General features: G+C 63.1%; 41 protein-coding genes. 9 read left to right on the forward strand and 32 right to left on the reverse strand.

Features of this window, described 5'->3' with window-relative positions; translation table 11 throughout:
• Positions 1 to 182 (forward strand): hypothetical protein (locus tag JAB8_RS29755; RefSeq protein ID WP_217494250.1); only part of this gene is annotated, 182 nt, incomplete at its 5' end.
• Here JAB8_RS29755 and JAB8_RS25940 read toward each other — a convergent pair.
• Positions 179 to 1,393 carry an amino acid aminotransferase gene (locus tag JAB8_RS25940; protein ID WP_175445259.1) on the reverse strand — a complete coding sequence of 405 codons (1,215 nt, stop codon included), beginning with the start codon at positions 1,391 to 1,393 and terminating at the stop codon, positions 179 to 181. The two genes, JAB8_RS29755 and JAB8_RS25940, sit on opposite strands and share 4 nt — an antisense overlap.
• A 112-nt stretch (positions 1,394 to 1,505) precedes the next feature.
• Here JAB8_RS25940 and uvrB point away from each other — a divergent pair, with 112 nt between their 5' ends.
• Positions 1,506 to 3,593: an excinuclease ABC subunit UvrB gene (gene uvrB, locus JAB8_RS25945; RefSeq protein WP_070221947.1), complete on the forward strand. Its 2,088-nt coding sequence runs from the start codon at positions 1,506 to 1,508 to the stop codon at positions 3,591 to 3,593.
• A 135-nt stretch (positions 3,594 to 3,728) separates the two neighbouring features.
• Here uvrB and denD read toward each other — a convergent pair whose 3' ends face one another.
• From denD to JAB8_RS25975, 6 genes are read right to left on the reverse strand one after another with little or no spacing between them, the layout of a single operon-like run.
• Entirely contained in the window at positions 3,729 to 4,700 is a 972-nt protein-coding gene (gene denD, locus JAB8_RS25950) for a D-erythronate dehydrogenase (protein ID WP_070292208.1), read from the reverse strand.
• Entirely contained in the window at positions 4,697 to 5,494 is a 798-nt protein-coding gene (gene otnI, locus JAB8_RS25955) for a 2-oxo-tetronate isomerase (protein WP_070292210.1), read from the reverse strand. Before otnI ends, denD begins: the two co-directional genes overlap by 4 nt.
• Positions 5,495 to 5,511: 17 nt before the next feature.
• Positions 5,512 to 6,156: a 3-oxo-tetronate 4-phosphate decarboxylase gene (gene otnC, locus JAB8_RS25960; RefSeq protein ID WP_070221939.1), complete on the reverse strand. Its 645-nt coding sequence runs from the start codon at positions 6,154 to 6,156 to the stop codon at positions 5,512 to 5,514.
• Positions 6,153 to 7,454: a 3-oxo-tetronate kinase gene (gene otnK, locus JAB8_RS25965; RefSeq protein WP_083287937.1), complete on the reverse strand. Its 1,302-nt coding sequence runs from the start codon at positions 7,452 to 7,454 to the stop codon at positions 6,153 to 6,155. The genes otnC and otnK overlap by 4 nt, the downstream gene beginning before the upstream one ends.
• A 21-nt stretch (positions 7,455 to 7,475) precedes the next feature.
• Positions 7,476 to 8,375, reverse strand: a complete 900-nt coding sequence (gene ltnD / locus JAB8_RS25970) for an L-threonate dehydrogenase (RefSeq protein ID WP_083287938.1) — start codon at positions 8,373 to 8,375, stop codon at positions 7,476 to 7,478.
• Between the two features lie 14 nt (positions 8,376 to 8,389).
• Positions 8,390 to 9,718 carry an MFS transporter gene (locus JAB8_RS25975; protein WP_070292220.1) on the reverse strand — a complete coding sequence of 443 codons (1,329 nt, stop codon included), beginning with the start codon at positions 9,716 to 9,718 and terminating at the stop codon, positions 8,390 to 8,392.
• Between the two features lie 189 nt (positions 9,719 to 9,907).
• Here JAB8_RS25975 and JAB8_RS25980 point away from each other — a divergent pair, with 189 nt between their 5' ends.
• Positions 9,908 to 10,720: a FadR/GntR family transcriptional regulator gene (locus JAB8_RS25980; RefSeq protein ID WP_070292238.1), complete on the forward strand. Its 813-nt coding sequence runs from the start codon at positions 9,908 to 9,910 to the stop codon at positions 10,718 to 10,720.
• A 39-nt stretch (positions 10,721 to 10,759) separates the two neighbouring features.
• Here the strand turns inward: JAB8_RS25980 and JAB8_RS25985 are convergent, their stop codons facing one another.
• Complete coding sequence (locus JAB8_RS25985) at positions 10,760 to 11,674, reverse strand: LysR family transcriptional regulator (RefSeq protein WP_070221933.1); 915 nt, start codon at positions 11,672 to 11,674, stop codon at positions 10,760 to 10,762.
• 105 nt (positions 11,675 to 11,779) lie between these two features.
• Between JAB8_RS25985 and JAB8_RS30215 the strand changes: the two genes are divergently transcribed.
• Genes JAB8_RS30215 through JAB8_RS25995 form a run of 3 tightly spaced genes read left to right on the forward strand, consistent with a single transcriptional unit; the run spans position 11,780 to position 14,095 of the window.
• The gene (locus tag JAB8_RS30215; RefSeq protein ID WP_268994084.1) at positions 11,780 to 11,908 is read left to right on the forward strand and encodes a hypothetical protein; all 129 of its coding nucleotides are present in this window, start codon (positions 11,780 to 11,782) and stop codon (positions 11,906 to 11,908) included.
• 16 nt (positions 11,909 to 11,924) lie between these two features.
• Positions 11,925 to 12,728, forward strand: coding sequence for a substrate-binding domain-containing protein (locus JAB8_RS25990; protein WP_070292222.1), 804 nt, complete (start codon positions 11,925 to 11,927; stop codon positions 12,726 to 12,728).
• A 32-nt stretch (positions 12,729 to 12,760) separates the two neighbouring features.
• Positions 12,761 to 14,095, forward strand: coding sequence for an MFS transporter (locus JAB8_RS25995; protein ID WP_070292224.1), 1,335 nt, complete (start codon positions 12,761 to 12,763; stop codon positions 14,093 to 14,095).
• A 27-nt stretch (positions 14,096 to 14,122) separates the two neighbouring features.
• Here the strand turns inward: JAB8_RS25995 and JAB8_RS26000 are convergent, their stop codons facing one another.
• A complete protein-coding gene (locus JAB8_RS26000; protein WP_070292226.1) occupies positions 14,123 to 14,749 on the reverse strand; it encodes a flavin reductase family protein in 627 nt (208 codons plus the stop codon).
• A 203-nt stretch (positions 14,750 to 14,952) separates the two neighbouring features.
• Here JAB8_RS26000 and JAB8_RS26005 point away from each other — a divergent pair, with 203 nt between their 5' ends.
• On the forward strand, positions 14,953 to 16,014 hold the full coding sequence (locus tag JAB8_RS26005) for an AI-2E family transporter (RefSeq protein WP_070292228.1): 1,062 nt from the start codon (positions 14,953 to 14,955) through the stop codon (positions 16,012 to 16,014).
• Between the two features lie 130 nt (positions 16,015 to 16,144).
• The gene (locus JAB8_RS26010; RefSeq protein WP_070292229.1) at positions 16,145 to 16,804 is read left to right on the forward strand and encodes a glutathione S-transferase family protein; all 660 of its coding nucleotides are present in this window, start codon (positions 16,145 to 16,147) and stop codon (positions 16,802 to 16,804) included.
• A 19-nt stretch (positions 16,805 to 16,823) separates the two neighbouring features.
• On the opposite strand, the gene JAB8_RS26015 is transcribed toward JAB8_RS26010, so the two are convergent.
• The 19 genes from JAB8_RS26015 to ndk form a co-directional block, all read right to left on the reverse strand.
• Entirely contained in the window at positions 16,824 to 17,129 is a 306-nt protein-coding gene (locus JAB8_RS26015; protein WP_034752016.1) for an NIPSNAP family protein, read from the reverse strand.
• Positions 17,126 to 18,052: a WD40 repeat domain-containing protein gene (locus JAB8_RS26020; protein WP_070292230.1), complete on the reverse strand. Its 927-nt coding sequence runs from the start codon at positions 18,050 to 18,052 to the stop codon at positions 17,126 to 17,128. The genes JAB8_RS26015 and JAB8_RS26020 overlap by 4 nt, the downstream gene beginning before the upstream one ends.
• A complete protein-coding gene (locus JAB8_RS26025) occupies positions 18,049 to 18,558 on the reverse strand; it encodes a GNAT family N-acetyltransferase (protein WP_070221921.1) in 510 nt (169 codons plus the stop codon). The genes JAB8_RS26020 and JAB8_RS26025 overlap by 4 nt, the downstream gene beginning before the upstream one ends.
• A 65-nt stretch (positions 18,559 to 18,623) precedes the next feature.
• A complete protein-coding gene (locus JAB8_RS26030) occupies positions 18,624 to 19,169 on the reverse strand; it encodes a phosphoribosyltransferase family protein (RefSeq protein ID WP_034752020.1) in 546 nt (181 codons plus the stop codon).
• A 66-nt stretch (positions 19,170 to 19,235) separates the two neighbouring features.
• A complete protein-coding gene (locus JAB8_RS26035) occupies positions 19,236 to 20,549 on the reverse strand; it encodes an adenylosuccinate synthase (protein ID WP_034752021.1) in 1,314 nt (437 codons plus the stop codon).
• A gap of 3 nt (positions 20,550 to 20,552) precedes the next feature.
• Positions 20,553 to 21,725 carry an ATP phosphoribosyltransferase regulatory subunit gene (locus tag JAB8_RS26040; RefSeq protein WP_070292231.1) on the reverse strand — a complete coding sequence of 391 codons (1,173 nt, stop codon included), beginning with the start codon at positions 21,723 to 21,725 and terminating at the stop codon, positions 20,553 to 20,555.
• 268 nt (positions 21,726 to 21,993) lie between these two features.
• Positions 21,994 to 22,881 carry a protease modulator HflC gene (hflC, locus tag JAB8_RS26045; protein ID WP_070221917.1) on the reverse strand — a complete coding sequence of 296 codons (888 nt, stop codon included), beginning with the start codon at positions 22,879 to 22,881 and terminating at the stop codon, positions 21,994 to 21,996.
• The gene (hflK, locus tag JAB8_RS26050) at positions 22,881 to 24,173 is read right to left on the reverse strand and encodes an FtsH protease activity modulator HflK (protein WP_070292232.1); all 1,293 of its coding nucleotides are present in this window, start codon (positions 24,171 to 24,173) and stop codon (positions 22,881 to 22,883) included. Before hflK ends, hflC begins: the two co-directional genes overlap by 1 nt.
• Positions 24,174 to 24,175: 2 nt before the next feature.
• Positions 24,176 to 25,399 (reverse strand): GTPase HflX, encoded by a 1,224-nt coding sequence (gene hflX, locus JAB8_RS26055; RefSeq protein ID WP_046685708.1) that lies wholly within the window; start codon positions 25,397 to 25,399, stop codon positions 24,176 to 24,178.
• A gap of 114 nt (positions 25,400 to 25,513) precedes the next feature.
• Positions 25,514 to 25,750: an RNA chaperone Hfq gene (gene hfq / locus JAB8_RS26060; RefSeq protein ID WP_008450615.1), complete on the reverse strand. Its 237-nt coding sequence runs from the start codon at positions 25,748 to 25,750 to the stop codon at positions 25,514 to 25,516.
• 242 nt (positions 25,751 to 25,992) lie between these two features.
• Complete coding sequence (gene der, locus JAB8_RS26065; RefSeq protein ID WP_070221915.1) at positions 25,993 to 27,339, reverse strand: ribosome biogenesis GTPase Der; 1,347 nt, start codon at positions 27,337 to 27,339, stop codon at positions 25,993 to 25,995.
• Positions 27,340 to 27,343: 4 nt separating this feature from the next.
• On the reverse strand, positions 27,344 to 28,489 hold the full coding sequence (gene bamB, locus JAB8_RS26070; RefSeq protein WP_070221914.1) for an outer membrane protein assembly factor BamB: 1,146 nt from the start codon (positions 28,487 to 28,489) through the stop codon (positions 27,344 to 27,346).
• 88 nt (positions 28,490 to 28,577) lie between these two features.
• Positions 28,578 to 29,246 carry a tetratricopeptide repeat protein gene (locus JAB8_RS26075; protein WP_070221913.1) on the reverse strand — a complete coding sequence of 223 codons (669 nt, stop codon included), beginning with the start codon at positions 29,244 to 29,246 and terminating at the stop codon, positions 28,578 to 28,580.
• Between the two features lie 54 nt (positions 29,247 to 29,300).
• Entirely contained in the window at positions 29,301 to 30,662 is a 1,362-nt protein-coding gene (hisS, locus tag JAB8_RS26080; protein ID WP_070221912.1) for a histidine--tRNA ligase, read from the reverse strand.
• Between the two features lie 57 nt (positions 30,663 to 30,719).
• Entirely contained in the window at positions 30,720 to 31,982 is a 1,263-nt protein-coding gene (gene ispG, locus JAB8_RS26085; RefSeq protein WP_070221911.1) for a flavodoxin-dependent (E)-4-hydroxy-3-methylbut-2-enyl-diphosphate synthase, read from the reverse strand.
• Positions 31,983 to 32,020: 38 nt separating this feature from the next.
• Positions 32,021 to 32,947: a helix-turn-helix domain-containing protein gene (locus JAB8_RS26090; RefSeq protein WP_343216120.1), complete on the reverse strand. Its 927-nt coding sequence runs from the start codon at positions 32,945 to 32,947 to the stop codon at positions 32,021 to 32,023.
• 67 nt (positions 32,948 to 33,014) lie between these two features.
• Entirely contained in the window at positions 33,015 to 33,791 is a 777-nt protein-coding gene (pilW, locus tag JAB8_RS26095; RefSeq protein ID WP_070292239.1) for a type IV pilus biogenesis/stability protein PilW, read from the reverse strand.
• Between the two features lie 11 nt (positions 33,792 to 33,802).
• On the reverse strand, positions 33,803 to 34,978 hold the full coding sequence (gene rlmN / locus JAB8_RS26100; RefSeq protein ID WP_034752035.1) for a 23S rRNA (adenine(2503)-C(2))-methyltransferase RlmN: 1,176 nt from the start codon (positions 34,976 to 34,978) through the stop codon (positions 33,803 to 33,805).
• 124 nt (positions 34,979 to 35,102) lie between these two features.
• Positions 35,103 to 35,519, reverse strand: coding sequence for a nucleoside-diphosphate kinase (ndk, locus tag JAB8_RS26105; protein ID WP_070223377.1), 417 nt, complete (start codon positions 35,517 to 35,519; stop codon positions 35,103 to 35,105).
• A 219-nt stretch (positions 35,520 to 35,738) separates the two neighbouring features.
• Between ndk and JAB8_RS26110 the strand changes: the two genes are divergently transcribed.
• On the forward strand, positions 35,739 to 36,425 hold the full coding sequence (locus JAB8_RS26110) for a Bax inhibitor-1/YccA family protein (RefSeq protein WP_034752039.1): 687 nt from the start codon (positions 35,739 to 35,741) through the stop codon (positions 36,423 to 36,425).
• A 129-nt stretch (positions 36,426 to 36,554) separates the two neighbouring features.
• Here JAB8_RS26110 and JAB8_RS26115 read toward each other — a convergent pair whose 3' ends face one another.
• From JAB8_RS26115 to JAB8_RS26130, 4 genes are all read right to left on the reverse strand, one after another.
• Positions 36,555 to 37,400 (reverse strand): LysR family transcriptional regulator, encoded by an 846-nt coding sequence (locus tag JAB8_RS26115; protein WP_070292234.1) that lies wholly within the window; start codon positions 37,398 to 37,400, stop codon positions 36,555 to 36,557.
• A 12-nt stretch (positions 37,401 to 37,412) separates the two neighbouring features.
• The gene (gene cfa / locus JAB8_RS26120) at positions 37,413 to 38,588 is read right to left on the reverse strand and encodes a cyclopropane fatty acyl phospholipid synthase (protein WP_254679598.1); all 1,176 of its coding nucleotides are present in this window, start codon (positions 38,586 to 38,588) and stop codon (positions 37,413 to 37,415) included.
• A gap of 269 nt (positions 38,589 to 38,857) precedes the next feature.
• The gene (locus JAB8_RS26125) at positions 38,858 to 39,898 is read right to left on the reverse strand and encodes a cupin-like domain-containing protein (protein WP_070292235.1); all 1,041 of its coding nucleotides are present in this window, start codon (positions 39,896 to 39,898) and stop codon (positions 38,858 to 38,860) included.
• An 80-nt stretch (positions 39,899 to 39,978) separates the two neighbouring features.
• The coding region (locus JAB8_RS26130) for a glycosyl hydrolase family 18 protein (RefSeq protein ID WP_083287940.1) at positions 39,979 to 41,606 on the reverse strand (1,628 nt) is incomplete at its 5' end.

Genomic DNA, 41,606 nt, shown 5'->3' on the forward strand with positions numbered 1-41,606 from the left:
ACCTGCGGATTAACAGTCCGTCGCTCTACCAACTGAGCTATCAGGGAAAAGAGGCAATATTATATGTCGCTTGTTCCATATTTGCAAGATGGATATTGCATCTTCACAAACACGGCCAGCGCCGACTTTCTATTGCCATCAGCGCCACACTTGCATGCAGCGCCGAAGAAGCAAGATCTTAAAGCACTTTGGCGATCGCGTCAATAACGATGTCGATGTTGCGCGAATTCAATGCTGCCACACAGATGCGGCCCGTGTCGACGGCGTAGATCGATTGCTCGCGCAGGGAAGCCACTTGTTCCTTGCTCAGGCCCGAGTACGAGAACATGCCGATTTGCTGGCGCACGAATTCGAAGTCGTGGCCTGGCGCCTTGGCTTTCAGCTTTTCCACGAAGGCATTGCGCATTTCGCGGATGCGCACGCGCATGCCGGCCAGTTCCTCTTCCCACAGCTGGCGCAGTTCCGGCGTGGCCAGGACGGTGGCGACGACTTTGCCGCCATGGACTGGCGGGTTCGAGTAGTTGGTGCGCACGACGCGCTTCAGTTGCGACAGCAGACGGGCCGCCTCATCGGCGCTGGCGGCGACGACGCTCAGGGCGCCCACGCGCTCGCCGTACAGCGAGAACGATTTCGAGAACGAGTTCGACACCAGCAGCGGGCCGCCCGCGTCGGCAAAGCGGCGCACCACGGCGCCGTCTTCGGCGATGCCGTTGGCGAAGCCCTGATAAGCCATGTCCAGGAACGGCACCAGGCCGCGCGACGTGACGACGGCGATGATCTGGTCCCACTGGGCCACGCTCAGGTCGGCGCCGGTCGGGTTGTGGCAGCAGGCGTGCAGCACGACGATGGAACCGGTCGGCATGGCGTTCAGGCTGGCCAGCATGCCGTCGAAGTTCACGCCATGGGTGACGGCATCGTAGTAGGTGTAGTTATTCACAACGAAACCGGCGTTCTCGAACAGCGCGCGGTGGTTTTCCCAGCTCGGGTCGCTGATGTAGACCTGGGCACCCGGCGCGAAGCGCTGCAGGAAGTCGGCACCGATCTTCAGTGCGCCCGTGCCGCCGATCGCTTGCACGGTGATGGCGCGGCGCTCTTGAATTACGGCGCTATCGGCGCCAAATACGAGTTCTTGCACCGCCTTGTCGTAGGCAGCGAGGCCTTCGATCGGCAGATAGGTGCGTGGGGCGGCCTGTTCGATCAGGATGGCTTCCGCCTTGCGTACGCAAGCTAACAGAGGCACTTTACCGTTGTCGTCATAATAGACGCCAACGCCCAGATTGATTTTGGCGGGATTCTGGTCCGCGTTAAATGCTTCGGTGATGCCCAGGATCGGGTCGCGTGGGGCCATCTCGATGGCGCTAAACAGACTGGCAGAAACAGTTGGGTTCGTCATGATAAGATTGGATTCGATTGGAAGCAGGTTCACAGCGGAGTTGTAGACAGCGCCCCGAAATACAACGCCAGGGCCGCCAGCAGAGCACTATTCTAACAAAGGTCTGATTCACATGCCCGAATTATCTACCGCCAGCGAGGCGGAAAGCGCAATTATCTCTTTCCCGGACTCCCCCTTCAAGCTGCACCAGCCCTTCCCTCCGGCCGGCGATCAGCCCACGGCAATCGACCAGCTGTCAGAGGGGATTGCCGACGGACTGGCCTTCCAGACCCTGCTGGGCGTGACCGGTTCGGGCAAGACCTACACCATGGCCAACGTCATCGCGCGCATGGGCCGGCCCGCCATCGTCTTCGCGCCGAACAAGACCTTGGCGGCGCAGCTGTACAGCGAGTTCCGCGACTTTTTCCCGCAGAACGCCGTCGAATACTTCGTCAGCTACTACGATTACTACCAGCCCGAAGCCTACGTGCCGCAGCGCGACCTGTTCATCGAAAAGGACTCGTCGATCAACGAGCATATCGAGCAGATGCGTTTGTCGTGCACCAAATCGCTGATGGAGCGGCGCGACGTCATCATCGTCGCCACCGTCTCGGCCATCTACGGTATCGGCAATCCGAACGAATACCACCAGATGATATTGACCCTGCGCGTCAAGGACAGGGTCGCCCAGCGCGACGTCATCGCGCGCCTGATCCAGATGCAGTACACGCGCAACGAGGTCGATTTCGGCCGCGGCACCTTCCGCGTGCGCGGCGACACGATCGACATCTTCCCCGCCGAGCATGCGGAGCTGGCCGTGCGCCTGGAAATGTTCGACGACGAGATCGAATCGATCCAGCTGTTCGACCCGCTGACGGGCCGCGTACGGCAAAAGATCCCCCGCTTCACCGTGTACCCGGGTTCGCACTACGTCACGCCCCGCTCCACCGTGCTGCGCGCCGTCGAGACCATCAAGGACGAGCTGCGCGAGCGCCTCGAGTTCTTCCGCAAGGAAAATAAACTGATCGAGGAGCAGCGGCTGGAACAGCGCACGCGCTTCGACCTGGAAATGATGGCGGAGATCGGTTTCACCAAGGGCATCGAGAACTACTCGCGCCATCTGAGCGGCGCGCTGCCCGGCGAACCGCCGCCGACCCTGGTCGATTATTTACCGCCCGACGCATTGATGTTCCTCGACGAGTCGCACGTGCTGACGGGCCAGCTGAGCGCCATGTACAACGGCGACCGCTCGCGCAAGACGAACCTGGTCGACTACGGTTTCCGCCTGCCGTCGGCGCTCGACAACCGGCCCTTGAAATTCGAGGAATTCGAACAGAAGATGCGCCAGACCGTGTTCGTCTCGGCCACGCCGGCCGAATACGAAAAGACCCATTCTGACCAGGTGGTCGAACAGGTCGTGCGCCCGACCGGCCTGGTCGACCCGCAGATCATCGTGCGTCCGGCCAGCAGCCAGGTGGACGACCTGATGTCGGAAATCGTCGAGCGCATCAAGAAGGACGAGCGCGTGCTGGTGACCACCCTCACCAAGCGCATGTCCGAGCAATTGACGGAATACCTGGGCGACCATGGCATCAAGGTGCGCTACCTGCACAGCGATATCGAAACGGTGGAGCGCGTGGAAATCCTGCGCGACCTGCGTCTGGGCACCTTCGACGTGCTGGTGGGGATCAACCTGCTGCGCGAGGGCCTGGACTTGCCGGAAGTATCGCTGGTCGCCATCCTCGACGCGGACAAGGAAGGCTTTTTGCGCTCCGAACGCAGCCTGATCCAGACCATCGGCCGCGCCGCGCGTAACCTGAACGGCACGGCGATTTTGTACGGCGACCGCATCACGGACTCCATGCGCCGCGCCATCGACGAGACGGAACGCCGCCGCGCCAAGCAGATCGCCTTCAATACGGCCAACAACATCATCCCGATCGGTGTGAAGAAATCGATCCGCGAAATGATCGACGGCGTCTACAGCCCGCAGGAAGCGCGCGAGACCCTGCAGGTGGCGCAGGAAGCGGCGAAATTCGAAGCGATGAGCGAGAAACAGGTCAGCAAGGAAATCAAGCGCCTGGAAAAACTGATGGTCGACCACGCCAAGAACCTGGAGTTCGAAAAGGCGGCGCAAGTGCGCGACCAGCTGCACATCCTCAAGCAGCAGCTGTTCGGCGCGCCCGGCACCGACAATGTGGCGTCGATACTGGGCAAATAAGCCCCACGCGCTGGCATGGCGCAGGTCGGATTAGCTGGCTGACAGGCCAGCGCAATCCGACATCAGCACTTAAACCAACGCCAGCAATATTGTCGGATTACGCGGCGTGCCGCCGCTAATCCGACCTACGCGGCTTCATGCTTTCACATCCTCGATATACGCACGGATGATGCTGGCGAAATCCGCATCGGCCGTCAAGCCCAGCGACTCGGCCCGTGCCGTGTCCCAGGCGCCGGGCCAGCTCTTGACGATGCGCTCGACGGCCGGATCAGGGGCATAGCTGATGCGGGCAACGACGTCCGTGCCGGCGACTTGTTCCAGCGCGGCGATCATCTCGCCCACGCTCACGCTCAAGCCCGGCAAGTTCACCGTGCGGCTGGCGCCAAACATCTCGCCCGCCAGTTCGTGGCCGGCGATCAGCGAGGCGATGGCGCCGCGCGGCGACAGCAGCCACAATCGCAAATCGGTGGCCACGGGGCAGACGGCCGCCTCGCCATTCAACGGTTCGCGGATGATGCCGCTGGCGAAAGACGACGCCGCCTTGTTCGGCTTACCGGGACGCACGCTGATGGTGGGCAGACGCAGCACGCGGCCATCGACAAAGCCGCGGCGGCTGTAATCGTTGAGCAGCAATTCGCCGATGGCCTTTTGCGCGCCGTACGACGATTGCGGGTTCAGCGCGGTGGTGTCCTGCACCACGTCCGGCAGCTTGCCGCCATAGACGGCCACGGAGCTGGTGAAGACCACTTTCGGCTTATGTCCCAGTTCGCGGCAGATATCGAGCAGCAAACGCGAGGCATCGAGGTTGATGCGCATGCCCAGCTCGAAATCGGCTTCCGCCTGGCCGCTGACGATGGCGGCCAGGTGGAAGATCGACGCGGTCTGCACATCGATGGTGGCGCGCATCAAGGCGCCGTCGGCGATGTCGCCCGTGACCACGTTGACGCGCGCATCGTTGAAGTCATGCGCGGCCACCACGTCGACCAGTACCAGCTCGCTGATGGTCTGCAACTGGCCGTGGCTGTCCGTCAGCTGGCCTTGCGCCAGCAAGTGGCGCGCCAGGCGCTGTCCCAGGAAACCGGCGCCGCCGGTAATCAGTACCTTCATTTCAATTCTCCTTGCGTGTTGTTGTATGCGGCAAGCCAGCCCAGGCCATCCTCGGTACGCCCGCGCGGACGGTATTCGCAGCCGATCCAGCCCTCGTAGTCGAGCTCGTCGAGCAGCCTGAATAAATACGGGTAATTGACTTCGCCATCGTCCGGTTCATTGCGGGCCGGGACGCTGGCTATCTGCACGTGGCCGATGCCGTCGAAGTTGTTTTGGAACGTCATGGCGATATCGCCCTCGACGATCTGCGTGTGATAAAAATCCATCTGCACCTTGACGTTGGGCGCGCCCGACTCCAGGCGCAGCGCATGGCCCTGCGCCTGCGTGACGAGGAAATAGCCGGGCATGTCGCGCCCGTTGATCGGTTCGATCAGGAGCTCGATGCCATGCTCGCCCACGGCTTTCGCGGCGTACCGCAGGTTGGCCAGGTAGGTGGCGCGGTGCAGATTGACGTCGGCGCCCACGGGCAGCAGGCCCGCCATCATGTGCACGCGCGGCGTGCCCAGCGCCAGCGCATATGCGATGCCCTGTGCCACGCCAGCGCGAAATTCCGCTTCGCGGCCCGGCAGCGAGGCGATGCCCCGCTCACCGGCCGCCCAGTCGCCCGGCGGCAGGTTGAACAGCACGTTCTGCAGCTTGTTTTCGCGCAGCCAGCCGGCCACTTCCTGCGGCGCGTGATCGTAGGGGAACAAAAATTCGACGCCCGTGAAACCCGCTTGCGCGGCGGCGGCAAAGCGCTGCGGGAAAGGCACTTCATTGAACATCATGGTCAGGTTGGCGGCAAAACGGGGCATGCGTGTCTCCTTGAATTCTATAGTTCGAGTTTGAATGTCTGCTTCAGGTCCGCGATCTGCGCCGCGTCGAGCGGGCGCGTGGGCACGTCGCGCAGCAGCAGGAACAGCTTGGCCGTCTCTTCCAGTTCCTCGGCCGCATACACGGCCGCTTCCAGGCTGGTGCCCGACACGACGGGACCGTGGTTGGCCAGCAGCACGGCCGAGTGCTTGCGCGCCATGGCGCCGATCGCGCCCGCCAGCGCCGGGTCGCCCGGACGGTGATACGGCACCAGGGGCAAGCGCCCCACCTTCATCACAAAGTATGGCGTGAGCGGCGGGATGCAGTCGTCATGGTTCAAGCCGCACATGCACGACACGGCGGCCGAATGCGTCGAGTGCAGGTGCACGATGGCGCCCGCGCTGCTCCGCTCTGCGTACATGGCGCGGTGCAGGAACGCCTCCTTGGACGGCGGCGCTCCGCTGATCAGCTTGCCATCCCAATCGAGCTTGGACAGCTGCGCCGGATCGAGCCGGCCCAGGCTGGCGTTCGTCGGCGTGAGCAGCCAGCCGTCGGACAGGCGCACGCTCAGGTTGCCGCTGCTGCCCGCCGTCAAGCCCCTTTCGAACAGGGACTTGCCGAAGTCGACGATCAGCTCGCGCTGGCGCGATTCCGTGGCGCTCATGCCAGCACCTGCCAGGCCTTGCTGAAGAAATCCACGGTGCCGAAATTGCCGGACTTGAGGGCCAGCGCCAACGGTGCCCTGCCTTCGTCGCCCGGCGCTGGCAAGGCTAGCGTCCAGGGCACGCCGGGGTCGATTTCGGGGCCGATGCGCAAGCCGGCAATGCCCAGCGCTTTCACCACGGCGCCCGAGGTTTCGCCGCCGGCGACGATCAACTGGCCCACGCCGAGGCGCACCAGTCCCTGCGCGATGGCGGCCAGGGCTTCCTCGACGAGGGCGCCGGCACGCTCCACGCCCAGCTGCGCCTGCACGGCGCGCACGGCGTCCGGCGTGGCCGTGGCATAGATCAAAATGGGGCCTTGCGCCAGGTGCTGATTCGCCCAGGCCAGCGCCTGCGCCACCACGGCGTCCACCACCTCGCCGCCCGCGGCCAGCGACAAAGGGTCGACGTGGAAGGACGGCGCCAGTTCGCGCAGGTGCGCCACCTGCTGCTGCGTGGCCACGGAACAGCTGCCCGAGATCACGGCGCGCAATCCGGAGGCCGGCGGCAAGCGCCCCGCCTGGCCCGCAGGCGATGGCGACAACTGGCCCCGCTGTCGAAAATTCTGCGGTAATCCCAACGCGATGCCGGAACCGCCCGTGATCAGTTTCAAGTCGGCGCAAGCGGCACCGATGGCTTCCAGGTCGCGGTTCGACACGGCATCGACGACGGCGAAATGGCAGCCCTGGCCGCGCAAGTCCGTGAAGCGCTGGGAGATGGCGGCCGCGCCCTTCTCCACCACACTGTAATCGGCCAGGCCCACCTTGGCCTGCACCTGCTGCTGCAGCACGCGCACCAGATTCGAATCCGTCATCGGCGTCAGGGGATGGTCGCGCATGCCCGACTCGGCCAGCGGCACGTCGCCGACGAAGAGGTTGCCCTTGTAGATGGTGCGGCCATTCGCGGGAAACGCGGGGCAGGCGATCGTGAAGTCCGTGTCGAGCGCCCGCATCAGCGCTTCGGCCACGGGACCGATATTGCCGCGCGGCGTGGAGTCGAACGTGGAGCAGTACTTGAAGTAGAACTGGCGGCATCCGGCTTGCTGCAGCCAGGCCAGCGCGACCAGCGATTCGGCCACCGCCTCTTCCGGCGCATTCGTGCGCGACTTGAGCGCGATGACGACGGCATCGACGTCGGCTGGCGGCGGACCTTGCGGCACGCCGATCAGCTGCACCGTGCGCATGCCGGCCTTGACCAGCATGCCGGCCAGGTCGGTGCCGCCCGTGAAATCGTCGGCGATACATCCCAGTAATACAGTCATCATGATTCCTTTTTGATTCAGTTACGCTTTCGCCGGCAGATCGATACCGGGGAAAGTTTTAATCACGGCCGCATCGTCCTCGCCGCCAAAGCCAGCGGCCGACGCCTGCATGAACATCTGGTGCGCCGTGGCCGACAGGGGCAGTGGAAAGACGCTCTTTTTCGCGTAATCGAGCACGATGCCCAGGTCTTTCACGAAAATGTTCACGCTTGATAACGGCGTATAGTCGCCCTTCAAGATGTGCGGCACCCGGTTCTGGAACATCCAGGAACTGCCGGCGCTGTTCGAGATCACTTCGTACAAGGCATCGGCATCGCAGCCGGCGCGCAAACCCAGCGCCATCGCTTCGGCTGCGGCGGCGATGTGCACGCCGGCCAGCAGCTGGTTGATCATCTTGACTTTCGACCCCTGCCCCGGCTGTTCGCCCAGGCGGTACAACTTTGCACTGATGGCGTCGAAAATGCCCGCGCAAACGTCGAATACCTCAGGCGCGCCGGCCGCCATCACCGACATCTCGCCGGCTTGCGCCTTGGCCGCGCCGCCGGAAATGGGCGCGTCGATGAAGCGCAGTCCCATGGCCGCCAGGCGAGCACCGAGCGCTTCGGCAAATTCGGGCGCCACGGTGGCGCAGGCGATGACGACGCTGCCCGGCGCCAGGGCGCTGGCCGCGCCGTCTTCGCCAAACAGCACGGTTTCCGTCTGCTGCGCATTGACGACGACGATCAGCAAGGCCTGCACCTGCGCCGCCAGCGCGGCCGGCGATTGCGCCGCATGGGCGCCCTTGTCGACCAGCGTTTGCACGGTTTCCGGGCGCACGTCGCAGGCATGCACTTCAAAGCCCGCACGCAGCAACGATTGCGCGATGCCCATGCCCATGGCGCCCAGGCCGATCACGCCCACTTTTTTCATTTCTACGTTCATCTGCTACTCCAGTCTTATTTGTTCACCAGCTTGGCCGGCACGCGCATGATGATGAACGCGCCGATCACCAGGATGCCGGCCAGCAGGTAGATGGCGATGTCGGTCGATTGCGTCAGGTCCTTGATGGAACCGATCATGTACGGCGCCGCGAAGCCGGCCAGGTTGCCCACCGAATTGATGGCGGCGATGCCCGCGGCGGCCGAGACGCCACCGAGGAAAGCCGTCGGCAGGCTCCAGAACATGGGCGAAGCGGCCAGGATGCCGCCGGCGGCGATCGTCAGGAAGAAGATGGCCCAGCCCGTGTTGTGGGCGCCGGCCAGCGCGCTGCAGACGATGGCGGCGGCGCCGACCACCAGCGGGATCGCCATGTGCCAGCGGCGTTCGCGGTATTTGTCCGAGCTGTGGCCCAGCAGGATCATCGATGCCACGGCCACGGAGTACGGAATCGCCGTGAACAGGCCGATATTGAGCACGCCCGTCACGCCGGCCGCCTTGATCAGGCTGGGCAGCCAGAAGGTCAGCGAATACTGGCCCATCACGCAGCAGAAATAAATCAGGGCCATGACCCAGATGCGCGGGTCGGCGAACATGGCGCGGATCGACGGGTGCGATACCTTGCCCTGTGCTTCCGTGGCGATGCGCTGCTCGAGGATGACTTTTTCGTCTTCCGTCAGCCACTTCGCGGCGCGGATGCTGTTGTCGAGGTACAGCAGCACGGCCACGCCCATCATCGCGGCGGGTATCGCTTCGAGCACGAACATCCACTGCCAGCCCGCGTAGCCGTGCCAGCCGGCGAAGGTTTCCATGATCCAGCCCGACAGGGGGCCGCCGATCAGGCCCGCCACGGGAATGGCGGCCATGAAGGTGCACACCATGCGCGCGCGGCGCTCGGACGGATACCAGTAGGTCAAATAGAGAATGATGCCGGGGAAGAAGCCCGCCTCGGCGATGCCGAGCAGGAAGCGCATCACGTAGAACTGGGTCGGCGTGGTGACGAACATGAAGGCGCCCGAGATGATGGCCCAGGTGATCATGATGCGGGCGATCCACACGCGCGCGCCGATCTTGTGCAGCATCACGTTGCTGGGCACTTCGAACAGGAAGTAGCCAAGGAAGAACACGCCGGCGCCCAGGCCGTACACGGTTTCGGAAAACTGCAGGTCGGCCAGCATTTGCAGCTTGGCGAAGCCCACGTTCACACGGTCGAGGTAAGCGACGATGTAGCACAGCATGAGGAAAGGGATGATGCGCCAGGTCACCTTGCGATAGACGGCGTCGTCGATGGTTTTCTGGCTGGCGGCCACGCCGGCCGCCTGCCCGGGCAATGCTTGTGTTACGTCCATGCTTGTCTCCTGATCGCTGGGGGATCGACCGTGCCTGGTTTTTATGGTCCACCGGAGGTGGCTGGCAACTTGTCTAAAATTTGTATGGATGTATATTATGTGTGTGTTTTGTGTGTGTCAAGCTGTATATTCCATATAATGGCAAGCAGGCAAGCCCGCATAAAAACCGCTAGCACAAGGATGCATCCGATGGACCGCACGTTCCGCTTTACCCTTCCCCCGCCGGAGCCCGCCGCGGGCAGTTTCACCACCGGTACCCTGGGTGCGCGGGTGGCGGCACGGCTGCGCCAGCAAATCCACAACGACGGCCTGGCCGGCGGCACGCGCTTGCCGTCGGAGCAAGCCATGGCCAGCCACTTTGGCGTCAGCCGCACGGTGCTGCGCGAAGCCATCGCCCTGCTGCAGGCGGACGGCATCGTCGCCACGCGCAAGGGCAGCGGCACGTTCGTGTGCGCGCAGGATGGCGCGAAGACGGGCGAACGGGGCGACGAGCTGACGGAGCAGTCCGTGCAGTCGCTGCTGAATCTGATCGAGGTGCGCCAGGGACTGGAAGCGGAAATCGCCGCGCTGGCGGCCGTGCGGCGCACGCCGGGCCAGCTGGCCGACATCGAACACGCGCTGCGCCGCATCGAGGAAGCCGTGGCGGCCGGCGTCGACGGCGTGGAAGAAGACGTGCGCCTGCACCTGTGCATCGCCGAGGCGACGGGCAACCCCTACTGGCCGAAATTCGTCGCCATGTTCGCCGACCCGATCCGCTCGGCCGTCAAGGTGACGCGCGCGAATGAAGCGCGGCGCACGGACTTTTCCATCGAAGTGCGGCGCGAACATGAAAAGATCGTGCAGGCGATCGCCGATGGCGACCCGCTGCGGGCGCGCCAGGCGGCCATGGAACACATGCAGCACGCGGCCGAGCGCGTGCGCCTGGCCGACCGCGAATTCTGGCGCGGCGACGGCGGCGCGCTGGCGCGCACGCTGGGGCGCGATCCCATCATGCAAAAATAAGGTCCAGGTCCTCGATTCTCCTGCGCCGCACTGCAGCGCTCATGCACGCCGCCCCTGCTTTCCTATGCTCGCGCTCATCATGTCGAACAGGGTGCGTGACGCGGGCGGCATCGCGTGCTGATGCCGGCTGATCAAGCCCAGCGTGCGCTTGACGGCGGGATTGACGAGCGGCACGCCGACCACCGCGCCTTGCCGCTCCGGCAGAATCGACAGGCCCGGCACCGCCGCCACGCCCAAGCCCGACTCCACCAGCGCCAGGATGCCTGACACGTGGTTGATCTCGCACGAGATCCACGGGTGTTTTTCCACGCCGGCCAGCGCCGCATCGAGCACGCTGCGGTTGCCGCTCGACTTGGCCACCGAGATATAGCGTTCGTCGACCGTATCCTTCCAGCTCAGCTTCTTGCGCTTGGCCAGCCGGTGATCGGCCCGCATCGCCAGCACGTAGGTCTCGACGTAGATGGGCTGGAAATGAATCTCCGGATTTTCCGCGCCCGTAAAGCTGATGCCGAAGTCCGCCTCGCCAGACAGCACGAGGTTGAGCACGTCCTGCGCGCTTTCGTCATGCACGCGCACGCGGATTTTCGGAAACTGCGCGCTGAAGCGCTTGAGCACATCGGGCAGGAAATGCCACACGGCCGAGGGCACGCAGGCAAACGTCACCGTCCCCGTGCGGTGCGCGGCCAGGTCGGCCACGCCCAGCACGGCATCTTCCAGGCCGTTGAGCGCATCGCGCACGTTCACCAGGAACACCTGCCCGACATTGGTCAGCTGCACGCGCCGGGTGGTGCGCTCGAACAGCTTGACCCCCAGCGCATCCTCGAGTTTTTCGATGCGGCGGCTGAGCGCCGGCTGCGACAGGAACAGGTCGGCCGCGGCCTGGCGAAAGCTGTTGCGCTCCGCCACGGCCACGAAAGCCTGCAAATCATGAAGCTCGTAATTGATGCGCTGCATGCATTAATCCCCGGAAAAATTGCAATTATCAAATTATGCCATTTCAACGATGATGGGGTCTGAATGCTGAGCCTCGCCAAGAAGGCCTGAACTGAAAAAGGAGACATGATGCGACACCATTCCACGTTCGCGCTTTTACCGGCGGCCGGCGGCGACGCCGCCGGCGTCACGGAAACACACCTCAACAACCGCCACGGCACGGGCTTGACACCCGGCCTCATGAAAAAATTTTAACATCAGGAGAACCATCATGCCTCAGCATATTCTGCTGCAAACCTCGCGCCCGCTGCTCGCGGCGCTGGTGCTGCTGGCCGCCGGCGCGGCCCATGCCGCCGACATCCGCGTGGTCAGCTCGGGCGGCTTCGCCCAGGCCTACAAAAACCTGGCGCCCGCCTACGAACGCGCCAGCGGCGACCAGTTGCTGTCCGAATGGGGTCCGTCGATGGGCACCACCAGGAATGCGATCCCGGCGCGGCTGGCGCGCGGCGAGCCGATCGACGTCGTCATCATGGTCGGCGACGCGCTCGACAAACTGATGCAGGAAGGCCGCCTCGTCCCCGGCAGCAAGGTGGTCCTGGCCAATTCGCCGATTGCCTGCGCCGTGCGCCACGGCGCGGCAAAGCCCGACATCAGCACCTCCGAGGGCTTGCGCAGCGCTTTCCTGCAGGCGCACAAGGTGGCCTATTCGGACAGCGCCAGCGGCGAATACATCGAGAAGCAACTGATGAAGACACTGCACATCGCGGAGCAGATGCAGGGCAAGGCCGCCAAAATTCCCGCCACCCCCGTCGGCGAAATCATCGCGCATGGCGAGGCCGATTTCGGCTGCCAGCAGCGCAGCGAGCTGCTGCCGGTCCAAGGCATCGACATCGTCGGCCTGCTGCCGCCGGAAGTGCAGCTGATGACGCAATTTTCGGCGGCGCTGGTCCCGGGCGGCAAGGAACCGGAAGCCGGCCGCGCCTTGCTGCGCTTCCTCGCCGCCCCTGCCAACGCCGGCGCGATCGAAGCGACCGGGCTGCAGCCGGCATCGGCACCAGCGACAGCAACGCACTAGCCGACGTCACTCATCTTTCATCGAGGTAAATCATGGCCATTCCATCGACCGCCGCACCCCTCGCCGAGCCGACAGCGCCGCGCGCACAGGCACGCCCTCCCTCGCGCATCGCCACCGTCATCCGGGTGACGAGCGGGAACTTCATCGAAATGTACGATTTTTTCCTGTTCGGCTTTTACGCGACGTATATTGCCAAGGCCTTCTTCCCCGCCACCAGCGAATACGCGGCCCTGATGATGACCTTCGCCACCTTCGGCGCGGGTTTTTTCATGCGGCCGCTGGGCGCCATCATCCTTGGCAGCTATATCGACCGCATCGGCCGGCGCAAGGGACTGGTGCTGACCCTGGCCATCATGGCTTCCGGCACGGCGCTGATCGCCTTCGTGCCCGGCTATGCGACCATCGGCTTGCTGGCGCCGTTCCTCGTGCTGATCGGGCGCTTGCTGCAAGGTTTCTCCGCCGGCGTGGAGCTGGGCGGCGTGTCGGTCTACCTGTCCGAGATGGCGACACCCGGCAACAAGGGCTATTACGTCAGCTGGCAATCGGCCAGCCAGCAAGTCGCCATCATCTTTTCCGCGGCGCTCGGCTACTATCTCAACGCAACCTTGAGCAAGGAATTCATCGCGGACTGGGGCTGGCGCATCCCGTTCTTCATCGGATGCTCCATCATCCCCGTGGTGTTCTACATCCGCCGTTCGCTGCAGGAGACCGAGGCCTATCTGACGCGCAAGTCGCATCCGACGTTCCGGCAAATGCTCAAGACCATCAGCCTCAACTGGCCGCTGGTCGTCAGCGGCGCGATGCTGATCGTGTTGACGACGGTGGCGTTCTATCTGATCACTGTCTACACGCCGACCTTCGGCAAGAGCGTGCTCAAACTGAGCACCGAAGACAGCCTGCTCGTCACCTTGTGCATCGGCCTGTCGAACTTCCTCTGGCTGCCCGTCATGGGCGCGCTGTCCGACCGCATCGGGCGCTGGCCCATCATGGCCGCGTGCGCGGCGCTGACGATGCTGACCGCATACCCGTCCCTGTCCTGGCTGGTCGCCCATCCCAGTTTCGAGCACATGCTGATGGTCGAGCTGTGGCTGTCCTTCCTGTACGGCAGCTACAACGGCGCCACCATCGTCGCGCTGACGGAAATCATCCCGGCCAGCGTGCGGACCACGGGCTTTTCGCTGGCCTACAGCCTGGCCACCGCGCTGTTCGGCGGCCTGACGCCGCTGGTGTCGACCCTGCTGATCGAGAGCACCGGCGACAAGGCGGCGCCAGGCTACTGGATGGCGGGCGCCGGCGCCATCAGCCTGCTGGCGACGTGGCTGATCTATCGCGGCATCGTCAAGGAGCGCCATCCCGTTCCGGCCTGAACCAGTACGGCCTGGCCAGACGGCGCATTAGGGCCAGGCTGGCCGGCGCATGTGGAACAGGCTGGCCGGTCCGATCTCGAAATAATCGGCCGGGCCGCCGCCGCGCAATATCGGCGCAGCGGCGGCCGTGTCGTACACGCCGTCGACCAGCAGATGGCGCGCGATGTGCACGCCCACCACTTCCCCCAGCACCAGCCAGCTGCCGACACCGTCGCCATTGACGCCCTGCAGCTCGATGATCTGCGTGCGCCGGCATTCGAAGGACACGGGGCTTTCGGCCACGCGCGGCACGTCCACGATGCGCGAGGCGGCCGGCGTCAGGCCGGCCAGCGCGAATTCGTCGACTTCGGGCGGCGCCGGCGCGCAACTGGCGTTCATGGCCTCGGCCAGCGGACGGGTCGCCAGGTTCCACACGAATTCGCCCGTCTGTTCGATATTGCGCAAGGTATCCTTGCGGCCGATGCTGGAAAAGCCGATCAGCGGCGGATGGTAATTGAAGGCGTTGAAAAAGCTGTACGGCGCCAGGTTGAGCACGCCCGCACTGCTGCGCGAGGCGATCCAGCCGATCGGACGCGGCCCCACGATGGCGTTAAAGGGATCGTGCGGCAGGCCGTGGCCCTGCGCAGGTTCATAAAAATGGATGGGGTCAAGCACGCGGATTCCTGAAGTCAAAGGAAGTCAACGGCGCCCGGGATGGAACGCCTGGAACGACAGCTTACTGGAATTGCCGCCACCGCGTTGCCAGCCCGCCGGCGCGCCGGGTGCGCTCGCGCACGCAGCGCGACAATTGTATGGCGCACGGCCCTTGGCCTCGCTTATGATGGGGCAACTCAACCCTTATCATCGCGCTATCGCCCATGCCTACCCTCACGCTGCACCAGAAAGTGTTCCTGCTCCTCTTGAGCATCGTCACCATCGGCTTCGGCTGGATATTGGCGCCGTATGCGGGCGCCATCTTCTGGGGCGTCATCCTGGCGATCCTGTTCGCGCCCGTGTACCGCTGGCTGCTGGCCAAAACCAGGGGCCGCGCCGGCCTGGCTTCGCTGCTGACCTTGCTGTTGATCATCGTCATCGTGATCCTGCCGCTGTCGCTCATTTCCGTATCGCTCGTGAACCAGGCGGCCAGCGTCGTGGAAATGGTGCGTTCGGGCGAAATCACGGTCGCCATGTTCTTCAATAAAATCATGGCCGTGCTGCCGCAATGGCTGATCAACCTGCTCGAGCGCTTCAACCTGACCAGCCTGGCCAGCCTGCAGGACAAGCTGGCCGAGGGCGCCACGCAGGTAAGCCAGGTGGTGGCCGTCAAAGCCATCAATGTGGGCCTGTACACCTTCGAATTCCTCACCAGCCTGTGCATCATGCTGTACCTGCTGTTTTTCCTCATGCGCGATGGCTCGACCCTGTCGGCCCGCATCAAGAACGCCGTGCCGCTGAGCCGCAAGTACAAGCAGCGCCTGTTCACCAATTTCACCACGGTGATCCGCGCCACGGTGAAGGGCAACATTCTCGTGGCGATCGCCCAGGGCGCCCTCGGCGGCCTGGCGTTCTGGTTCCTGGACGTGCCGGCGCCCCTGCTGTGGGCCGTGCTGATGGCCTTCCTGTCGCTGCTGCCGGCCGTCGGCGCCGCCCTCGTGTGGGCACCCGTGGCAGCCTACTTCCTGGCCACGGGCGCCATCTGGCAAGGCGCCGGCCTGGCCGCCTTCGGCGTCTTCGTCATCGGCCTGGTCGACAACGTGCTGCGCCCTATCCTGGTGGGCAAGGACACGAAGATGCCCGACTACGTGGTGCTGCTGTCGACCGTGGGCGGCATGGCCCTGTTTGGTCTGAACGGCTTTGTCATCGGCCCCGTGGTGGCGGCCCTGTTCATCGCCTCGTGGGACCTGTTCGTCTCGGCCAGCGAATTCCAGGCTGAGGATTAAAGCCTGGCACTGGGGGAGCGGGCAATGCCACGGCCAACATCAGCATGGCCCGGACCGCTTGCATTGATCCGGTGATTGCACTATCGTTGCTGCACGCGCGTGTTGCCAACCTTGCACAGGAGATCCCACCGTGTCGCTGATCCTCTACGGCCATCCCTTTTCCTCGTACACGCAAAAGGTGCTCATCGCCCTGTACGAAAACGCCATACCGTTCGATTTCCGCTGCCTGGCGCCGGACATGCCGCAGCACCTGCAGCAGTGGCTGGCGCGCTGGCCGCTGCGCAAGTTTCCGCTGCTGGTGGATGGGGAGCGCAACGTCGCCGAGACCAGCATCATCATCGAATACCTGCAGCTGGCCCATCCCGGCCCGCTGCGCCTGCTGCCGGACGACGCCATGCAGGCGCTGGACGTGCGCTTTCTCGACCGCTATTTCGACCTGCACGTCATGACGCCCGTGCAGCATGCCGTCGGCGCCGCCCTGACGGGCGACCCGGCGAAGACCGAGGAAGGCCGCGTGTTTGCCGGCAACAAGCTGGACCTCGCCTACGCCTGGCTGGAAACCCGCCTGGCCGGCAAGACGTGGGCGACGGGCGAAGACTTTACCCTGGCCGACTGCGCCGCCGCTCCGTCGCTGTTCTATGCGGACTGGACGCAGCCGATTCCCGCCACGCTGCCCCTGCTGCGCGCCTATCGCGCCCGCTTGCTGGCCCGTCCATCGTTCGCCCGCGCGGTGGACGAGGCGCGTCCGTACCGCCACCTATTCCCCCTGGGCGCGCCGCAGCGCGACTGACCTTGTTCAGTAAACCTGTTCAGGCAAACACGGGCCGGAAAAAACTGCGCTCGTAGCTGACGATGCAGCGCGTCTCCTCGGCATAGCGGAAGGCGGCCTGGCATTCGGCATCCTGCATCGAATCGCTGCGGTACTGCTCGTACAAGGCCAGGCTGGGGAACGAGAACATGGCCAGGGCCACATTGCTCGCGCCTTCCGATGGCAAAAAGTAGCCGTGGTGCTGGCCGCCGAAGCGCTCGACCAGCGGTATCCACAGCTTGCCGTAGGCTTCGAATTCCCGCAATTTATACGGGTCGATGATGTAGCGCAAATAACAGGTGATCATGCGGTTTCCTTGTGTATGTTCAACTCCATCAGCATGCCGGATTCCCAGGAGCCGATGGCGGACAATGGCGAGCCGGGCAAAAAGTCCAGCGCGCAGGGATACGTAAATTCTTCCTGCGCCAGGACGCAGAGCCCGGGCCAGCCATACAACAGCAGCTTGCCCTTGCCGATGCGTCCCAGCGCGCTGCCGTCGGGCAGCCAGCGCAGGGCGTCGCCCGTGCCGCCGCCCGCCTCCACCGGCACCGTGGCCAGCCGGCGGCCATCGGCCAGCGCATACACCGACAGGAACTCCTCGCCGCCCGCGTGATGCAGCACGGCCAGGGACGCTCCGTCGGGCGATGGCGCGCACGACTTCAGTCCTGGCAGCGACAGCACCTTGCGCCCGCCGCCCGCCTGCAGGGGCCAGTCCCATACGCTGCAGTAGTCGGGCGGCTGCACCTGCCCCTCGTCCACCGATTTGACGCCGTGCAGGACCAGCAAGCGCCGCCCGCCGTCGATAACGTGGACACCGCGCAGCATCTCGCCCGGGTGCTCCTGCATGAAGCGCACCTCGCCCGTCTGCGCGTCGCGCAGCCGCAGGCGGCCATCCCAGGCGCCGTCGGCAAGATACTGCCCGCACGGCGACCACGCGGGGCCGCAGCCTTCGCCATCCTTCCTGTTCTGGAAATTGAGCAGCAGTTGCCCCGATGCCGCTTCCACCACGGCCAGCTGGCCCGTCGTGCTCTTGATGGCCAGCCGGCTGCCATCGGGCGAAAAGGCCATGCCCGACATGTGCGCGATGAATTTGCCGCGCCACAGTTTCTGGCGTGCCGCCACGTCCCACAGGACCAGGTCGCGCCCCAGCACCGCCAGGCGCGTGCCGTCGGGCGAGAACCGCACGCCGTAGCTGCAGCCCAGCTTCAGCGGCTTGCGCGCTGCCGTCATGGGCGCGCCAGGCGGTAGACGACGCTGTCGATATCGTAATGACGTTCCATGCCCACATATTGCATGCCCAGGCGCGTCATGACCTTGATCGAGGCGGCGTTGTCGGGATGGGCCACGGCCACCACTTCCGGCGCGCCGACGACGTCGAACGCATGCGCGACGATGGCGGCCGCCGCCTCGCTGGCATAGCCCTGCCCCCAGCCCGTGCGCGCCAGGCGCCAGCCGATTTCAAGGGGATTGGCCCTGTCGCCGGAGAGGTGCTGCAGGCAGGCCATGCCCACCAGTTCACCGTCATCGAGGCGTATCAGCGCCCACCACGAATAACCCCATTCGACCCAGCGGCCCATGGTGCGCGCGATGGCCGCGCGCGTCACCTCTTCGGTCTCGGGCTGGCCCGCGTTCAGGTAGGTCATCACCTCGGGATCGGTGTTGAGCGTGCGCATGCGCTCGTAGTGGCTCTCGTTGATCGGTTCCAGGCGCAGCCGCGCCGTCGTCAGTATGGTCATCGCATTTCCTTGGACGAAAAAAAAGACGATACACGATCGTCTTTTTTTTGCAAGCGCGCACGCAATTACTTGCCTGCTTCGCCCTTCTTGATCCACGCCGCCAGCTGGTGCGGACGCAGGCCGTCGTAGTCTTCGAACGGCTGATGGATCCACGGATTATGCGGCAGTTCGTCGAGGAAGTAGTCGGGACGCACGACGGAGCAGCCCTTGAGCCAGATCACGGCCGATTTGACTTCGGTCACGTCAGGGAAGTTTTCCTTCAGGTGACGCGTGACCTTGTCCAGCGTGACGCCGGAATCGGCCAGGTCGTCGACCAGCAGGATGCGGCCGGCCAGCGGGCCCTTGGTCATGGTCATGTACTTGGCGATATCGAGGTCGCCGCGCACCGTGCCCGCGTCTTCGCGGTAGGAGCTGGTCGACAGGATGGCCAGCGGCAAATCAAAAATGCGCGAGAACACGTCGCCAGGACGCACGCCGCCGCGCGCCAGGCACAATACCTGGTCGAATTTCCAGCCCGATTCATAGACCTTGAGCGCCAGGCGCTCGATCAGGCGGTGGTACTCTTCCCAGTTGACCCAGAGATGTTGATCGTTCGATTGTGGGGTAGTCATGATAGTGAAATCTTATTATTAGCGTGATTAAAAAAATCCGCCTTGCGGCGGATTGTGTCCAGCAGCTTACTCGAATGGGTGGCGCAGCACGATCGTTTCTTCACGATCCGGACCGGTCGAAACCATGTCCACCGGTACGCCGACCAGTTCTTCGATGCGCTTGATGTAGGCGCGCGCCGTGGCAGGCAGGGCCGCCAGCGATTTCGCGCCGACCGTGCTTTCCGTCCAACCCGGCATCTCTTCGTACACGGGCACGCAACGGGCGGCTTCTTCAGCACCCGATGGGAAGATGTCCGTGGCCACGCCGTCGATGGTGTAGCCGGTGCACAGTTTCAGCGTTTCGATACCGTCGAGCACGTCCAGCTTGGTCAGGCACATGCCCGTCACGCCATTGATCTGCACGGAGCGGCGCAGCAAGGCGGCGTCGAACCAGCCGCAGCGGCGGGCACGGCCCGTCACGGTGCCGAATTCATGGCCGACTTGCGCCAGATGGTGGCCAACGCCTGCATCCGTTGGCAGTTCCGACGGGAACGGGCCGGAGCCGACGCGCGTCGTGTAAGCCTTGGTGATGCCCATGATGTAGTGCAGCATGCCAGGACCGACGCCCGAACCGGCGGCGGCATTGCCGGCCACGCAGTTCGACGAGGTGACGAACGGATAGGTGCCGTGGTCGACGTCGAGCAGGGAACCCTGCGCGCCTTCGAACAGCAGATTCGCGCCGGCCTTGTGCGCCTTGTACAGCGCGCTCGACACGTCGGTGACCATCGGACGCAGACGCGGCACATAGGCCAGCGCGTCGTCGAGGGTCTTCTGATAATCGACTTTCGGCGCCTTCAGGTAGTTTTCCAGCACGAAGTTGTGGTAATCGAGGTTTTCGGCCAGCTTTTCGGCAAAGCGCTTCTCGTTGAGCAGGTCGGCGATACGGATCGCGCGGCGCGCCACTTTGTCTTCGTAGGCCGGGCCGATGCCCTTGCCGGTGGTGCCGATCTTCGCATCGCCACGCTTGGCTTCACGCGCCAGGTCGATCGCGGTGTGGTAAGGCAGGATCACGGGCGCCGCGTCCGACACTTTCAGGCGCGAGGCGACTTCGACGCCGACCGCTTCGAGCTTGTCGATTTCGCGCAGCACGTCCGGCACGGAAACGACCACGCCGTTACCGATGTAGCAGGCGACGCCTGGACGCATGATGCCCGACGGGATCAGCTGCAGTGCGGTTTTGACGCCGCCGATGACCAGCGTGTGGCCTGCATTGTGGCCGCCCTGGAAGCGCACCACGCCTTGGGCGTGATCGGTCAACCAATCGACGATCTTGCCTTTACCTTCATCGCCCCATTGGGTGCCGATGACAACAACGTTCTTTGCCATAATTTTCTTTGACATCACTCAACCTAAGTTTTTAAGAATCCAGCTACTACCATTATCGGCAAGTACCAGCACGCGATCGCACTCGAACTCGTCTTGTTCATTACTGTGACCCGGCATACTCTGGATCACGACCTCGCCCGCCTTGCGCAACTCGGCGATTTTTTCCTTCAATTCCGGCGCGCTGCCCCACGGCGCGCGGATCGAATGCTTCCGTTCCGCGGTCGGCAACAGGCGCGCCAGTTCGCGCAAATCGAGCGAGAAGCCGGTCGCGGGACGTGCCCGGCCGAACGCTTCGCCGACGTGGTCATAACGGCCGCCGCGCGCAACCGCGTTCGGCAAGCCTGGTACATACAGCGCAAACATCGCGCCGCTTTCATATTGGTAGCCGCGCAGGTCGGCCAGGTCGATCGCCACTTCGGCGCGGCCCAGGGCCTTAGTTTCCACAGTCGCGGCCAGCGCGGCCAGTTCGGCCAGCGCCTTGAGCACGCCCGGCAGCGGCGGCAGCACTTCGCGCGCACGCGCCAGCACATCGATGTCGCCGTACAGGTTCGGCAAGGCCAGCAGCGCATCGCGCGTGACGGCGTCGTAACCGGCAGTCAGGGCACGCAGGCCCGGCGCATCTTTCGCGCGCAGCAAGGCGTACAGCGCAGCTTCGTCGCGCCCGGCGGCGGCGTCTTGCGCAATGATAGCGCGCAACAGGCCGACGTGCGACAGATCCAGGCGCACGCTGTCGAAACCGGCCAGTGCCAGCGAAGCGAGCGCCAGTTCCTGGATCTCGGCATCCGCTTCCAGGCCGGCGTGGCCATAGATTTCGGCGCCGATCTGCAGCGGTTCGCGGGTGGCGTGCAGGCCCGACGGACGGGTATGCAGCACGCTGCCGGCGTAGCACAGGCGGGTGACGGTGGCACGGTTGAGCAGGTGGGCGTCGATACGCGCCACTTGCGTCGTCATGTCGGCGCGCAGGCCGAGCATGCGACCCGACAGCTGGTCGACCAGTTTGAACGTGCGCAGGTCGGTATCCTTGCCAGCGCCGGTCATCAGCGATTCCAGATACTCGAGCAGCGGCGGCATCACCAGTTCATATCCGTACAGACGGAAATTATCCAGCATGAGGCGGCGCAGCTCTTCGATCTTGCGCGCTTCCGACGGCAGAACATCGGCAATATTTTCGGGCAAAAGCCAATTCGGCATGAGGGAGCGAGATACGGAAGAAAGTTGAAAAAATGCATCATGCGAGGCAGCGGCGGGCGCGCCAGGCAAGAGGCCGAACCTGATATTTTACGCGAAAACACGGGCCTTTAGGGATAAGTTGTCCGAAACGCTGCCGCACGGCCCTAAAAACACCGCATTTTACGCCTTCCCGCAACAACTGGACGGGCACAAAAAAACGGGGCCGGCATCGATGCCGGCCCCGCTGCTGCCACCCGTCCTTGCGGACTGGCGCAGTACCGATGCTGTCTTACTTCTTGGACGGAGCGGCCGTGCCGTTACCCTTGAAGTACTTGAAGAATTCCGAACTCGGATCGACCACCATCACGTCGCCCTTGTCCTTGAACGTGGCGCGGTAGGCTTCCAGGCTGCGGTAAAACTTGTAGAACTCCGGATTCTTGCCAAACGCTTCCGCATACACCTGCGACGCCTTGGCATCGCCCTCGCCGCGGATCTTCTCGGCTTCGCGATACGCTTCGGCCAGGATCACCGTGCGCTGCTTGTCGGCGTCGGCGCGGATTTTCTCGGAGTCGGCCGAACCGGTGGAACGCAGTTCATTGGCCACGCGCACGCGCTCGGACTTCATGCGCTCGTACACGGAGTTGTTGATCTGCTCGACGTAATCGACGCGCTTCAGGCGCACGTCGACGATGCCTACGCCGATGGCCTCGGCCTCGGCCGCCACCTTGGCCTTGATCGCCTGCATCACCTTGCCACGCTCGCCCGAGATCACTTCGCGCACCGTGCGCTTGGTGATTTCATCGTTCAGCGCCGCCTTGACGATTTGCGACATGCGGTTGCGCGCACGGCTTTCATCGCCGCCGAAGCTGCGGAAATAGGTCTTCGGATTGACGATGCGCCACTTCACATACGCGTCGACGAGGATATTCTTCTTCTCGGCCGTGATGAAGCGTTCCGGTTCCGGCGTATCGAGCGTCAGGATACGCTTGTCCAGGTAGATGACGTTCTGGAACGGCGGCGGCAGCTTGAAGTACAAGCCTGGCTTGCTGATCTCGTCCTTGACTTCACCGAGGGCGAAGACGATGGCGTATTTACGCTGATCGACCACGAACACGGTCGAGGAAAGGAGCATGATCGCGATGAAGCCCGCGATCAGGGCGGCAACGATACGGTTCATTAGCGGCTCTCCCGTTCACGCGAAGAGCGGCTGTCACGGCGCTGATTGACTTCTACTGTCGGCATGGCTTCCTGTGGCAAAACGGTGTTGGCTGCGGGTGTCGCGGCAGCACGGACGGCAGCAGCGGCAGCATCGGTGGCAGCCGTCTGGGCGATCAACTTGTCGAGCGGCAGATACAGCAGATTGCTGCCCGTCTTGGCGTCAACCATGACCTTGCTGGCACTGCTGAACACTTGCTGCATCGTTTCCAGATACATGCGGTCGCGCGTGACAGCCGGCGCCTTCTGGTACTCGACCAGCACCTGCTTGAAGCGCGACGCGTTACCTTCGGAGTTCTCGGTCACCATGGCCCGGTAGGCCTCTGCTTCCTGCACCAGGCGGAATGCTGCGCCGCGGGCTTTCGGAATGACGTCATTGGCGTAGGCCTGGCCTTCATTCTTCTGGCGTTCACGGTCCTGGCCTGCCTTGACGGCATCGTCGAAGGCGGCTTGCACCTGCTCCGGCGGCTGCACGGCCTGCATCGTCACGTTGTTGATCAACACGCCAGCCTTGTAATCTTCAAGAATCTGCTGCATCAATTTCTGCGTATCAAAAGCCACTTTTTCGCGGCCTTCATACAGCACGAAGTCCATCTTGCTGCGGCCGACCACTTCGCGGATCGCCGTCTCGGCGACCTGGCGCAAGGTGTCTTCCTGGTCGCGCAGGCTGAACAGCCATTCCACGGGATCTTTCAGGGTGTACTGCACCGCGAACTGGATGTCGATGATGTTTTCATCATCCGTCAGCATCAGCGACTCGCTGGCCTGCTTGTTGCGCAGCGAGGTGCGATAACCCACTTCCACCGTGCGCACCTGCGACACGTTGACGGTTTCATCGGTCTGGAACGGATACGGCCAGCGCCAGTTGAGACCGGCCGGCGCCGTGCGCGTGTATTGGCCAAACGTCAGCACCACGCCGCTCTGGCCCTCTTGCACGATGAAGGCGCCGCTGGCGAGCCAGATGAAGACGGCGATCACGCCAACGACGCCGGCGGTGATGCCGGCGCCCTTCATGTCGGGGCGCGGGCCACCACCGCCACTGTTGTTATTGCCGCCGTTGTCGGGACGGTTCTTCTGTCCGAAAAAGGCGTTCAGGCGCTGATTGAAATCGCGCCACAACTGATCGAGGTCCGGCGGACCTTCGCCGGGCTTTTTGCCTTCTTGGGCTTTCTTGCCGTCGTCCTTGCGATTGCCCCAGCGGGGATCGTTCAGGGACAACTTCAAGCCTGTTTTTTTGAGTAGGGAGACAAGCATAACTATCGTGTTCCGACTTGGGAGTGGGTGGAAATCCTATCGTCCTCGCCAGGCTCTTCGTCCTGGTCCGGGGCGGCGCCATCGTGCTGGTCGTACTGACCGTCAAACTGATCTTCCTGCGGTGCTTCGTCGTTCTGATACAGGTGGGCAGAACGGGGCGCCTTCCTGGCCATTTCGACGATCGCATCGCGCAGCAGGTCGAGCCCGCTGCCCTTCTGCGCACTGACGAACACGCGACTGATCGTAGCATATTCATCGCGCTCCACCGAAGGCTCCAGCCCGGCCGCATCGATCTTGTTCCACACGAGGATTTGCGGAATATGATCGGCGCCGATCTCTTTCAAGACCAGGTTGACCTGCTCGATCTGCTCCATGCGCACCGGCGACGCGGCGTCGACGACGTGCAGCAGCAGATCGGCATGGATGGTTTCTTCGAGCGTGGCGCGGAAGGCGGCCACCAGCTGGTGCGGCAATTCGCGCACGAAGCCGACCGTGTCGGAGATCACCACGTTGCCCACTTCCTGGCCCAGGTAAACCCGGCGCGAGGTGGTGTCGAGGGTGGCGAACAACTGGTCGGCGACATACACGCCGGCCTTGGTCACGGCATTGAACAGCGTCGACTTGCCGGCATTGGTATAGCCGACGAGGGACACCGAGAATGTGTGATTGCGGCCGCGCGCGCGGCGCTGCGTTTCGCGCTGCTTGTGCAGTTTTTCCAGGCGCGCGCGCAGGGCCTTGACACGGTCGCCGATCAGCCGGCGGTCGGTCTCGAGCTGCGTCTCGCCGGGACCGCGCAAGCCGATACCGCCCTTTTGCCGTTCCAGGTGGGTCCAGCCGCGGATCAGGCGCGTGGCCAGATGCTGCAGCTGGGCCAGCTCGACTTGCAGCTTGCCCTCGTGGCTCTTGGCGCGCTGCGCGAAGATGTCGAGGATCAGGCTGGTACGGTCGAGCACGCGCACATTCAGGCGCTTTTCCAGATTGCGCTGCTGGGCGGGCGAGAGGGCGTGATTGAAGATGACGATTTCCAGGCCATCGTTGACGACGACGTCGCCAATTTCATCGGCCTTGCCGCTGCCGACGAAATACGCGGAATCGGGACTGGAACGCTTGGCCGTGATGGTGGAAATCGGGTCCGCGCCAGCCGAACGCGACAACAGCATGAGTTCCTCCATGCTGGCGGCGAAGTCGCTGTGACCGAAGTCAACCCCGACTAGTGCCGCGCGCATGATGGCATCTGATGAGTTGCGGCGAACGCCGACGCCGATGCAAACGCATCAGCGCCGCTGGCGCGGACGGGGGCGATGGAGGGTGAAAGGCGCTGGGCCGTCAAGCTCAACGCTTTACTCCGCTTCAGATTCAATATTGAGATTGACGGCACGGGCCGGCACCACTGTCGAGATGGCATGCTTGTACACCATCTGTGTCACCGTATTGCGCAGCAATACGACATATTGATCGAACGATTCGATATGGCCCTGCAATTTAATGCCATTGACCAGGTAGATCGAGACAGGAACATGCTCTTTGCGTAATGCATTGAGGAATGGGTCTTGTAACAGTTGCCCTTTGTTGCTCATAACAGCTCCGTTGTTTATGTTGTTGTGTAAGAATTGGAGGCGACTCGCTTGATTTCAAGTGCTCTCACACCTTTCAAAGAAAGAAAGATGCGTCATAGCTACTGTAACCTGTTTTCGCGATCGCTGTCGCGCATGGCGCATTAACACTTTATTATTTCCGTGCAAATAACCATTGAATTGGCTGTCGGCGCCGCATTATCTCCGCGGCGCCTTAATATGCACTTAATCCAGCTGTTAACTCATTACTTGCTTGGCGTGCGTGCAAACGGGTTTTTACCCGTACGCAATTCGATGCGCAGCGGCGTACCGACCAGGGCAAACGTATCGCGGAAATGTTTTTCCAGATAACGCTTGTAGGGATCGCCAACGGCGTCGAGCGCATTGCCGTGAATAACGATCACAGGCGGGTTCATGCCGCCCTGGTGGGCATAGCGCAGCTTCGGACGGATCGAACCCTTGCGGCGCGGTTCCTGCTTCTCCACGGCTTCGATCAGGGCGCGCGTCAGCTTCGGCGTCGACAGGTCGCACATGGCGGCCGCATACGCGGCGTTGAGCGACTTCATCAGTGGACCGATGTTGGTGCCCTTCAGCGCCGAAATGAAGTGCATTTGCGCGAACGACAGGAAATCGAGCTTGCGGTCGATATCGATCTTGATTTCATCGCGCTGGTGCGATTGCAAGCCATCCCATTTATTCACGGCCACGACCAGCGCGCGGCCCGATTCCAGGATAAAGCCGGCGATATGCGCGTCCTGCTCCGAAATATCCTGCTGCGCGTCGAGCATCAGCACGACCACGTTGGCTTCGGAAATCGACTGCAGCGTTTTCACCACCGAGAATTTCTCGATCGCTTCAAACACCTTGCCGCGGCGGCGGATACCGGCCGTGTCGATCAGGGTGTATTGCTGGCCATCGCGTTCGAACGGGATCTCGATCGAGTCGCGCGTCGTGCCCGGCATGTCGAAGGCGATCACGCGCTCTTCGCCCAGCAGGGTGTTGATCAAGGTCGACTTGCCCACGTTCGGACGGCCGACGAGGGCGATCTTGATGCCGCGGTCGGTCTTTTCCAGCTCTTCAGGCTCATCCGGACGCTGCGCGAACGCCAGGTCCAGCATCACTTCGACGAGGTCGTTGACGCCGTCACCGTGCGCCGACGAGATCGCATACGGATCGCCCATGCCCAATTCATAGAATTCGGACACGACGGCCGTGTAGCGCATGCCTTCGCTTTTGTTGACCACCAACAAGACCGGACGACCGCTCTTGCGCAGGAAGTCGACGATGGTCTTGTCATGCGGGGTCAGGCCTTGACGGCCGTCCACGATGAACACCACCACGTCGGCCTCGGCCACGGCCTGCTTGGTCTGCAGTGCCATCTGGTGCATGATGCCTTCCTTGGCGACGGGTTCGAAACCACCCGTATCGATGACGAGGAAGGGACGTTCGCCGACACGGCCTTCGCCATAGTGACGATCGCGCGTCAACCCAGGCAAATCCGCCACCAGCGCATCGCGCGAGCGGGTCAGACGATTGAATAAAGTCGATTTCCCAACATTGGGTCGACCTACTAGTGCAATTACCGGCTTCATTGTATTACTCGACCGCGAGAGCGGTCACTGTCCCTGATTGGGTTTGAAAAATCAAATTCGAACCGGCAACGACGGGAGCCGAAACAATGGGGCTACCGTCGGTGCTGACACGACCTATTAATGCGCCATCTTCCCGTGACAGGAAGTGGATATAACCTTGATAGTCGCCGACGGCGACGCTGCGGCCGTAGGAGGCCGGCGTCGACAGGCGGCGGCGCGCCAGCGCCTCATTCTTCCAGGCGCTCTGGCCGGCTTCGCGGCTGAACGCCACCACGGCGCCCTGGTCATCGGCAACAAACACGAAACGCTGGTCGACGGCCACGCCCACATCGGACGAGATCGGCTTGGTCCAGCGCGGCACGCCCGTGGCGGCGTCGAAGCAGCCCGCCTTGCCCTGATACGTGACGGCGCACACTTCGCCTTCGAACACCACCGGCGTGCCGGCGATATCGGAGACGCGCTCCAGTTCGGTGGCGCCGCGCGGTTCGCTGACGACGATCTCCCAGCGTACCACACCGGTCGCTGCCGTCAGTGCCAGCAGCTTGCCGCCCGGCTGGGCCACGTAGATGTTCGCGCCGCCCAGCACCATGCCCGGCGCATTGCGCAAGGTCAATGCCGGCGTGGCGCGCTGCACCGTCCATTTGCGTTCGCCCGTCTTGGCGTCGAAGCCGACGATGCGGTTGTCCACGCTGCGCACTACGACCACGCCCTGCCCCACGACGGGCGCCGTCAATACTTCGCTGGACGCCTGCGCCTTCCACAGCTGCTTGCCATCGGCGTCAAACGCCAGCACGGCGCCCTTGGCTGCGCCCACGGCGACGACGGCGCCATCGCTGCCGGCGCCCGAGGTGATGTCGCTGCCGGCCTTGATGCGCCACGTTTCACGGCCGCTGGCCGCATCCAGGCGCGCCAGCGCGCCATCGGCGCTGACCACGTACAGGCTGCTGCCGGCCAGCGCGGGCGTCAACGCGTACACGCCGGCCTTGCCGATCGAATACTTCCAGGCGTCGCGCACGGCAATGCTCGATTTTAACTCGACCAGCTTGGCCGGCTCGACTTTCGGATCTTTCGAGGCGAACGGGTTCCAGGACGAGCAACCGGCCATCAGGGCCAACAGACTTGCAGCTACCAGCTTTTCAGTGACACGCATAAGTGTTATCCAACCTTTTTCTTGTACTTGTAAGGGCAAGGCAGGCGGCGCACAACGCCGCGCGGCCGCACCACCATCAGTGTTCCTGTCAGGCGGCGGCCTTGTCAGCCTTGGCCTTGTCTTCCGGTACCGTGCCGCCGATCGCTTCCAGTTTGACCTGGATCAGTTGACGGCCAGGATTGTTCTTGTCCGTCGCGGCTATCGCGGCCAGGTAGGCCGTGCGGGCATCGGCCAGCTTGTTTTGCGCCACCAGGATGTCGCCCTTGCGGTCGGCCACGGCACCGGCAAATTGCGCCACGGTGGCCGTCGCCAGCACCTTCAGCGCTTCATCATAGGCTTTTTCGTCCAGCAGGACGCCGGCCAGACGCAACTTGGCGATGGCCTTGTACTCTTCCGTACCGTGCTCGGCCACCCATTGCAGCTGGGTCTTGGCCGTTTTCAGGTCGTTCGCGTCGAACGCCACCTTGGCCGCGGCCAGGGCGCTCATCTGTGCATATGCCGTACCGCTGAAACGCGACTGCATGTCGCTGGTCGCGCGCATCACCTTGGCCGTGTCCTTGGCGGCGATGGCGTTCTGCAGTTCGTCGTACAGCTGGCCCGCTTGCGCGGCCTGCGTGCGCTGGTAGTACTGCCAGCCAGCCCAGCCGCTGTAGCCGGCCAGCGCCACGATCAGGACCCAGGAGGTCAGATTGCCATTGCGCTGCCACCAGGCCTTGAGGGTTGCCAGTTGTTCTTGTTCTTCGTGATCGTATGCCATGGGTCGTCAGTTTGAATGAGTAGTTGATCGAGGGTAGTACGGTCTTGCTGCAAATTAATGGTGGTGATGCACGTGGCCGCCCGGACCGTGGTCGTGGCCGCAATCGTGGTCGCCGATGATCTGGTCCACCACGTAATCGACGACATCGTCGAACGGCACCGTGCTCTGCTGCGCGCCCGCATCGGCTTCGCGCATGGCTTTCACCGTCGCGACGTTGTTGGCGATTTCATCGTCGCCCAGGATCACGGCAAACGCCGCGCCGCTGGCATCGGCCTTTTTCATTTGCGTCTTGAAGCTGCCGCCGCCGTTGCTCGCTGCGCAATGTAGCACAACGTCCAGGCCCGCATCGCGAATCCGCTCGGCCAGCACGAACGCTTGCAAGCCTGCCTGCTCGCCCTGGTGCACCAGGTAGACGTCGCACTGGGCCGGCGCTTCCGGCTCGGCCGCATCCTTCATCAGCAGCACCAGGCGTTCGACGCCCATGCCGAAACCGACGGCGGGCGTCGATTTGCCGCCAAACATTTCCACCATGCCGTCATAGCGGCCGCCGGCGCAGACCGTGCCTTGCGCGCCCAGCTTGTCGCTGACCCACTCGAACACCGTGCGATTGTAGTAATCGAGGCCGCGCACCAGGCGTGGGTTGATGGTGAACGGGATATTGTTGTGGTTCAAGATCTTCTGCACGCCGTGGAAATGGGCCAGCGATTCCTCGCCCAGGTAATCGAGCAGCTTCGGCGCGCCATTGACCAGGTCCTGCATGGCAGGGTTCTTGGTGTCGAGGATGCGCAGCGGATTGCTGTGCAGGCGGCGCTTGGCTTCTTCGTCGAGCAGCTCGCTGTGGCTTTCCAGGTAGGCGATCAGGTCGGCGCGGTGGCGCAGGCGCTCGGCCGCGTCGCCGATCGAGTTCAGTTCCAGGCGGATGCCTTCCAGGCCCAGGTCGTCCCACAGGCGGCGCGACAGCATGATGATCTCGGCGTCGATATCCGGACCCGTGAAACCGATGGCTTCCACGCCGAACTGGTGGAACTGGCGGTAGCGGCCTTTCTGCGGACGCTCGTGACGGAACATCTGGCCCTTGTACCACAGGCGTTTCGGACCTTCGTAGACGAGGTTGTGCTCGACGACGGCGCGCACCACGCCGGCCGTGCCTTCCGGGCGCAGGGTCAGGTTGTCGCCGTTCATCGAATCGGTGAACGAATACATTTCCTTTTCCACGATATCGGTCACGGCGCCGATGGCGCGCGCGAACAATTTCGTCTCTTCCACGATCGGCGTGCGGATCTGCTGGAAACCGTAGCTTTGCAGAACGGACTGAGCCGTGTTTTCAAACAATTCCCACAGCGGGGCGTCGGCGGGCAGGATATCGTTCATGCCTTTGACGGCGGTGATTTTATCGAGCTTTTTATTTTCGGACATAGTGTTCTTCTTTGCTTTAACTTGATTGCCGGATTACGCGCGTAGCGCTAATCCGACCTACGCTGCTGCGCCGTAATGGCTTTTAACATAATTGAGGACGATGTCCTGGAATTCCTCGACGATGCGTTCGCCGCGCAGGGTGACGACTTTTTCGCCGTCGACAAACACGGGGGCGGCTGGCGACTCGCCCGTGCCGGGCAGGCTGATGCCGATGTTCGCATGCTTCGATTCGCCGGGACCGTTGACGATGCAGCCCATGACGGCCACGTTCATCGCTTCCACGCCCGGATACGATTTCTTCCACTCCGGCATCTGCTCGCGCAGATACGTCTGGATGTTGTCGGCCAGCTCCTGGAAGGTGGTCGACGTCGTGCGCCCGCAGCCGGGACAGGCGATCACCATGGGCGCGAACTTGCGCAAGCCCATGGTTTGCAAAATTTCCTGGCCGACGATCACTTCGCGCGTGCGGTCGCCGCCCGGTTCCGGCGTGAGCGAAATGCGGATGGTGTCGCCGATGCCCTCTTGCAGCAGCACGGCCAGGGCCGCTGTCGAGGCGACGATGCCCTTGCTGCCCATGCCCGCTTCCGTCAGGCCCAGGTGCAGCGGATAGTCGCAGCGCTGCGCCAGTTCGCGGTACACGGCGATCAAATCCTGCACGCCCGAGACTTTGCACGACAGAATGATCTTGTCGCGGCCCAGGCCCAGTTCTTCGGCGCGCACGGCGTTTTCAATCGCCGACGTCACCAGCGCTTCATACATGACGGCTTGCGCCGGCCACGGTTCGGCGCGGCCCGCGTTTTCATCCATGATGCGCGCCAGCAAGGCTTGATCCAGGCTGCCCCAGTTCACGCCGATGCGCACCGGCTTGTCATACTTGCACGCCGCTTCGATCATTTGCGCGAATTGCGTGTCGCGCTTGGCGCCCTTGCCCACATTGCCCGGATTGATGCGGTACTTCGACAGCGCGCGCGCGCAATCGGGGTAGTCGTTAAGCAGGGTATGGCCGTTATAGTGGAAATCGCCCACCAGCGGCACGTCGATGTCCATCTTGTCGAGCTGCTCGCGGATGTAGGGCACGGCCGCAGCCGCTTCGGGACGGTCCACCGTCAGGCGCACCAGTTCCGAACCGGCACGCGCCAGTTCCTTGATCTGGATCGCCGTGCCGATGGCGTCGGCCGTATCCGTATTCGTCATCGACTGCACCACCACGGGGGCGTCGCCGCCCACCCAGATCTGGCGCTGGCCGTGCGCGATCAGCACCTTGCGGCTGTCGCGGCGGCCGGAAGGGCCGGAGCCGATCGCTGTTTTCGAGGTAGCCATAATATTATCTTCTGAGTTTGCTTGAACGATTACTGCAATTATTTGATGCTGACACGCGAGATCGTGCCGCCGGCCACGGTCGGCAGCTCCAGCTTGGCGCCGCGCAAGGTTGCCTGCACAACACCCGGCTTGCCCACCACCAGAGTGGCCGGACCCGTGATATCGAACGTTTCCGTGCTGCCCGCCTTGACCATGCGCGAAATCAGCGGAGAAGCGCCGGGACGGCGGATCTCGACCCAGGAATCCTGCTCCACCTTCAGCACCAGCGCATTCGCGCCCACGGCAGGGGCAGCGGCAGCAGCGGGCGGCGTGACGGCAGCCGTCGCCGCTGTCGCCGGAGCTGGCACGGCGGCTGGCGGCACGGCGGCGGCCGGCGCCGAAGCGGCGGCAGCGGCAGGTGCGCCCGTCTGCGTATCGTTGCCTGGCGGCGGCGGCACGGAAATCAGGGGCACGGACGGCGTCTGCACGGGCGTCAAGTCCTGGCCCGGCTTGATCAGGGTCGTTTCCACCGGGCCCACTTCCGCATGCGCGGTTTCCTTCCCGGCCTGCGCGGACAGCAGGCTGGCCGGCACGTAGCCGAGTTTATAGGCGCCAAAGGCGGCCGCCACGACGACGGCCACGGCGCCGGCGATCCAGATTGGCGTCTGGTTCGACGAACGCTGCGTCATCGACGGGAAACGCGATTCCGAGAACGTGGCGGAAATCTCGCGCCGCACGGGCGCGGCCGGGTCTTGCGCCGGCGCCGGATGGACTTCGATCATGGCCACCAGCGGCGCCGCGTCGAGACGCACCACCTTGGCGTAGGCGCGCACGAAACCGCGCACCACGGCCACGTTCGGCAAAGCCGCCATGTCGCCCTCTTCCAGCGCGATCACCTGGCGCGGCGCCAGCTTGAGCTGGTCGGCCACCTGCTCCACGGGCCAGCCCAGCGCTTCGCGCTGCGCCTTCAACTGTGCGCCTGCCAACGCAAGATTGCCCTGGGGCTGCTGCTGAGGCGTTTCTGCCCACTCTGAATTCATTGGTATCCCTGTCTCACTCATCAAACGCCCCATTTTGATAAGCAGCATATTCGGGGGAGCCGGAATGGTGGTTGCGCAAATGCGCCCCCAGGCCAGCTTCCGCACCCGCATCCCCGAGCTTATGCTGCACCTTGATCCCGAGCCACAGCACATCGGCCGTCTGGCTCTCCATTGTCGCTACTTTACCGAGCCGCTCAAGGTAATGAGCCGCTTGCCGGTAGTCTTGCTGTTGGTAATACACGCGCACCAGGCCGGCATACGTGATTGCCGCGCCAGGTGCGATGCGCTCCGCCTTGAGCCAGTAGTCAGCGGCGCGCGGGTAATCTTTCATGACCAGGCTGCACGCCGCCGCATTATGCAGCGCAAGTTCAGGCGTGCCATAGGCGGCATCTTGCAATGCGGCATCAAAATACGCCAGCGACTGCGCCGCGCGCCCGGTCTGGCACAGAAACAGGCCATAATTATTGCTCAACTCGGGATTGTGGGGCGCGAGGCGCAATGCGTAAAGAAAATCTTTTTCAGCAGCCCCAGGTTGATGCATGGCAGCAAAAATCAGGGCGCGCATGCCGCGCACCTGGACGTTGTCCGGCACCAGCTGCACCGCCTGCTCTGCTTCGGCCAACGCCACCACAAACTGATCCTGCATATAATAGGCGCTGGCCAGCTGCAAGCGCAAGGCGGCGCGCTGCTCGACAGATGCAGCTTGCTCCTTGTCTGCGGTGGAAGCACAGCCGACCAGCAGCACAGCCAGGCAAACAGCGGCCACAGCAAGCGAGCGTTGGTAAGCCATGCCTTCCCTCATCAGGAGCGGATCTCCACGATCTTGCCGAAATTGGCGCCAAATTTCTGTTGATACTCAGTCATCTTTTCCATGCGTTCCTGCACCCGCGTGCGGTCCTTGACTTCGCCGGCCAGCTGGCCGCAGGCCGCATCGATATCGTCGCCGCGCGTCTTGCGCACGGTGGTGATGATGCCGCCATCCATCAGCACCTGGGCAAACGCCTTGATGCGCGGGTTTTTCGAGCGGAACAGGCCCGACTCGGGGAACGGGTTGAAGGGAATCAGGTTGAACTTGCAGTTCACGCCGAACTCGCGGTCTTGCACCAGCGCCAGCAGTTCGCGCGCGTGCTCGTCGCTGTCGTTGACGCCGTCGAGCATGCAGTATTCGAAGGTGATGAAATCGCGCGGCGCGAATTCCAGGTAGCGCTTGCACGCCGCCATCAATTCCTTCAGCGGGTATTTCTTGTTCAGTGGAATCAGCCCGTCGCGCAAGGCGTCGTTCGAGGCGTGCAGCGAGACGGCCAGGGCCACCGGCACTTCCTGCGACAGCTTGTCCATCATCGGCACCACACCCGACGTCGACAGGGTCACGCGGCGGCGCGACAGGCCGTAGGCGTTGTCGTCAAGCATCAATTTCAGGGCCGTGACGGTCGGCTCAAAGTTCAGCAGGGGCTCGCCCATGCCCATCATCACCACGTTGGTGATCTGGCGCTCGCCTTTCGGGCCCGGTTCGATGCCCTTGGTGCGGCGCAATTCAAATTCCGCCATCCACAGCTGGCCGATGATTTCGCCGACGCTCAGGTTGCGGTTGAAGCCTTGCTTGCCCGTCGAGCAGAAACGGCAGTTCACGGCGCAGCCGGCCTGGGTCGAGATGCACAGGGTGCCGCGGTTTTCTTCCGGAATGAACACGGTTTCCACGGCATTGCCATTGCCCACGTCAACCAGCCACTTGCGCGTGCCATCCGTCGACGTGTGGTCACTGATGATGGCAGGGGCGCGCACTTCGGCGCGCGTAGCCAGCTTGTCGCGCAGCGACTTGGCCAGGTCCGTCATGGCGTCGAAGTCGGAAGCGCCGAACTGGTGTATCCAACGTTGCAATTGTTTCGCACGAAACGGTTTCTCTCCCAACTCGGCGCAGTAAGCGATGAGTTGCGCGGGATCGAGGTCCAGCAAGTTGGTGAGGGTCGTCGTATTCATGATCTTGTCTATTCTAAAAATCCGTCCCCGCGCGCATCAGGGGCAAAGCACCACAGCGCAGCGGGAACAGGGGGTGATAAGTTATTTCACAGATAACGCCAGGAAATAACGTTATCTAAGGCAATTAAGCCTTCAGTTCTGGGAAGAAGTAAGCGATTTCCACTTTAGCAGCTTCGACAGCGTCGGAACCGTGTACGGCGTTAGCGTCGATCGAATCGGCGAAATCGGCGCGGATCGTGCCTTTTTCTGCTTTCTTCGGATCGGTCGCGCCCATCAGGTCACGGTGGGCCAGAACGGCGTTTTCGCCTTCCAGGGCCTGGATCATGACTGGACCGGAAACCATGAAGTCGACCAGATCCTTGAAGAAGCCGCGCTCTTTGTGTGCTGCGTAGAAGCCTTCAGCTTGTTCGCGCGACAGTTGGGTCATGCGTGCTGCAACGATTTTCAGGCCAGCGTTTTCAAAACGGGTGTAGATTTGACCGATTACGTTTTTTGCAACTGCGTCTGGTTTGATGATCGACAGGGTGCGTTCGATTGCCATGTGTGAAAACTCCAATAAAAGTAAGGTTTAAAACGATAAATTGATAACTCAATCAACCTTTGATTTTACCATACTCCACCCCATATCACCCAGACAGGCAGGGGCATCTTGCCGCCCTGTCCCTGTTTAATGAAATCTTAAGCTGCTTTTTTGGCAAATTCCGGCCCCCATGCTATCCTTGGGTAAAGCAGTAATTTGAATTGACAACACGGAGGCACTATGAATCAGAACATGCAACGCACCTTTGACCTGTCGGGGGGCATGCAGCAAGTCCGCCACCAGGTCTTGCGCAACACTTACTGGCTGCTGGCACTGTCCATGATACCGACCGTGCTGGGCGCCTTCATCGGCGTGCAGATGCATTTGCCGATGCTGACCGGCGGCATGGGCTTCATCATCTTCATGGCCGTCGCATTCGGCTTCATGTACGCGATCGAGAAAACCAAGAACTCGGGCCTCGGCGTCGCCGTCCTGCTGGGCTTTACCTTCTTCATGGGCCTGATGCTCACGCCTATCCTGACGCGCACGCTCGGCTACTCGAACGGCGGCATGCTGATCATGACGGCATTCGGCGGCACGGCCACCATCCTGGCCGTGATGGCGACGATCGCCACGGTCTCGAAGCGCGATTTCTCGGCGATGGGCAAATGGCTGTTCGCCGGCGTGATCGTGCTGATCCTGGCATCGGTGGCGAACATCTTCCTGGGCCTGTCGGCACTGTCGATCGTGATCTCCATGGTCGCCATCGCCATCTTCTCGGCCTACATCCTGTATGACGTGCAGCAAATCATCAACGGCGGCGAGACCAACTACATCTCGGCCACCCTGCGCATCTACCTGGACGTGTACAACATCTTCACCAGCCTGCTCTCCCTTCTGGGTTTCGCTGGCGGCAGCCGCGACTAAGCGCTAACGCAAAAACGCCCAGGGCGGCGTTGCAGTGCTTTGCCCTGAACGTTTTATGCGCTGCGCTTATGCGCCAGAGCATGAAAACAAAAGCCGACCCGCGGGTCGGCTTTTTTACGTCCGTTCAAATTACTTGATCTTCTCCGCCACCTCCAGCAGGCAGGCGCGGGCGCGGTCCAGGGTCGGGTTGTCGCGCTGGGCCGCATACACGGCGTAGGCGGAATGCGAGAATTCGGGCGCGTCGCGCACGCGGTACAGCAAGCCTGCGTCGAGATACGGCTGCGCGCTGCCGATACGAAAGTAGCTGGCGCCGCCCACTTCCAGCAGGTACACGAGGGCCAGCGGGCCCAGCGAGATCGACACGGGCGGGCTGCTCAGTTCAGGATACGCCGCCTGGTGGTTGGCCGCGAAGCTGGGTCCCCAGTCGACGTACACATAGGTATCGGCCTGCATCTGCCCGTCGGCGCGCGTGGTCACCATCACCAGCTTTTCCTCGGCCAGCAATTCGCTGGCCAGACCCGGGCGCTGCGGCGGGTTGTACAGCACGGCGAGGTCCAGCGAGCCGTCGTGCACGGCGTCGAGCAGGCGCGCGGGACTGTCGACCTCGGCCCGCAGGGCGATTTCGGGACAATCGCGGCTCATGCGTATCAGCCAGTCGCCGAGCAGCGGCTGCCACAGGCTCAGTTCGCAGCCGATGCTGACGGCGTCGTCGCGCCCCGGCGGCAAGGCCACCTGGTGGCGCGCCCGCTCCCACACCTGCACCATGGTGGCCGCATGGCGCATGAAGCGCTCGCCGGCCGAGGTCAGGCGCGCGCCCGCCTTGTTGCGCACGAACAGCTGGCGCCCCAGCTGCTGCTCCAGGGTGCGGATGCGGGCGCTGACGGCCGTCTGCGTCACGTGCATGCGTTCGGCCGCCATGATGAAGCTGCCGCAGGAAGCCACTTCGAGGAAGGTACGCGCTTGATTGATGTCCATCAAGCCATCATATCAGCTGACGCGATCATAGCCACCGAGCACGCCCTGCTTCGACAAGACCCACTGCCACAGCTGCAGGTCGCGCGCGCGGAAGGCGCCCGCGCAGGACAGCAAATAATATGACCACATGCGGTGGAAGCGCTCGCCCAGCTGGGCCGCAAACTGCGGCCACGCCTGCTCAAAGTTCGCATGCCAGGCCATCAGGGTCTTGTCATAGTCGGCGCCGAAGTTGTGCAAGTCCTCGGCGATAAATAAATCATCGATGGCGTCGCCGATCTGGCCGATGGAGGGCAAGTCGCCATTCGGGAAGATGTACTTGTCGATCCATGGATCGCACGCGGAATCGCGCTTGTTCTTGCCGATCGTATGCAGCAGGAACAGGCCGTCGTCTTCCAGGCAGCGGTGCGCCACTTCCATGAAGGTACGGTGATTCTTGTGCCCCACGTGCTCGAACATGCCGATGCTGACGATGCGGTCGAATTTTTCATCGGTGTCGCGGTAATCCTGCAGGCGGAAGTCCAGGTTTTCTCCGCCCGGCATGCCGCGCGCGTAGGCGACCTGCTCTTGCGAAATCGTCACGCCCACGCACTGCACCTGGTATTTTTCCGCCGCATAGCGCATGAAACTGCCCCAGCCGCAGCCGATGTCGAGCACGCGCATGCCCGGTTCCAGGCGCAGCTTGCGGCAGACCAGATCGAGCTTGGCCTCCTGCGCCTCGGCCAGGCTGCCGGCGCCCTTCCAGTAGCCGCAGGTATAGGTCATGCGCGGATCGAGCATGGCCGCATAGAAGGCGTTGCCCAGGTCGTAGTGCTCCTTGCCCACCATCCACGCGCGTCGCTCCGTCTGCAGGTTGAACAGGCGCGCGTACAGCGCGTGGAAGGCCAGGCGCATGGGGCGCACATCGTCGGCCACCTTGGCGCGCAGCAGATGGCAAAAGAATTCGTCGAGCTGCTGCGCATCCCAGTCGCCATCCATGTACGCTTCGCCCAGACCCAGGTTGCCGCTGGCGAAAGCCCGCTCGGGCACGCCCGGCTTGCGCAGCTGCATGTCCCAGGCGGCGCGGCCATTCAAGTGGATATCGGCGCGGGCCAGCAGCTCGGCCGCTTCGCGGGTCAGCCGCGTGTCGAGCTGGAGTTCCGTACTACTTGCCGGTGCTTGCTGTAACTGTGTCATTTGCTGCGTGTTCATGCCCTGCCGCCTCCAGATGGTTGTCGGTGCCAGCGCGCACCGGCAAGCCCGCTCAGAGGCCCGGCGCCGCGCCAGCCATCAAATTATCCGCCCGCCATCACCAGCTGGATAATGAAACATCATGGCGATTCATATCAAAATAATTGCTGCAAAATGATTTCAATCAATTATTTTATGGAAATATCTTATACAAGAAGCACACCGTAGCATGAAAAAAGCCGCCTGTTCGGCGGCTGTTCCCTGCGCGTTCGCGGCAATCCGCGCGACGATCAAAAGTCGTGATTCGGCGGATACTTGCTGTAAAAATCGTTATCCCATTTGAAGTTGGTAAACGCCACCGTCATCGATACGTCGAGCGCTTCGACGAAATGCCAGCAGCCGACGGGCAAAAACAGGATCTCGCCCGGTGCCAGCACGCATTCGCGCACCTGCACGTCGGCCATCAGCGGATAGCGCTGCAGGTCGATGGCGCGTCCGTCGACGGGTGTAAAACAGTGGCGCTGGTTGTACACGCGCGCCACCTCGCAGGCGGCCATGATGCGCAACCGCTTGCGCCCTTTGACTTGCGCCATGAAGTTGTTCGTCAGGTCATGGTGGAACGGCGTCACCGTACCAGCCGGGCCGAACCATAGAAAACCCGTCGGGCCGCCACTCTGCTCCAGGTACTCGGGCAGCTGGCCGATATCGTCCCACAGCTCGCGCAAGGCTTGCCGGTTCTGCGAATTGTTATTTGCCGTCATATAGAAATCATTGGTCGCACCGCTGCCCTCGACCAGGCTCGCGTACTCGCCGAACGCCATCTTGCGCTTGTGCGCCACGCTGTTCATTTCATACTGGGCATCCGCTTCGCGGCCGAACTGCACTTCCACTTCACGCTGCGCAAAATGGTCGCGGAAGTAGGCCGGGCTCCACTTGGCCAGGGCGGGCCAGTCATCCATCATGCCCGTGATGATGACGGGCCGGTTGGTCGAATAGTATTCGTCGAGGAATTCCTGCGCGGAGAGCCTGTCGCGGCGGGGAATCTCGGGCGGGCGCAGCTGGTTCAGCTTGCGCTGGATATCGATCACCCAGTCGCGCTTGGCCAGGCGGTTCGACAGGCGCACGGCGCCGGCCAGGTAGGGACTGTGCAACGCCAGCTCCACTTCGCGGCGCGCCAGCGGCTCCCCGATGCCGGCCTGCTGCAGCACCGGCATCAGCGCCGACGGATGGCTGCCCAGCATGAGGTTTTCCGCGATCCAGCTGCGCCACTCGCGGCTCAGCTCCTGTTCCTGTTCCTGCTGCTTGACTCCGAATGCCGATACCGCCGCCATCGCCGTCTCCTCTTTTTTTATATGAACAAGCGGCCGGGCAGCAATGCCGCCCGGCCGCATCCTGCTACGCTAGCACACGGTTAGCGTACCTTCCACACCTCGGTCGCCAGCACGCCGTTCGCGTCGCCATCGAGTTCCCACGAGAACGCGCCGCGCAAGCCCTGGTCTTTCACGTATTTCACCTTGGTGCCGATGACGGTCGGATCATCATAGCTCCACCACTGGCCGCCCGCCCCCGTGTACAGGTACAGCTGCTTGGTCACGGGATGGTAGTAGCGCGTGCCGGCTTTGGCGACGAGGATTTTATAGTCCTCGATACCCGACTCGTACGTGCCCGGCGCCGTGCCCGTGGCCGCCTGGTACAAGCCATCGCCGTTCGGTCCCGGCGCCACGCCCGTCCAGCCGCGGCCATAGAACGGTATGCCCAGCAGCAGCTTGTCGCGCGGCACGCCGGCGGCAATCATGTACTGCACCGCCTTGTCGCCCACGTATTCGCGCGCCATGCCTGTCGACGGATCGGCAGGGTCGGCAAACAGCTGGGCGTTGAAGTTGGTGCTGTTTTCCCAGCCGCCGTGGAAGTCGTACGTCATCAGGTTGATCCAGTCCATGTACTGCGAGTACAGGGCCGGTTCCGTGTTGTCGATCTTGTCCTTGCCGGCACCGACAGCGGCCGTCAACAGGTAGCGCTTGCCATTGGCGGCGCCGAGCGCATCGAGCTGGCTGCGGAATTCCGCCATCAGCAAGGTGAAGTTGCGCTTGTCGTTGGGGCTGACCGTGTTGTACGGCTGGCCGCCGCCGACCGGGTATTCCCAGTCGATGTCGATGCCGTCAAAGATGTTGGCCGCCGCACCCGCGCCGCCGCGACCGCCTTGCACCGGCAGGTTGCCCTTGATGTAGATATCGATACACGAGCGCACCATCTGCTTGCGCAGCGCATCGGTGGCCGAACCGACGGAGAAGTTCTTCGACCAGCTCCAGCCGCCCAGGGAAATGAACAACTTGAGGTTCGGGTGCGCCGCCTTCAGCTTTTTCAGCTGCAGGAAGTTGCCCGACAATGGAGCGTCCCACGGAATGGCCTGGCCATCGACGGTGCGCTTCGGCGTGCGGATGTAGTCGGCCTCTGCATCGCCGCCCGTGCCCGCGTCCGGCGAATTCGGATTCGTCGCGCCCGGCTCCGTCTTGGTGATCATGCCGCATTCGTAGCCGCCGTTTTTCGGATAGATATTGCCGAAAGCGTAGTTGATGAAGGTCAGCTTGTCGGCCACGCCGCTGGTATGCACGTTCGCCACCTCATAGTCGCGGCCATATACGCCCCATTGGGCGAAATAGGAACCGACTTCGCGGCCGGTCGGCGTTGGCGTCGGCGTCGGAGTAGGTGTCGGCGTCGGGGTAGGTGTCGGGGTTGGCGTTGGAGTCGGCGTTGGAGTCGGCGTCGGTGTCGGCGTCGGGGTTGGAGTCGGCGTGGTGCTGCAGATCTCCAGGCTGGTCCATGGTTTGCCCGTGCCGGCAGCGCCGCTGCTGGTCGACGGGTTGTCGCCCTGCGTCCAGTAGTTGGCGCGGTAATTCGTGCCCGCATAGCTGACGGTGGCGCCCGCGCTGTAAGCCGTGCCGGCCACCCATGCCAGTGCGCAGGTGCCGCCGGTTGGCGTCGGGGTAGGCGTTGGAGTGGGTGTCGGGGTTGGATTCGGCGTCGGGGTGGGCGTCGGCC

The sequence above is a fragment of the Janthinobacterium sp. HH106 genome (assembly GCF_001758725.1).
Lineage (GTDB): Bacteria > Pseudomonadota > Gammaproteobacteria > Burkholderiales > Burkholderiaceae_D > Janthinobacterium.

Coding starts and splice junctions, on each gene's coding strand:
- JAB8_RS25940 (WP_175445259.1), bottom strand. CDS start 1,393: ATGACGAACCCAACTGTTTCTGCCAGTCTGTTTAGCGCCATCGAGATG.
- uvrB (WP_070221947.1), top strand. CDS start 1,506: ATGCCCGAATTATCTACCGCCAGCGAGGCGGAAAGCGCAATTATCTCT.
- denD (WP_070292208.1), bottom strand. CDS start 4,700: ATGAAGGTACTGATTACCGGCGGCGCCGGTTTCCTGGGACAGCGCCTG.
- otnI (WP_070292210.1), bottom strand. CDS start 5,494: ATGCCCCGTTTTGCCGCCAACCTGACCATGATGTTCAATGAAGTGCCT.
- otnC (WP_070221939.1), bottom strand. CDS start 6,156: ATGAGCGCCACGGAATCGCGCCAGCGCGAGCTGATCGTCGACTTCGGC.
- otnK (WP_083287937.1), bottom strand. CDS start 7,454: ATGACTGTATTACTGGGATGTATCGCCGACGATTTCACGGGCGGCACC.
- ltnD (WP_083287938.1), bottom strand. CDS start 8,375: ATGAACGTAGAAATGAAAAAAGTGGGCGTGATCGGCCTGGGCGCCATG.
- JAB8_RS25975 (WP_070292220.1), bottom strand. CDS start 9,718: ATGGACGTAACACAAGCATTGCCCGGGCAGGCGGCCGGCGTGGCCGCC.
- JAB8_RS25980 (WP_070292238.1), top strand. CDS start 9,908: ATGGACCGCACGTTCCGCTTTACCCTTCCCCCGCCGGAGCCCGCCGCG.
- JAB8_RS25985 (WP_070221933.1), bottom strand. CDS start 11,674: ATGCAGCGCATCAATTACGAGCTTCATGATTTGCAGGCTTTCGTGGCC.
- JAB8_RS30215 (WP_268994084.1), top strand. CDS start 11,780: ATGATGCGACACCATTCCACGTTCGCGCTTTTACCGGCGGCCGGCGGC.
- JAB8_RS25990 (WP_070292222.1), top strand. CDS start 11,925: ATGCCTCAGCATATTCTGCTGCAAACCTCGCGCCCGCTGCTCGCGGCG.
- JAB8_RS25995 (WP_070292224.1), top strand. CDS start 12,761: ATGGCCATTCCATCGACCGCCGCACCCCTCGCCGAGCCGACAGCGCCG.
- JAB8_RS26005 (WP_070292228.1), top strand. CDS start 14,953: ATGCCTACCCTCACGCTGCACCAGAAAGTGTTCCTGCTCCTCTTGAGC.
- JAB8_RS26015 (WP_034752016.1), bottom strand. CDS start 17,129: ATGATCACCTGTTATTTGCGCTACATCATCGACCCGTATAAATTGCGG.
- JAB8_RS26020 (WP_070292230.1), bottom strand. CDS start 18,052: ATGACGGCAGCGCGCAAGCCGCTGAAGCTGGGCTGCAGCTACGGCGTG.
- JAB8_RS26025 (WP_070221921.1), bottom strand. CDS start 18,558: ATGACCATACTGACGACGGCGCGGCTGCGCCTGGAACCGATCAACGAG.
- JAB8_RS26030 (WP_034752020.1), bottom strand. CDS start 19,169: ATGACTACCCCACAATCGAACGATCAACATCTCTGGGTCAACTGGGAA.
- JAB8_RS26035 (WP_034752021.1), bottom strand. CDS start 20,549: ATGTCAAAGAAAATTATGGCAAAGAACGTTGTTGTCATCGGCACCCAA.
- JAB8_RS26040 (WP_070292231.1), bottom strand. CDS start 21,725: ATGCCGAATTGGCTTTTGCCCGAAAATATTGCCGATGTTCTGCCGTCG.
- hflC (WP_070221917.1), bottom strand. CDS start 22,881: ATGAACCGTATCGTTGCCGCCCTGATCGCGGGCTTCATCGCGATCATG.
- hflK (WP_070292232.1), bottom strand. CDS start 24,173: ATGCTTGTCTCCCTACTCAAAAAAACAGGCTTGAAGTTGTCCCTGAAC.
- hflX (WP_046685708.1), bottom strand. CDS start 25,399: ATGCGCGCGGCACTAGTCGGGGTTGACTTCGGTCACAGCGACTTCGCC.
- hfq (WP_008450615.1), bottom strand. CDS start 25,750: ATGAGCAACAAAGGGCAACTGTTACAAGACCCATTCCTCAATGCATTA.
- der (WP_070221915.1), bottom strand. CDS start 27,339: ATGAAGCCGGTAATTGCACTAGTAGGTCGACCCAATGTTGGGAAATCG.
- bamB (WP_070221914.1), bottom strand. CDS start 28,489: ATGCGTGTCACTGAAAAGCTGGTAGCTGCAAGTCTGTTGGCCCTGATG.
- JAB8_RS26075 (WP_070221913.1), bottom strand. CDS start 29,246: ATGGCATACGATCACGAAGAACAAGAACAACTGGCAACCCTCAAGGCC.
- hisS (WP_070221912.1), bottom strand. CDS start 30,662: ATGTCCGAAAATAAAAAGCTCGATAAAATCACCGCCGTCAAAGGCATG.
- ispG (WP_070221911.1), bottom strand. CDS start 31,982: ATGGCTACCTCGAAAACAGCGATCGGCTCCGGCCCTTCCGGCCGCCGC.
- pilW (WP_070292239.1), bottom strand. CDS start 33,791: ATGGCTTACCAACGCTCGCTTGCTGTGGCCGCTGTTTGCCTGGCTGTG.
- rlmN (WP_034752035.1), bottom strand. CDS start 34,978: ATGAATACGACGACCCTCACCAACTTGCTGGACCTCGATCCCGCGCAA.
- ndk (WP_070223377.1), bottom strand. CDS start 35,519: ATGGCAATCGAACGCACCCTGTCGATCATCAAACCAGACGCAGTTGCA.
- JAB8_RS26110 (WP_034752039.1), top strand. CDS start 35,739: ATGAATCAGAACATGCAACGCACCTTTGACCTGTCGGGGGGCATGCAG.
- JAB8_RS26115 (WP_070292234.1), bottom strand. CDS start 37,400: ATGGACATCAATCAAGCGCGTACCTTCCTCGAAGTGGCTTCCTGCGGC.
- cfa (WP_254679598.1), bottom strand. CDS start 38,588: ATGAACACGCAGCAAATGACACAGTTACAGCAAGCACCGGCAAGTAGT.
- JAB8_RS26125 (WP_070292235.1), bottom strand. CDS start 39,898: ATGGCGGCGGTATCGGCATTCGGAGTCAAGCAGCAGGAACAGGAACAG.